At 63.5% G+C, this 56,307-nt stretch carries 50 protein-coding genes; 30 read left to right on the top strand and 20 right to left on the bottom strand.

The features are described 5' to 3' along the window. Positions 1-209: 209 nt before the first annotated feature. The 5 genes from AC1DJW_RS21845 to AC1DJW_RS21825 are packed head-to-tail and all read right to left on the bottom strand — an operon-like array spanning position 210 to position 5,016. The gene (locus AC1DJW_RS21845) at positions 210-1,280 is read right to left on the bottom strand and encodes a lactonase family protein (RefSeq protein ID WP_476902506.1); all 1,071 of its coding nucleotides are present in this window, start codon (positions 1,278-1,280) and stop codon (positions 210-212) included. A gap of 32 nt (positions 1,281-1,312) precedes the next feature. Continuing rightward, complete coding sequence (locus AC1DJW_RS21840; RefSeq protein WP_461834887.1) at positions 1,313-2,143, bottom strand: aldo/keto reductase; 831 nt, start codon at positions 2,141-2,143, stop codon at positions 1,313-1,315. Positions 2,144-2,162: 19 nt separating this feature from the next. Further along, positions 2,163-3,167 carry an NAD-dependent epimerase/dehydratase family protein gene (locus AC1DJW_RS21835; RefSeq protein WP_476902505.1) on the bottom strand — a complete coding sequence of 335 codons (1,005 nt, stop codon included), beginning with the start codon at positions 3,165-3,167 and terminating at the stop codon, positions 2,163-2,165. Then, positions 3,164-4,135, bottom strand: a complete 972-nt coding sequence (locus AC1DJW_RS21830) for an aldo/keto reductase (RefSeq protein ID WP_284754355.1) — start codon at positions 4,133-4,135, stop codon at positions 3,164-3,166. Before AC1DJW_RS21830 ends, AC1DJW_RS21835 begins: the two co-directional genes overlap by 4 nt. Positions 4,136-4,170: 35 nt before the next feature. Beyond that, positions 4,171-5,016: an aldo/keto reductase gene (locus AC1DJW_RS21825; RefSeq protein ID WP_476902504.1), complete on the bottom strand. Its 846-nt coding sequence runs from the start codon at positions 5,014-5,016 to the stop codon at positions 4,171-4,173. Between the two features lie 165 nt (positions 5,017-5,181). On the opposite strand from AC1DJW_RS21825, the gene AC1DJW_RS21820 reads away from it, so the two are divergent. The 3 genes from AC1DJW_RS21820 (at position 5,182) to AC1DJW_RS21810 (ending at position 6,726) form a co-directional block, all read left to right on the top strand. Then, on the top strand, positions 5,182-6,105 hold the full coding sequence (locus AC1DJW_RS21820) for a helix-turn-helix transcriptional regulator (protein ID WP_476902503.1): 924 nt from the start codon (positions 5,182-5,184) through the stop codon (positions 6,103-6,105). A gap of 145 nt (positions 6,106-6,250) precedes the next feature. Next, the gene (locus tag AC1DJW_RS21815) at positions 6,251-6,457 is read left to right on the top strand and encodes a hypothetical protein (RefSeq protein WP_459340944.1); all 207 of its coding nucleotides are present in this window, start codon (positions 6,251-6,253) and stop codon (positions 6,455-6,457) included. Further along, on the top strand, positions 6,454-6,726 hold the full coding sequence (locus AC1DJW_RS21810; protein ID WP_059388368.1) for a hypothetical protein: 273 nt from the start codon (positions 6,454-6,456) through the stop codon (positions 6,724-6,726). Before AC1DJW_RS21815 ends, AC1DJW_RS21810 begins: the two co-directional genes overlap by 4 nt. 81 nt (positions 6,727-6,807) lie before the next feature. Here the strand turns inward: AC1DJW_RS21810 and AC1DJW_RS21805 are convergent, their stop codons facing one another. Continuing rightward, entirely contained in the window at positions 6,808-7,017 is a 210-nt protein-coding gene (locus AC1DJW_RS21805) for a dodecin (RefSeq protein WP_184740694.1), read from the bottom strand. Positions 7,018-7,162: 145 nt separating this feature from the next. After that, the gene (locus AC1DJW_RS21800) at positions 7,163-7,885 is read right to left on the bottom strand and encodes an HAD hydrolase-like protein (RefSeq protein ID WP_476902502.1); all 723 of its coding nucleotides are present in this window, start codon (positions 7,883-7,885) and stop codon (positions 7,163-7,165) included. Between the two features lie 75 nt (positions 7,886-7,960). On the opposite strand from AC1DJW_RS21800, the gene AC1DJW_RS21795 reads away from it, so the two are divergent. Next, positions 7,961-8,419 (top strand): Lrp/AsnC family transcriptional regulator, encoded by a 459-nt coding sequence (locus AC1DJW_RS21795; protein WP_059388371.1) that lies wholly within the window; start codon positions 7,961-7,963, stop codon positions 8,417-8,419. 11 nt (positions 8,420-8,430) lie between these two features. Here the strand turns inward: AC1DJW_RS21795 and AC1DJW_RS21790 are convergent, their stop codons facing one another. Genes AC1DJW_RS21790 through AC1DJW_RS21780 form a run of 3 tightly spaced genes read right to left on the bottom strand, consistent with a single transcriptional unit; the run spans position 8,431 to position 12,311 of the window. Next, complete coding sequence (locus AC1DJW_RS21790; RefSeq protein ID WP_476902501.1) at positions 8,431-9,840, bottom strand: aspartate ammonia-lyase; 1,410 nt, start codon at positions 9,838-9,840, stop codon at positions 8,431-8,433. A gap of 4 nt (positions 9,841-9,844) precedes the next feature. Beyond that, a complete protein-coding gene (locus tag AC1DJW_RS21785; protein ID WP_476902500.1) occupies positions 9,845-11,266 on the bottom strand; it encodes an aldehyde dehydrogenase family protein in 1,422 nt (473 codons plus the stop codon). Next, a complete protein-coding gene (locus AC1DJW_RS21780; protein ID WP_476902499.1) occupies positions 11,259-12,311 on the bottom strand; it encodes a homoserine dehydrogenase in 1,053 nt (350 codons plus the stop codon). Before AC1DJW_RS21780 ends, AC1DJW_RS21785 begins: the two co-directional genes overlap by 8 nt. 318 nt (positions 12,312-12,629) lie before the next feature. On the opposite strand from AC1DJW_RS21780, the gene AC1DJW_RS21775 reads away from it, so the two are divergent. From AC1DJW_RS21775 to AC1DJW_RS21765, 3 genes are all read left to right on the top strand, one after another. Further along, on the top strand, positions 12,630-14,081 hold the full coding sequence (locus AC1DJW_RS21775; RefSeq protein WP_476902498.1) for an amino acid permease: 1,452 nt from the start codon (positions 12,630-12,632) through the stop codon (positions 14,079-14,081). Positions 14,082-14,177: 96 nt separating this feature from the next. Next, the gene (locus tag AC1DJW_RS21770; RefSeq protein ID WP_476902497.1) at positions 14,178-14,843 is read left to right on the top strand and encodes an alanine racemase C-terminal domain-containing protein; all 666 of its coding nucleotides are present in this window, start codon (positions 14,178-14,180) and stop codon (positions 14,841-14,843) included. A 2-nt stretch (positions 14,844-14,845) separates the two neighbouring features. Further along, positions 14,846-15,646 carry an IclR family transcriptional regulator gene (locus AC1DJW_RS21765; protein ID WP_476902496.1) on the top strand — a complete coding sequence of 267 codons (801 nt, stop codon included), beginning with the start codon at positions 14,846-14,848 and terminating at the stop codon, positions 15,644-15,646. Here AC1DJW_RS21765 and AC1DJW_RS21760 read toward each other — a convergent pair. From AC1DJW_RS21760 to AC1DJW_RS21750, 3 genes are read right to left on the bottom strand one after another with little or no spacing between them, the layout of a single operon-like run. Further along, entirely contained in the window at positions 15,643-16,419 is a 777-nt protein-coding gene (locus AC1DJW_RS21760; RefSeq protein ID WP_476902495.1) for an IclR family transcriptional regulator, read from the bottom strand. The two genes, AC1DJW_RS21765 and AC1DJW_RS21760, sit on opposite strands and share 4 nt — an antisense overlap. A 32-nt stretch (positions 16,420-16,451) precedes the next feature. Next, on the bottom strand, positions 16,452-17,204 hold the full coding sequence (locus AC1DJW_RS21755) for a cyclase family protein (RefSeq protein WP_476902494.1): 753 nt from the start codon (positions 17,202-17,204) through the stop codon (positions 16,452-16,454). After that, positions 17,201-17,638: a YqfO family protein gene (locus tag AC1DJW_RS21750; protein WP_306972647.1), complete on the bottom strand. Its 438-nt coding sequence runs from the start codon at positions 17,636-17,638 to the stop codon at positions 17,201-17,203. The genes AC1DJW_RS21755 and AC1DJW_RS21750 overlap by 4 nt, the downstream gene beginning before the upstream one ends. Before the next feature lie 192 nt (positions 17,639-17,830). Between AC1DJW_RS21750 and mmuM the strand changes: the two genes are divergently transcribed. Further along, positions 17,831-18,781 carry a homocysteine S-methyltransferase gene (gene mmuM, locus AC1DJW_RS21745; protein WP_461834896.1) on the top strand — a complete coding sequence of 317 codons (951 nt, stop codon included), beginning with the start codon at positions 17,831-17,833 and terminating at the stop codon, positions 18,779-18,781. Positions 18,782-18,888: 107 nt separating this feature from the next. Here the strand turns inward: mmuM and AC1DJW_RS21740 are convergent, their stop codons facing one another. Beyond that, complete coding sequence (locus AC1DJW_RS21740; RefSeq protein ID WP_059388380.1) at positions 18,889-19,590, bottom strand: FadR/GntR family transcriptional regulator; 702 nt, start codon at positions 19,588-19,590, stop codon at positions 18,889-18,891. A 28-nt stretch (positions 19,591-19,618) separates the two neighbouring features. Further along, positions 19,619-20,437: an alpha/beta fold hydrolase gene (locus tag AC1DJW_RS21735; protein WP_476902493.1), complete on the bottom strand. Its 819-nt coding sequence runs from the start codon at positions 20,435-20,437 to the stop codon at positions 19,619-19,621. 117 nt (positions 20,438-20,554) lie between these two features. Here AC1DJW_RS21735 and AC1DJW_RS21730 point away from each other — a divergent pair, with 117 nt between their 5' ends. The 5 genes from AC1DJW_RS21730 to AC1DJW_RS21710 all read left to right on the top strand — a co-directional run bounded on the left by AC1DJW_RS21730 (position 20,555) and on the right by AC1DJW_RS21710 (position 25,904). After that, a complete protein-coding gene (locus AC1DJW_RS21730) occupies positions 20,555-22,102 on the top strand; it encodes a four-carbon acid sugar kinase family protein (RefSeq protein ID WP_476902492.1) in 1,548 nt (515 codons plus the stop codon). A gap of 16 nt (positions 22,103-22,118) precedes the next feature. Next, positions 22,119-23,018 (top strand): NAD(P)-dependent oxidoreductase, encoded by a 900-nt coding sequence (locus tag AC1DJW_RS21725; protein ID WP_476902491.1) that lies wholly within the window; start codon positions 22,119-22,121, stop codon positions 23,016-23,018. Positions 23,019-23,118: 100 nt separating this feature from the next. After that, positions 23,119-24,585 carry a GntP family transporter gene (locus AC1DJW_RS21720; RefSeq protein WP_476902490.1) on the top strand — a complete coding sequence of 489 codons (1,467 nt, stop codon included), beginning with the start codon at positions 23,119-23,121 and terminating at the stop codon, positions 24,583-24,585. After that, a complete protein-coding gene (locus AC1DJW_RS21715; protein WP_390282962.1) occupies positions 24,585-25,445 on the top strand; it encodes a class II fructose-bisphosphate aldolase in 861 nt (286 codons plus the stop codon). Before AC1DJW_RS21720 ends, AC1DJW_RS21715 begins: the two co-directional genes overlap by 1 nt. Before the next feature lie 66 nt (positions 25,446-25,511). Continuing rightward, positions 25,512-25,904, top strand: coding sequence for a DUF1304 domain-containing protein (locus AC1DJW_RS21710; RefSeq protein WP_390282963.1), 393 nt, complete (start codon positions 25,512-25,514; stop codon positions 25,902-25,904). 103 nt (positions 25,905-26,007) lie between these two features. On the opposite strand, the gene AC1DJW_RS21705 is transcribed toward AC1DJW_RS21710, so the two are convergent. After that, positions 26,008-28,803: an aminotransferase class I/II-fold pyridoxal phosphate-dependent enzyme gene (locus AC1DJW_RS21705; protein WP_476902507.1), complete on the bottom strand. Its 2,796-nt coding sequence runs from the start codon at positions 28,801-28,803 to the stop codon at positions 26,008-26,010. Positions 28,804-29,077: 274 nt separating this feature from the next. Then, positions 29,078-30,079, bottom strand: a complete 1,002-nt coding sequence (locus AC1DJW_RS21700) for an Lrp/AsnC family transcriptional regulator (protein ID WP_390282587.1) — start codon at positions 30,077-30,079, stop codon at positions 29,078-29,080. Between the two features lie 148 nt (positions 30,080-30,227). Here AC1DJW_RS21700 and AC1DJW_RS21695 point away from each other — a divergent pair, with 148 nt between their 5' ends. From AC1DJW_RS21695 to AC1DJW_RS21655, 9 genes are all read left to right on the top strand, one after another. Continuing rightward, on the top strand, positions 30,228-31,658 hold the full coding sequence (locus tag AC1DJW_RS21695; RefSeq protein ID WP_476902489.1) for an MFS transporter: 1,431 nt from the start codon (positions 30,228-30,230) through the stop codon (positions 31,656-31,658). Next, positions 31,655-32,857: an amidohydrolase gene (locus tag AC1DJW_RS21690; protein WP_390282590.1), complete on the top strand. Its 1,203-nt coding sequence runs from the start codon at positions 31,655-31,657 to the stop codon at positions 32,855-32,857. The genes AC1DJW_RS21695 and AC1DJW_RS21690 overlap by 4 nt, the downstream gene beginning before the upstream one ends. Before the next feature lie 144 nt (positions 32,858-33,001). Then, positions 33,002-34,348 (top strand): acyltransferase family protein, encoded by a 1,347-nt coding sequence (locus AC1DJW_RS21685; RefSeq protein WP_459340928.1) that lies wholly within the window; start codon positions 33,002-33,004, stop codon positions 34,346-34,348. Further along, on the top strand, positions 34,345-34,701 hold the full coding sequence (locus tag AC1DJW_RS21680) for a GNAT family N-acetyltransferase (RefSeq protein WP_284754377.1): 357 nt from the start codon (positions 34,345-34,347) through the stop codon (positions 34,699-34,701). The genes AC1DJW_RS21685 and AC1DJW_RS21680 overlap by 4 nt, the downstream gene beginning before the upstream one ends. Before the next feature lie 326 nt (positions 34,702-35,027). Then, positions 35,028-37,661, top strand: coding sequence for a SpaH/EbpB family LPXTG-anchored major pilin (locus AC1DJW_RS21675; RefSeq protein ID WP_476902488.1), 2,634 nt, complete (start codon positions 35,028-35,030; stop codon positions 37,659-37,661). Between the two features lie 238 nt (positions 37,662-37,899). Further along, the gene (locus AC1DJW_RS21670; RefSeq protein ID WP_476902487.1) at positions 37,900-41,448 is read left to right on the top strand and encodes a DUF7927 domain-containing protein; all 3,549 of its coding nucleotides are present in this window, start codon (positions 37,900-37,902) and stop codon (positions 41,446-41,448) included. Between the two features lie 43 nt (positions 41,449-41,491). Then, complete coding sequence (locus tag AC1DJW_RS21665) at positions 41,492-42,964, top strand: SpaH/EbpB family LPXTG-anchored major pilin (RefSeq protein ID WP_476902486.1); 1,473 nt, start codon at positions 41,492-41,494, stop codon at positions 42,962-42,964. 99 nt (positions 42,965-43,063) lie between these two features. Continuing rightward, positions 43,064-44,020 (top strand): class C sortase, encoded by a 957-nt coding sequence (locus AC1DJW_RS21660; RefSeq protein ID WP_476902485.1) that lies wholly within the window; start codon positions 43,064-43,066, stop codon positions 44,018-44,020. A gap of 63 nt (positions 44,021-44,083) precedes the next feature. Then, the gene (locus tag AC1DJW_RS21655) at positions 44,084-44,293 is read left to right on the top strand and encodes a YegP family protein (RefSeq protein ID WP_390282597.1); all 210 of its coding nucleotides are present in this window, start codon (positions 44,084-44,086) and stop codon (positions 44,291-44,293) included. Positions 44,294-44,639: 346 nt separating this feature from the next. On the opposite strand, the gene AC1DJW_RS21650 is transcribed toward AC1DJW_RS21655, so the two are convergent. Further along, entirely contained in the window at positions 44,640-44,975 is a 336-nt protein-coding gene (locus AC1DJW_RS21650; protein ID WP_459340923.1) for a hypothetical protein, read from the bottom strand. 203 nt (positions 44,976-45,178) lie between these two features. Between AC1DJW_RS21650 and AC1DJW_RS21645 the strand changes: the two genes are divergently transcribed. Genes AC1DJW_RS21645 through AC1DJW_RS21625 form a run of 5 tightly spaced genes read left to right on the top strand, consistent with a single transcriptional unit; the run spans position 45,179 to position 51,403 of the window. Then, complete coding sequence (locus AC1DJW_RS21645) at positions 45,179-46,789, top strand: pyridoxal phosphate-dependent decarboxylase family protein (RefSeq protein ID WP_476902484.1); 1,611 nt, start codon at positions 45,179-45,181, stop codon at positions 46,787-46,789. Further along, a complete protein-coding gene (locus AC1DJW_RS21640; RefSeq protein WP_459340921.1) occupies positions 46,786-48,126 on the top strand; it encodes a lysine N(6)-hydroxylase/L-ornithine N(5)-oxygenase family protein in 1,341 nt (446 codons plus the stop codon). Before AC1DJW_RS21645 ends, AC1DJW_RS21640 begins: the two co-directional genes overlap by 4 nt. Then, entirely contained in the window at positions 48,123-48,713 is a 591-nt protein-coding gene (locus AC1DJW_RS21635; protein WP_390282601.1) for a GNAT family N-acetyltransferase, read from the top strand. The genes AC1DJW_RS21640 and AC1DJW_RS21635 overlap by 4 nt, the downstream gene beginning before the upstream one ends. Next, the gene (locus AC1DJW_RS21630) at positions 48,710-50,566 is read left to right on the top strand and encodes an IucA/IucC family protein (RefSeq protein ID WP_476902483.1); all 1,857 of its coding nucleotides are present in this window, start codon (positions 48,710-48,712) and stop codon (positions 50,564-50,566) included. Before AC1DJW_RS21635 ends, AC1DJW_RS21630 begins: the two co-directional genes overlap by 4 nt. A 42-nt stretch (positions 50,567-50,608) precedes the next feature. Beyond that, positions 50,609-51,403, top strand: coding sequence for an SDR family NAD(P)-dependent oxidoreductase (locus AC1DJW_RS21625; protein WP_390282603.1), 795 nt, complete (start codon positions 50,609-50,611; stop codon positions 51,401-51,403). Here AC1DJW_RS21625 and AC1DJW_RS21620 read toward each other — a convergent pair. Together AC1DJW_RS21620 and AC1DJW_RS21615 are read right to left on the bottom strand one after the other, a co-directional pair. Next, positions 51,351-52,433, bottom strand: coding sequence for an FUSC family protein (locus AC1DJW_RS21620; RefSeq protein WP_459340918.1), 1,083 nt, complete (start codon positions 52,431-52,433; stop codon positions 51,351-51,353). The two genes, AC1DJW_RS21625 and AC1DJW_RS21620, sit on opposite strands and share 53 nt — an antisense overlap. A 193-nt stretch (positions 52,434-52,626) precedes the next feature. After that, positions 52,627-53,487: a sugar phosphate isomerase/epimerase family protein gene (locus AC1DJW_RS21615; protein WP_476902482.1), complete on the bottom strand. Its 861-nt coding sequence runs from the start codon at positions 53,485-53,487 to the stop codon at positions 52,627-52,629. A gap of 255 nt (positions 53,488-53,742) precedes the next feature. On the opposite strand from AC1DJW_RS21615, the gene AC1DJW_RS21610 reads away from it, so the two are divergent. From AC1DJW_RS21610 to AC1DJW_RS21600, 3 genes are all read left to right on the top strand, one after another. After that, complete coding sequence (locus AC1DJW_RS21610) at positions 53,743-54,738, top strand: substrate-binding domain-containing protein (RefSeq protein ID WP_284754399.1); 996 nt, start codon at positions 53,743-53,745, stop codon at positions 54,736-54,738. 70 nt (positions 54,739-54,808) lie between these two features. Further along, a complete protein-coding gene (locus AC1DJW_RS21605) occupies positions 54,809-55,858 on the top strand; it encodes an ABC transporter permease (protein WP_284754400.1) in 1,050 nt (349 codons plus the stop codon). Positions 55,859-55,870: 12 nt separating this feature from the next. After that, the coding region (locus AC1DJW_RS21600; protein WP_476902481.1) for an ATP-binding cassette domain-containing protein at positions 55,871-56,307 on the top strand (437 nt) is incomplete at its 3' end.

The raw sequence follows: 56,307 nt of genomic DNA, 5'->3' as shown, positions 1-56,307 counted from the left end.
CTACGAACGACACCCCGGAAGATTCCGCCAACGACCCGCCACACCGGCCCCCGCCACACACGCCGGGATCAACCTCCCGCAGACCAAAACACCCCAAAAACCAGCCCAGTGACTCCACACAGCTTGACAACTTTCGGCTCGCTCACCTTGATGAGCGAGCGTTCCCGATTTTGGCCGCATATGTGAGCGAGCGTCGCCGTTTTGGCCCGTCAGGGAGCTATAACCAAAGCGGTGGGGGAACCCGTGTTCAGCTGGTCCAGGACGTCGCCCGGGATGCCGGTGGCATGGTCCAGGGCGAACGTGGTGACTTGGTTGGAACGTTCGTGCGCGACGTGGAGCCAGCCGTCGCGGACCAAGTGGTGTCGGGGCCAGTCTCCTCCGCTGGGCACGTCAGCCACGGGCCGGAGCCGGGTTCCGCTGCCCTCGACGGCCAACACCGAGATCCGGTTGGAGCCGCGGATACCCGTGTAGACGAAGCGATTGTCCGGGGACAGCGCGATTTCGGCCGCGGCGTCGCCGTCGGCGGCCCCACCGGCCGTCGCAGGACCGCGACGGTGGAGTGCAAAGCGACCGTCCGCGCCGGGCAGGAGCACCACCACTTCGATGGAGTACTCGGTCACCACGAAGACCGCGTCGGCGGAGGGGTGCTGGACCAAGTGCCGCGGACCGCTGCCCACGGGGAGCGCGACTTCGTGGTCCTTGAGCAGGCCGGTGTCGGGGAAGTAATTCCACACCCGCACGAGGTCGAAGCCGAGGTCCGTGGTCATGATCCGGCCATCCTCGAGCATGAGGCTTGCGTGGGCGCGGCTCACACGGGCGCCGCCCGTGGCAATGTCGATGCCGCCGTCGACGCCGGCGTGCGGGTCCTTGGCCGGCGGCGCGGCAAAGCGCGAGGTGATGCCGCCGTCGTCGTCGAGCCCGTACAGCAGCACGTTCCCGTCGCCCCAACAGTTGACCACGATGAAACGAGCGGAAGGGTCGACGGCGACGTGGCAAGCCGCGGCTCCGGCCGGCCAAGCCTCGCCCAGGGGCTCGAGGCCGAACAGCCCGGTCCGCCGGTACGCCCGGACCGTCTGGGCGGCCTCGGCTACCGCGTAGACCACCGGCAGGGTGGGGTGAACGGCAAGGAACGACGGCGACGGTGCTTCGACGGCGGTGCCCAGCCAAGCAATGCTGCCATCTTCACGCGCGGCGACTGCCCCAATGCCCATTCCGTTCCCGTCGCTGTCCGCGGTGTACGCGCCTGCCCAGATGAGCGTTCCGTCGATGTTCTCTGCCATGCCGTCCTCAGTGTTGGTGAGTAGAACCTGAATCAGTGTCCCTGTACGTCCGAGTCAACACCGGCATCGGCACCCGCGTCTAAAGTGGCGATCGCGGACAGGTCGTCATGGTCCAAAGCGAAGTCGAAAACGTCCAGGTTTTCCTTCATGCGCAGTGGATTGGCGGACTTCGGGATGGCCACGAGCCCCTCCTGGATGTGCCAGCGCAGCACCACCTGCCCGGGAGTCTTTCCGTGTTTCTTCCCGATCGCGGCCAAGACCGGGGCATTCAGGAGATCGCGGCCGGCCCCCAACGGACTGTACGATTCCGTGGCGATGCCATGGTTGCCGTTGAAGGCTCGCTCATCGATCCGCGTGATGGACGGTGAGATTTGGATTTGGTTGACGGCCGGCACCACCGAGGTTTCCTCAAGGAGCCGCTCGAGGTGCGAGGGCTTGAAGTTGGACACGCCGATCGAACGCACCTTCCCCTCAGCCTGCAGCCGCTCGAAAGTCTCCCAGGTGGACACGAATTCATTCCGTTGGGGGAGCGGCCAATGGATCAACAAGAGGTCCACGTAGTCCAGTCCGAGGCGCTTGAGGGAGCCCTCGAGCCCCTCGACGGCGCGATCGCGGCCCTGGTGTGTGCCGTCCAGTTTGGTGGTGATGAACAGTTCCTCGCGCGGGATGCCGCAGTCCCGCACGCCTTGCCCGACGCCGGCCTCGTTACCGTAGCGGTACGCCGTGTCGACGTGCCGGTAGCCAAGCTCGACGGCGGACACCACCGCCGCGGCGACCTGGGCGTCGTCGAGCGGCCAGGTCCCGAGGCCGATCTGCGGAATGGCATTACCGTCATTGAGCCTGACGGTCGGAGCAAGTGCCATGGTCCTGTCCTTTCAGTTGCTAGATCGGCCTCCGTGCCCATTGGACCAGTTGATCGCTGAGCTTCATGAAGTCCTGGTCCACGTGCTTGATGCCTGGATGTTCATCATGCCACCGGACGATCTCCCGTGCGCCTGCCGCGAACGGAATTTCTGCCCGATACCAGGGAACGAGCGTTTTGATCTTGGTGTTGTCGAAGACCACGGAGTGGGACCTGTCCCCGAGAAGCCCGGGTCCCAGCTCCGGGGAGTGCGCGGCTATGGTATCCGAGGCGATGTGCACGAGTTCGGGTTCCGGCACCCCGGCCGCTGTGGCGAAGAGCCGGTAGACCTGGTCCCACGGGAGGGCTTCGTCCGAGGTGATGGTGTAGCTTTCACCCACAGCCTGCGGCCGGCCGAGGAGGCCAAAGAAGGCCACCGCAAAATCATCCGCGTGGGTGAGGGTCCACAGCGAGGTACCGTCGCCGTGGACTATCACAGGCAAGCCTTCCCGCATTCGATGGATGTCCGTCCACCCCCCCAGCAGGGCGATCCGCGTGCGGTCATAGGTGTGCGAAGGCCGAACGATCGTCCCAGGGAATCCCTCGTCGCGGTAGGCCCGGACGAGAAAGTCTTCGCACGCGATCTTGTCCTGGGAGTACTTCCAGAACGGGTTCCTGAGCGGGGTCGATTCGAGGATCGGCAAGTGTGCGGGCGGCTTCTGGTAGGCCGAAGCCGAACTGATGAACACGTACTGCCCGGTCCGGCCGCGGAACAGCTCCACCGCGGCGGCCACATGCTCCGGCGTGAAAGAGATGAAGTCCGCGACGACGTCGAACTCGCGGCCGTTCAGCACCTCCGCCACCTCCGCGGGGTTGCGGATGTCCGCCTGCAGCAATTCCGTGCCCGGAGGGGCCGGCCTTTCCGTGCTCACTCCGCGATTGAGCACGGTGAGCCGATGACCCAGCGCGACGGCGCGCTCCGCCGCCGCCGCGCTGATGGTCCCGGTCCCGCCAATGAACAGCAGGCGCAACGGTGCCGACGTCACCACGCGTAGTCTTCCGGTGCGGTCCGGTGGCCGGGGAAGATGTCGTCGAGCCGCTTGAGGGCGTCGGCGTCGAGGGTGACGTCCAGAGCCCTGATGGCAGCGTCCAACTGCTCCTGCGTGCGCGGACCCACGATCGGTGCGGTCACGGCCGGCTGGTGCAGCAACCAGGCCAAGCCTACGTCGCCGGGCTCGTGGCCAAGGTCGTCTGCGAGGTCCTCATACTGGCGGATCTGGTCTTCGTGCTTCTTCAGGGTTTCGGCCGCACGGCCCTCAAGGCGACGGACGCCGTCGCGCTCCTTCTTCAGCACCCCGCCCAAAAGGCCGCCGTGAAGCGGCGACCACGGGATGAGCCCGAGGCCGTACTCCTGGGCGGCCGGGATGACTTCCAATTCGACGTTCCGGGTGAGCAGGTTGTAGATGGACTGCTCGCTCACGAGTCCGTTGTAGTTGCGCCGCGCGGCGGCCTCCTGGGCTTGGGCGATGTGCCAGCCGGCGAAGTTGCTGCTGCCGGAATACAGGATCTTGCCCTGCTGGACGGCGACCTCGATGGCCTGCCAGATCTCGTCCCACGGCGTGTTCCGGTCCACGTGGTGGAACTGGTAGACGTCGATGTAGTCGGTCTGCAGGCGCTTGAGGCTGGCGTCCAAGGCGCGCCGGATGTTGAGGGCGGAGAGCTTGGACTCGTTGGGGCGGTCCGTCATGGTTCCGTAGAGCTTGGTGGCCAAGACAACACGATCGCGGCGCTCGCCGCCCTTGGCGAACCAGCGGCCCAGGATTTCCTCGGTCCAGCCCCGGTTGTCGTGGCCGCCGTAGACGTTGGCGGTGTCGAAGAAGTTGATGCCGGAGTCCAGCGCGGAATCCATGATGGAGTGCGCTGCGGATTCCTCGGTCTGCGGGCCGAAGTTCATGGTTCCGAGGCACAGGCGGGAGACGCTGAGGCCCGAGCGGCCCAAGTGGGTGTACTGCATGGTTTTGCTTTCCTTACGCTGTGATGGGTGGGTTTCTACATCTGGCTGAAGGACGCGACGGCGGGGTCGGCGCCGAGGCGGGCACCGCCGTCGAGCGCGCTGATGGCCGCCAGTTCGCCCGGGGTGAGCTGCAACGCCGCCGCCGCGAGATTCTGGCGGATCCGCTCCGGGTGGACGGACTTGGGGATCACGATGTTGCCCGTTCCGAGGTGCCAGGCCAGCACGATCTGCGCCGGGGTGGCACCGTGCGTTTCGGCAAGTTCGGTGACCGTCGCCGACCCCAGGTCCGCTCCCTGCCCCAGCGGGCTGTAGGCCTCGACGGCGATCCCGTGCGAGCGGCTCTTCGCCGCCAGTTCCCGCTGTTGGAAGGTGGGGTGCAGTTCGATCTGGTTGACGGCGGGAACGACGTCGGCGAACTCAAGGAGAGTGTCGAGATGATCCTGCAAGAAGTTGGAGACGCCGATTGCCCGGGCGCCGCCGTCGGCGTGGATCTTTTCCAGCGCCTTCCACGCGTCGACGAACAGGCCTTGGGACGGCACGGGCCAGTGGATCAAGTAAAGGTCGATGACGTCGAGGCCGAGTTCGCGGCGGCTGTGGTCGAATGCCGCCGCGGCGCGGCCTTGTTCGCCGTTGCGGAGTTTGGTGGTGATGAAGAGTTCCTCCCGGGCGATGCCGGAAGCCTTGATTGCCGCGCCGACTCCGGATTCGTTCCGGTACGCCGCGGCCGTGTCGATGTGCCGGTACCCGGCTTCAAGCGCGTCCTCCACGGCCTTCTGGGTCTCGGCAGGTGGGACCTGGAAGACGCCGAAGCCGAGCTGGGGGATGGTGACCGAGTTGTTCAGGACGAGCCCGGGAACGGTTGAATTCTGAGCGCTGGACATGTCCGGCCCTTTCGTCGCTGGTGGGTGTATTGCCTGACTGGCTTTTTCGAGCCTATGCACTTTCGGCAGAACAATCAGTAGTTTTGACGCCCCCTGTTTTTCCTAGGACTCGCAGTCCTACCTTGGCCGTAGAAACACGCCCTGAGGGAGGGAAGAATGGGGGGCATGGGTCAAAGTGCCGAGTTCGGAAAGTTCCTCAAAGCCATGCGTGCCCGGATGTCGCCGGAGGATGCAGGGTTGCCGGAAGCGTCCGGCGCGCGCCGCGTTCCCGGGCTACGCAGGGAAGAGATTGCCCGCTTGGCGGATGTCAGCACGGACTACTACACCCGCCTCGAACAGGGTCGCCATATCCATCCTTCCCGGGCGGTCCTTGAATCGGTGTCGCGGGCACTTCGCCTGGACTCAAGCGAGCACGCCCACATGATGGACCTGCTTGAGCACTGCGCGGAGAGCGCCAAAGCGCCGACTACGACGCCCCGCGTGCGGCCGGCGCTGCGCCAACTTCTGGACGCTGTGGGCGACGTTCCGGCGCTCCTGCTGGGCCGGCGCAGTGACGTGCTCGGAGCCAATCGCATGGCGATCCTACTGTTTGCCGACTTCCCGGCCATGCCTTCCGCTGAGCGGAACCTCACGCGTTGGCTGATCCTGGATCCACAGGCACGCGAACTGTTCCGGGACTGGAAGACGGTTGCGGCGGAAGCCGCCGGTTCCCTGCGTGCGGATACCGGGCGGCACCCCGACGACCCTCAAGCCAACCAACTCGTGGGCGAACTCGCTGTAAACAGCGAACACTTCCGCCAATGGTGGGCCGGTCATCGCGTGGCGGCGCGTTCCGCCGGGACTGTCCGCCTGCATCACCCCACTGTGGGAGACGTGGAGCTGAACTTCGAGAATCTGGCCCTGCCACAGGACCCGGACCAGGTTTTGAGGGTCTACTCCGCGAAGGCGGGTTCGCCGTCGGACGATGCCCTGAAGTTGCTGGGCAGCTTTGGCGCGGGAACGGCGTTTGGCGCGGGAACGGCATTTGGTGCGGGAACGGCGACGGCGAGCCCGGAGTTGTCCGAGCGTCATGCAATGGACGAGAGCTGAGGGAGTTTCACCCAAAAGTGGTCCACGTCACTGTGCTGTTGCATAGTGAATTGGCATGATTCTGTTTAGGTGCCCATTGGGCGGCTTTTGAATCGCGTTTACGCTGAATCCAGACCTTTTCGCATATCAAGGATGGAATTCAACGATGAAACGCATCGCGCTGCTGAGGGAACGGGCAATCACCGCCGGGTCCGCGGGATCCACGGGCTCGCATTGCCCGGCGTCCGGTCAGTGGAGCCCTGAAGGCGAACCCCACGTGGTCCAAACGTTCTTTGAGGGCCACGTCTTCCCTGCCCACAACGGTGCGGCGACGGTCTGGCACCGCCAGTACCTGGTCTCCGAGTCCCGATGAGTCCAGAAACCTTGGGCGCGTGGGGCCCAAGCCACTTCACGACGTCGGCCCAACGGCCCGCTGGGGCGGCACTTCGCCTGCCGCCGTCGAAATGGTCCGAACTCAGCCGCGGCGAAACCGTCTGGATCCACGAGGACAAATGGGGCTTCGACGCCGGCCTAGTGGATGAAGTTTCCTCCGATCACGAATTCCTGTGGATCGAATTTGCCGGCCGTGGCCGGCGACTCCTCTGTGGCGGTGACCCCGTCCAAGTCTGGACCCGCGGGTGAGTCCAGCCTCGCAACTGATGGCCGTCAGCCGTTCCACAGAAAGGCTGACGGCCATCGTCGTTTTGGGGTTTAGAGGGCTTCTTATCGCTCCAGGCGGAATCCGAGCTTGATGGTTACCTGCCAGTCGGCAACGGCGCCCTCGCTGAGGTGGCCACGGATTTCCTTGACCTCGAACCAATCGAGGTTCCGAAGGGTCTGGCTAGCAGCCGCAATCCCGTTCTTGATGGCGGCGTCGACGCCCTCGGACGAGGTTCCAACAATTTCGGAAACGCTATATGTGTGGTCAGCCATTCTTGCTCCTCATGATCGTCCTTGATGCCTGAACTGCGGGCCTGGCAGGCCGTGAAAGCAGACTAGCCGACGGAGGGCCGGCGGACTAGGGGTCTGGCCCTCCTGACGCTCGCTCACATATGGCCGGTCTGGAACCGATGCTCGCTCACATATGGTGCCTTTCGGCGGAACGCTCGCTCACTGATGAGGCCAGGATCATCGGCAGCAAAACTGTGGGTGAGATGGCAGTGGCAGCAGCGTGCAACGCCTCCTCATTTCCCCCGTACCCCCAGAGCGCGAAAAAGGTGGAAATTCCATGCTCAGCGGCTCCCGCGACGTCATAACTTCTGTCGCCGACCATTGCCGGGTTGGAGATATCGATGCCCAGGGAGGCAAAGCGGAGCAGTGCTTCACCGATGACTTCCGCCTTGGTCGCCCGTCTTTCAACGTCCGATGCCCCGCATATGGTGATGAAGTTGCTTTCGATTCCAAAGCGTCGTGCGAGTCGTAGTGCTTGATCTTCCACTTTGGACGTGGCAACAGCCATGGGGATACCGGCTGAGTGTAGTTGCTCCAGCAGTTCTGTGACTCCTTCGTAGAGGCTCGATTGCTCAGCGCCGTGATCCGCGTATGCCTTGCGATAGTGTTGGAGGGCTCTCTGGGCTGTCGCTTCGTCAATCCCGGAGACTGCTCTGAACGATTCGACCATCGGTGGCCCGACAAACCTGAGTAGTTCTTCCGGCCTCGGGACCGGCGCTCCCACGGATTCCAAAGCCCGGGCAGCACTTGAGGTAACACCTGGGGCAGAGTCGATAAGTGTTCCGTCCATGTCGAACAGGACGCAGGTGATGGCGCCGAACGGTGGATGGCTGTGATGCGGAAGTATCATCTTTTCTGGAGCTTTCGGTTGTGGATCGGGTTCTGCTTGGGTTGTGCACAGGGATTTACTTTTTGAAGGGTGGGCATGGACCGCGTGAGTCTCGATCACATAGACCAGAGGATCCTTGCGGAGCTCACCAAGAACGCACGCATTAGTCATGCCGAACTGGCGAGCAAAGTCCTGCTTTCAAGGAATGCTGTGCGCCAGCGCGTCGACCGGATGGAACGGCAAGGATACATCCAGGGATATACGCTGGTTGCTGGCCTACCCGGGCAAGGGTCCGTCTCGGCTTTCCTTATGGTCTACCGGAAGGACCGGGTGCGTGGTTCGGATGTCATCGCTGTTTTGCGGTCCATTCCGGAAGTGGTTTTGTGCGACGTCGTCAGCGGGGACTTTGATCTTCTCGTGAGGCTTGAAGCCCGGTCTTTGGAGAGAATCCAGGAGATCTGGGAGCAGATCGCCGCACTTCCGGGCGTCACGGATACCGTGACGGCCATGACGCTTTCCAGTCTCATCCGGCGTGGTGCAGTGCCGACCGCGTGAGGAGTCGGCGATCAGACCGCTGATATGCGGGTGCCCCTGACCGGAAGCGCAGCCGATTCAAGCATCGATTGAGCGGTGGCACGGTCCAGGAGGTTCTTGCCGGTAACGACGTCGAGAATGGCTGATCCGTCCCGCAGGGCTTCCTTGGCGACCGCCGCCGCGGCCGCGTAGCCGATGGCCGGAACCAGTGCCGTTGCAAGGCCCACCGAAGCTGCCGTCTGGCGGGCGAGGCGGTCGGTGTTCGCTTCGATGCCTTCCATGCAGTGTGTGCGGAGAACGCGAGCTCCTTGTTTGAGCCAAGAAACGGCTTGAAGCAGGACGTGAGCGATGACAGGTTCGAAGGCATTGAGTTGGAGTTGGCCATTGTCTGCAGCCATCGTTACTGCGGTGTCCGCTCCGGCAACCGCGAAAGCGATCTGATTCATGGTCTCGGGGATGACAGGGTTCACCTTTCCGGGCATGATGGACGACCCCGCTTGACGGGGAGGCAAGGTGATCTCGCCAAAGCCATTCTGCGGTCCGCTGGACAGCAACCGGAGGTCACTGCTGATCTTGGATAGCTTGATTGCGGTCCGTTTGAGCATGCCCGACACGTGCATGAAAACTCCGACATCGGACGTCGCCTCGACCAGATCGTTGGTAGGAAGGACGTCGACGCCGGAAACCTCGGAGAGTGCCCGCAGCACCAGTTGCTGATAACCCGGTTCGGCGGTAATGCCGGTGCCGATGGCGGTGGCCCCCAGGCTGCATTCGCGCATCAGATCGGTGGACTCCAGGAGCCGGGAGCGATCTTCCTCCAACGTGGCGGCGAAGGCATTGAACTCCTGCCCCAGGGTCATCGGGACGGCATCCTGAAGCTGGGTCCTACCCATCTTCACGACATCGGCAAATTCGGCACCCTTGTTTCTGGCGGTTTCGGCAAGCTTGCCCAATTCCTGATTGAGTTCCGCGATGGCGAAAATGAGGGCCAGCTTGATGGCGGTTGGATAAGCGTCATTGGTGGATTGGCAACGATTGACATGGTCGATGGGGTGCAGGTGCTGGTAGTCGCCGAGGCGCTGGCCTAGTTTTTCCAGCCCGAGGTTCGCGATCACTTCATTCGCGTTCATATTCGTGCTGGTGCCGGCGCCTCCTTGGATAACGTCAACGCAGAACTGTTCGAGGTGATGCCCGTCCTGGATTTCCCGGCACGATTCGCGGATTGCTGCCGCCTGCCGGGGCGAGAGCACCCCAAGTTCGCAGTTGGCCTGCGCCGCGGCGTTCTTGATCATTGCCAGGGAGCGTACCAAGTGCGGATGCCTGGAGATCGGAATGCCGCTGATGGTGAAGTTTTCCAATGCCCGGGCAGTGTGTGCTCCCCAGTAGGCGTTGGCGGGTACGGGAATGTTCCCGAGCGAATCGGTCTCTATGCGGCTGGTCACGGCTCTATATCCCGCGGTTCTTGATGCAGACGACTTTGGGCTGGGTCATCTCTTCGTAAGCAAAATGGACGCCTTCCCTGCCGAGGCTTCCGTATTTGGAACCCCCGAACGGCATGCCGTCGAACCGATAGTCCGAGGAATCATTGATCATGACTCCGCCTGCGTCGAGTCGGCGCGCGGCTTCCATGGCGTTGCTCAGGGAGTCCGTGAAAATGCCGGCGTGAAGGCTGAATTCGATGGCATTTGCTACTTCAATGGCTTCTTCGAACGTATTGAAAGCATGCAGCATGACAACAGGCCCGAACACTTCTTCCCTCCACAGCCTGCTGTCCGCCGGGACCGCTTCCAGCACAGTCGGCTCAAGCACATTGCCTACCGTCACGTTGCCTGCGAGAAGTGCAGCGCCGTCATGGATGGACTCATCGAGCTTGGCTTTGAGTTCGTCTAACGCAGCGGGGCTGATCATCGGCCCGACGTCCGTCCGCTCATCCGACGGATCTCCGGATACCAATCGGGCTGTCGCTTCCAGGAAGCGCTGGCGGAAATCGGCGTACAACGGTGTGGCTACAAGGATTCGCTGCACCCCCACGCAGTTCTGGCCAGCGGCCCAGAACGCTCCGGAGACGCAAGATTCCACGGCGTCGTCAATGTCAGCATCGCTCAGGACGATGACAGGTGCGTTTCCGCCCAGGTCCATGGAAAGCTTCTTCAGGCCGGCGGCGCGGGCAATGCTTTCCCCAGTGGAGAACCCGCCGGTAAAGGACACCATTCTCACATCCCGGGACCGGATGATGGCTTCGGCTACCTCCCGATCCCCGTGAACAACAGTCAGGACTTCAGGAGAAAGCCCAGCATCCACAAGGGCGTCCGCGAGGAGTTGGGCCGACAGGGGAGTCAGGGCGGAGGGCTTGAGGACCACTGCGTTGCCTCCGGCAATGGCCGGACCGATCTTGTGCGCCACGAGATTGAGGGGGTCGTTGAAGGGCGTGATCGCTGCAATGATGCCAAGCGGTTCGCGCGAGTACCATCCGGTCCGGTCTTCCGAGCCCTCGTATGAGTCAAAGGGAATGACCTCGCCGGCGTTCCGGCGCGCTTCGGCCGCGGACAGGCGAAGGGTATTGACGGCTCGCAATACTTCCTTTCGGGCCTGGCGGATGGTCTTGCCTGACTCGGCAACAATGGTCCGGGCGAACTCTTCGCTTCGCCGTTCAATGTCGGTGGCAGCAGCGTCGAGGATTTTCCCCCGGGTGTTGCGGGACAGTGCCCGTGCTTTTCGCGCGCCGGCCCGGGCCACTTCGAGCACGGCGTCGGCGGCACAAGCGTCGGTCAGGGAGACCGTGCCGACGATCCTGCCATCGTAGGGGCTCGTCACTTCACGGAACCGTGGCAGCACCATTTCCGTGGCGCAGAGTGTGGACTCAGACATGTGCGGCCGCCCCTGTCTTTGCTGAGTGGATGGCGATGATGTCTGAGAGCAAGGCGTAGGCGGTCTCCACGCGACCTGCTCCAGGTCCCGATACGGTAACCGGGCCAAGTAGATCGGTATCGAAGGAGACGGCGTTCGTAGCGCCCGAAACGCCGGCAAGTCCGTGGTCAAGGGGCACCGCGACCGGTGCTACACCTGCGGTGACGGTCCCGTCAGGATTCCGCCGTGCCGAACCGACGAGCTTCCAGCGGCGTCCGTTCCGGGATGCCGTTCGGACATCTTCCGCCGTGACCGTCGAGATCCCTTGCCGCCGGACGTCCTTGAGTTCGATGCCCGCGTCAAGCAGTTCGTTGGCGAGGATGAGGACCTTGAGCTGGACATCGTAGCCCTCGATGTCTGCTGCTGGGTTCGCCTCGGCGTAACCGAGTTCCTGTGCCTCGCTGACGGCAGCTTCGAAGTCCAGGCCGGCTTCCATTCGACCGAGCACGTAATTGCTGGTTCCGTTGAGAATGCCTTCGAAACCATTCAACCGGAGTCCTGAAAACATCTTCTTCGCCAAACGGATCACCGGCGTGCCACTCATGACGGCTCCTTCGTATTCGAAGTAGACGCCATTATGCGCGGCCAGGGAATTCAGTTCGGCCCCACGGAGGGCAACCGGTCCTTTGTTCGTGGTGCAGACGCTCTTGCCCGATTCGAGGGCCCACCGCACATGGGAGACCGCAGGTTCGCCGTCGTCGGGGTTTGTGAAGGTGGCTTCGCAGATGATGTCTGCTGTGCACGAGCGGATGACCGACTCATTGTTGGTGTCCGCGGATCCCCCGTGTTCGGCGAAGGTTTCGCTCCCGCCGCCAAGGCCCAGGGCCATGGAGAGGTCGATACCCTCTGGCTGGACCAGGGATCCGAGGCGAAGGTCGGTGATTGCCACGACCCGGAGGCCAAAGCCCAGCCCGGAACGAAGTGCCTCATTGCGTGTTGCGATCAGTTCGGCCAGGGTCCTGTTGACGCCGCCAAAGCCGATCAGGGCAATGTCATAGGTGGTCATGCTGCTCCTTCAGTCAGTTACATCGGTCCTCCAATATTGACCGGATTCCATGTCAGCCATGGCATGTGATTCCGGCCGAAGACTAGGGCGAATCGACCATCCGCATGGCGATTCGACATCAGCGTCCGCAAGTAACATGCGTGCAACATATACATGTCCAAATGTTTTTAATGACCAATTCGACTACGCTGTGTTATCTTCATCACCATCCCCTTGCGCACCTCCGGCAATCCGGATCACCCCTCGACCCCCGAGGTATCACGCGCATTCTTCGCACCTGATTCGACCACCAACCTGACCACCGACCCCGGAGGCACCATGGAATCCTCATTACCCGTCGCGCTAGAACCACAGCTCTCATCCCCTCCGTTGTCTGAATCCGGGCTACGCCGGTCCATGGGGCCCAGGCACCTCGTCATGATCGCCATGGGCGGGGTGATCGGCTCCGGACTTTTCTTGAGTTCCGGCTACACGATCTCCCAGGCCGGACCGCTCGGCGCGGTCATCGCCTACCTGATTGGCTCCTTCGTGGTCTACCTGGTAATGGCATGCCTTGGCGAACTTGCCATCGCGTACCCAGTCTCGGGAGCCTTCCACATCTACGCATCGCGGTCGATCGGACCAGCCACGGGATTCACCACAGCGTGGCTCTACTGGCTTTGCTGGGCCGTGGCCATCGGCTCGGAATTCACAGCGGCCGGCCTCCTCATGCAGCGATGGTTTCCAAACATCGACGTGTGGGTCTGGTGTGTCATCTTTGCCGCCGTTCTTTTCGGCCTCAACGCCGTCTCTTCGCGGTTCTTCGGAGAGTCGGAGTTCTGGTTCGCGATCATCAAGGTCGGCGCCATCATCGTCCTGATCGTGCTCGGGGGTGCCGCACTATTTGGTTTCCACCCATTGAGCGAGACCGGCAACCATCCCTTCCTCCTCGAGAACTTCAACACCACCGGGGGTCTCTTCCCCAACGGATTCACTGGCGTTCTGGTCACCGCGCTTGCAGTGTTCTATGCCTTCTCCGGTTCCGAGCTCATCGGCGTAGCGGCAGGCGAAACCGCGGATCCTGCCAAGAGCATTCCGAAGGCCATGCGCAGTACCGTCGTCCGGTTGCTGATCTTCTTCGTCGGGGCCATCGCGGTCATCGCCGCCACCATCCCGTTTGATCAGATCGGCCTGGACCAGAGCCCGTTCGTGACGGTCTTTTCCTCCATCGGCATCCCGTTTGCCGCCGACGCCATGAATTTCGTCATCATCACCGCGCTCCTTTCCGCCGGCAACAGCGGTCTCTTCTCGTGCGCCCGCATGCTGTACTCTCTCTCGGACGAAGGACATGCCCCTCGCGTGTTGCGAAAGCTGACCCGGCGCGGCATCCCTATGGTTGCGCTCTCCGTGAGCATGGTGGGTGGCCTGGCATCGCTCATCAGCAGCGTGGTTGCGCCCGAGACGGTGTACTTGGCCCTGGTGTCCGTCGCAGGGTTCGCCGTCGTCGGCGTGTGGATGTCCATCGCCGCATCACATTTCTTCCACAGGCGGACTTTCGTCAAGAATGGCGGCAACGTCGCGGCCCTTCCCTACAAGGCCCCGCTGTTCCCCCTAGTTCCGATCCTGGCGTTCTCGCTCTGCTTCATTTCGTTGATCGGTATCGGGTTTGACCCGAACCAGGTAGCCGCCCTCTACTTCGGGGTCCCCTTCGTAGGAGCCTGCTACGCCTTGTTCTATCTCAAGTACGGACGCAAGGCGCGCACGGCCGCGCCGTCTTTGCTGGATCGCTGACCATCGTTCACCCAGCTCTCGGCCGGGGATTGCTGTCCCTGGCCGAGGGCTGTCCGACGGATCGTCAGCCATCCGAGGCTTCAGCTGGCCGGGATCATGACCCACTTCCCCAAAAATGACAACCGCCATATCGAAGAGGCACTGCTGCGCTTTCAAACCCAGACACTGGCGCTGCTCGACATCGCCGGGGCTTCCCGGGAAGAAGTGCTGCTCCATTGCGCCAATTCCTATGCTGCGCTGCACGTTACCGGCTCTTGGCTGGACATGGTCCGCGCGGGGGCCGTTCTCTATGGCGATTCTGATGCGACGGTGGGCCGCTTCCAACGGTGCCTGACCTTCAAAGCCCGGATCGCCTCTGTCAACAGGTATCCTGCCCGCACAAAAGTCGGATATGGCCTCACCCACACGCTGGACCGGGACTCAAAGTCGGCATCGGTGACCGCAGGATACGGCGACGGCTATCGTCGCGCGCTTGCCCGCGGAGGCCACGTGCTCGTCCGTGGCCGCCGTGTCGCCATCGTCGACCTTGTTTCGATGAATTCCATGGTTGTTGACGTAACCGACATCGCCGACGCCTCTCCGGGCGACGAGGTTGTGCTGTTCGGAAAGCAAGGAGCCGAAGAAATCACCGTTGAGGAGATGGAGATCGGCGAACTCGGCAATCCTCGCCGATCTCTACACCGTGTGGGCAGGAGGAAGCCGCGTTCCGGTCAACGGGGACGTGTGAGAATAGGGCCTGATGAAGCTCGGAAGGAGCATTGACAATGGATTCTTCCTCGGAAGCGTCGTCCATGGCACAAGGACTTCGGATTGTGCGCTTGGTCGCGGAGCGGGAGAAGTGGGGCCGGCGGCTCCTCGGCGTCTCCCAGCTCGCCTCCGAGTTGGACATGGAACAAAGCCGCGTATCCCGGCTGACCCAGGAACTGTGTGATCTGGGACTTCTGGAACGGGTCGAACGCGGTCCGTTCCGGACAGGCCCGCGATTTTTCGGCCTCGCGGCGTCGCTTAATACTGGCTGGGTTCGCCAATCAAGAACCGAGTTGGAGGCGCTGGTGGCCACGCTTGGCCTCCGATCCAGGGTTTCTGTCCGCGAGGGCTTCCGGGTAATTCTCCTGCGCGCATCCAGCAATGACGCGCTCCCTGGCAGCTTCGTCAAACCTGGAATGGTGACGCCGACATGGTGCACGGGATCAGGCCGGGCACTCTTGTGGGATCACGAGCAGGCCGCGATTCAAGATCTCCTCAAGGACGCCAACTTCATCGGTGTCGGCGGTCCGGGCGCGGCCCACTCGACCGAAGAGGTCTGCGAGCTGATGGACAGGGACCGGAACCGGGGCTTCATAGTGGCGGCCGAAGAATTCGAACATGGCGTCTACGAATTAGCCGTTCCTGTCCGTGACCCGGAAGGAACGATTCTTGCTTCACTTAGTGTTCTGGGCAACCGGCCCCAGATCGAGCCCAGGGCCGGGAAAATCGCCAAGATTCTCACGGAAGCCGCCGCGCGGCTCGGATCATGCGGTCGCAGTACTCGGGACAATACGGGAGGAAGGGGCCTTGCGAGCTAGGCCAGCGCCTGCGGCAGTCCCTGACCCATCGTCGATTCGAGCCACTTTCCCCACGACACGAGAGCCGAGGCGCAGAGTTCCCGCCGCGCTGCCAGCCGTGTCTTAGGGCCCACGACCTGCAGGGCAGCCACCACTTCGCGTTTGAAATCCCGTACGGGAACGGCTAGGGAATACAAGCCTGGTTCTGCTTCCTCATCCACGATGGAATACCCCCGCCCCCTAGCCTCATGCAGCCGCGTCAGGAAGTCCTCGACATCGACTGGAGTATTGGGGCCGTGGCGAACAAATGCAGAGGACGCGAAAACGGTTCGGACCTCGGCGTCGGACGCCTCCCACAACAATGCCTGGCCGGCGTCGCTGCAGTAGGCCGGGTAAGGCCGGCCCAACCACGAACCGACCATGTTGCTGCTCGCCGGAATACGCTCACCGACCGTCACCGTGCTGTCACCGCTCAGCACTCCGAGAAAGCATCCTTCGTTCGTTTCGCCGGCAAGGCCCTCCAAGGCAGTGATCCCGTCCGTCTGCAGCCGTTGTTCGGTCAAAAGCTGGGCGTCGGTAAAGAGTGACCAGTTCAGGTTGTAGGACCGCCGCTCGGCGCGTTCCAGGAACCCTTCTTGTTCCGCGACTCGCAGGCTCCGCGAAACCTGGCTGCGATCCTTGCCTAAATCGGCTGCAATATCGGCGACCGTGCCGCCGGCGAGGCCTTCGGCGTTGCGGGAGCCGACTGCAAGGACAGCCATGATTCCCCGTCCCATGCTGGATGTCTTAGGCATGGATCTGATTCTAGCCACCGGACGGGCGTGACTCAGTGGATAGCAAACACCCGGGCGGGAAAGCCGCTGCCCTCAAGGGGTTTTGGCCACGTCGCAACCAGGGCGGCACCCTTTTCCGGAAGACCATCCAGGTTCGCCAATAGCTCGATCTGCCAACGGTTCTGTCCCAGCACGTATGTCTCCAGGCTAAAGTCCTTGCGGGAAGTGGCCAGCCCCGGGTCCGTGTCTGTCTGTTCATGACCTACAGCCGCAATCGACCGTCGTTCAATCAGGAAGGTGAGGGCCTCCTGCGACCAGCCCGGAGTGTGACTGATGCCTTCGTCGTCCCTGTTCGCCATGGCGTCGGCATCGGGCCAACGTCGGCTCCAGCCTGTCCGCAGTGCCACAAAGCTACCCGTCGGGACAGTGCCGTTTCGGCTTTCCCATGCGTGGATGTCCGCCACCGTGGGGGTGGCATCGGGATCAGCCTTGACCCGTTCTGAAATGTCCAGGATGACCAGCGGAAGGATCATGTCTCCTACCGGGATCTGATCCAAAGACCGGCCGCCGCGGATGAAATGTGAGGGGGGATCAACGTGTGTTCCCCATTGCCCGATGATCGAATAGCGGTGCGCCGTGAATCCGTCGCCATTCTCCAGATCGAACACGGCTTCCCTGATCTCGTCGGGGAAAGCGGGGAAGTGCGGTTGGCCTGGGTGGAATGCATGCGTCAAGTCGGCGAACGTCCTGCCCGCTATGAGGGGCTGGAGCCCGTCCCAAAAATCCGTCGTGGCGTTGTCGGTCATGATGCGACCCCGCTCTCGCGGGCCTCTGCCAGTGCGGTGGATGAGACGCTCACGACGCCGGATAGCTCTATGACAGGGACTTCCCAAGGGTGGATCTCCACAAGGTGACGCATGAACCGATCCACCCGCTCGTCGTCCAGGGCGGCGTCGAAGTACGTCGTGAAGACAAAGGTCGGCGAAATGGTCCGCTGGCCCACTTGCCCCAAGGTGGGGTTGGCGCCTTCAGCCACGGTGAATCCTTCGAATCCCACGCCAGACTCGAAAACGTGCCTGTAGTTTCCAAAGTCCCCCAACTCCGGGGAGTCCGCCAAGGCCTGAAGCAGTGCCGTAATGCCGTGGTCATTCCGGAACGCACCGGCCTCGCCCTCAGCGAGCCCAGCGAAAGTCTCGGACGCGATAGGCCAATGTACGCGCAGCTTGCGCACTGATTTCATTTCTATCTTCAAGGGGTCCTCTTCCCTGCGCTTGGCGCAGATTGCTTGACTGCCATGGTGGCATAACAGGCCTGATCATTACAAGCATTTTCAAATGCTCATAATGACCAATATAGTGAAAGGGTGGTCACGCTGGACCATCTCGTCCCCACATGGGCACGAATGAAGATCAACTGCTTGGAGCCCCGAACGATGCCCAGTAAGATCACGCTGTCCCGCATGCTCGACGCCGGCTCGAAGCTGACGCTGGACGGCGCACTCGCCACTGAGCTCGAGGCGCGGGGCTGCAATCTGGAGGACCCACTTTGGTCGGCCAAGGTGCTTCTGGAACAACCGCAGCTGATCAAGCAAGTGCACCGCGACTATTTCGGTGCGGGCGCCAAAGTTGCAATCACGGCGAGCTATCAGGCCACGCCACAAGGATTTGGACAGCGCGGCGTTTGCGAAGTGGAAGCCTTGGAATTGGTGGCATTGAGCGTACGCCTGGCCGACGATGCGAGGCGCGAATACTTGGCTGAAAACCCGGAAGCGGGACCCCTGCTGATTGCCGGATCAGTAGGCCCTTATGGCGCCTACCTCGCTGACGGTTCGGAATACCGCGGGGACTACACCCTCAGCCGGATCGAGTTCATGGAATTCCACAGGCCCCGGATCGCGGCGCTGGTGGAGGCGGGAGTGGACCTGCTGGCATGTGAGACGTTGCCTTCGGTTTCGGAGGCGAAGGCACTGTTGGCACTCGTAGAAGAGTTCAACGTCGAAGCATGGTTCTCCTTCACGCTACGGGACGGGGAGCACATCAGCGACGGCACAACGCTGGCCGACGTCGCAAGGCTCTGTGCAACGCAGCCGCGCGTCGTCGCGATCGGCGTAAATTGCGTGCCTCTGGAACTGGTCTCTCCGTCGCTTCGAGCCCTACGCAAAGTCACCTCAATCCCGTTGATCGCGTATCCGAATTCCGGCGAAAGCTATGACGCTCTAACCAAGACCTGGACGCCCGGCCCGGCCGTGGGCGGTGCTGATGGCAAGCAACCTGCAAGCATTGCGGAAGGAGCCGGCATCTGGCAAGAACTTGGCGCTCGGCTTATTGGAGGGTGCTGCAGGACGACACCGCAGGATATTGCTGGGATCGGTCGATATATGTGAGCGGGCGTTCGCTCACAGCCGTTGATATGTGAGCGAGGGTCCGCCCGCGACCGTTGATATGTGAGCGGGCGTCCGAGAACTCAGGGGGGCGGGGGAGCCGGGCCTGCCTAGGCCTCCAGGACGTATGTCCTGAGATCGTCGAGGGTCTGCTGCATGTGCGCGTCCATGGCCTCGCGGGCCCGGGGAGCGTCGCCGGCTTCGAGGGCTTTGAGGATGGCCCGGTGATGTCCGATCGCGTGCCGCTGGATATCGGGGATTTGCGAGGTCTGGGTGCGTCGGGTTTCCAGGACCCGGTGCAGGGGTTCAAAGAGCACGGCCACGAACACGTTGCCGGAGGCGTGCAGGATGACATCGTGGAAGCCCAGGTCCGCTTCGACGAACGCGCTCACATCGTTGGAATCGTGCGCCTTCTGCATGGCGGACACGTGAACCTGCAGCTGGTCGATTTCTTCGGGGGAGACCCGTGAAGCGGCGAGTTCGCAGGCGCCGGTCTCGAGCATGCGGCGCAACTCGATGAGCTGGACGGCCGCTGCGGCGTCGTTCTTTCCTTCCGAAGCCGCACGCAGCACAGCTTCGAGGGAAGCCCAGCGGTTCAGAGGGTTGACGAACGTCCCCCGGCCGCGCTCCACGCTCAGGATTCGCTGGGCCTCGAGGGTCTTCATGGCCTCGCGGACCGTCATGCGGCTGACTTCATGCTTGGCGCTCAGCTCGAGTTCGCCGGGAACCACTGTGCCCGGCGGAAATTCGCCCGCGACGATGCGGTCCAGCAGCTCGTCAGCGACGACGCCGACCAGCGACTTGCGTGCCATGGTGCTCCGTTCCTAGATGTCTGACATCTTACGCTGGCGGTTGCGGGCTTTCGTTCCAAAACGCGCCGAGCGCCCGGGCGCAATCCTGCGGCTGCTCCCAATGGACACTGTGCCCGGCGTCGGGGATCGCCACGAGCCTGCGCAGCGGGCTGGCTGCCACGAAGGCTTCCGCCTGGTCCAGCGAACGTAATCGGTCCCCGACGCCGGCAATCACCAGCGTTGGAACCGTCACCTTTTCGGGGACATCCGCCGTTACCCCCGCCATGGCTGCGAGGCCGCTGGGGCCAAGGACCTCGAAAGGCAGCTCAAATCCTCGGCTCAGCAAGCGATTGTCCTCCGGCGACAACGCCCCGAACCAGGCCTTCATGCACTTGGCGCGCGTCGCGTCGTCAACGAAGCCTTGCCGTAGCTGGGATTCGAGCATCGATTTGAAGCCTTCGTTCGGCGGAGCCGGAACCATGCCGATCAAGGCCACGCTGGCCACGAGCCCCGGGTGCCGCGCGGCCAGTGTCAGCGCCACGCTTCCGCCCATCGAGTGGCCCGCAATGTGGACCGGTGCCGCGTTCCTGGCAGCAACGGCAGCGACGGAATCGGCAGCTGATTCCAGAGTCCACTGGAAGCCCGGAGGCAACATGTCCCCGCGGTGATACCCAGGCAAATCGACGATCCAGACGGTTTGTCCGGCGTCGAGCAACTCGGTGGCGAGTGGCTCCCAATAGGCGGACGTCGACGCCCAGCCGTGCAGCAACAGGACGGGAGGTTGGGGCGGAAAGTCCGCCTTAACGGCAGCCGCTGGGAAGCGCATGTCCACGTGTAATGCCGCGGCGGCGGGAGGCTCTTGAAGCATGCGCCAAGCATAGTGACGACTGACACTTGCACAGCCGAAAGCAGGTGTGTCACACTAGCACTCAAATATTAGATGTCTGACATCTTACATTTACCTCAAACCACGATGGAGTGCACAGTGACCCTTGAAGCCGATGTTCTGGCCGCCTTCCCGGCTGAAGTCCAGATCCCCGCTCAGCTGGTTGCCGACGCTGTAGCGGCGTCTTCCGCAGCCTCGCCCCGAGTCCTGGTAGTCCTCGACGACGACCCCACGGGCACCCAATCAGTCGCCAACCTGCCGGTCCTCACCCGCTGGGAGGTCGCCGATTTCACGTGGGCGTTCGCCCACATCGCGGAAAGCCATTCTCAGCCTGCCGTCTACGTGCTGACCAACACGCGCAGCCTGGACCCGGTTGAGGCCGCTGCCCGCAACGAGGAAATCGTGCGGAACGGGCTCGCCGCCGCGGGCTCCCAGCTGCGCTTGGGATTCGTCAGCCGCTCCGACTCCACCCTCCGTGGCCACTACCCGCTGGAACCGGACGTCATTGCCGCCACTGTCACGGACGTGACCGGCGAAGCGACCGACGGCGTCGTGATCGTCCCGGCGTTTCCCGACGCCGGGCGGGTCACCGTTGGCGGCGTGCACTACACGCGCGGCACCGGGCACGACGCCGGCAAGCTCACCCCGGTTGCCGAGACCGAGTTCGCCAAGGATGCGAGCTTCGGCTTCGCCAACTCGGAGATGGCCAGGTATGTGGAGGAGAAGTCGCAGGGCCGGTTCCAGGCCAGCGATGTGATCGTCCTGGACCTGAACATCATCCGTGCCGGGGCCTCAGCCCAGGACCCTGCCATTTCCGCCAAGGCCATCGCCGACGCGATCGAACCCGCCACGGACTCCACGCCGATCGTTGCGGACATCGTCACCGAGAACGACTTCCGGGCACTCGCCCTCGGACTGGAAGAGGCCGAACGCCGCGGCAAGAAGCTCCTCTACCGGGTGGGCCCGCCCTTCGTCCGCGGCCGCATCGGCCAGGAAATCCGTGAGGCGCTCAGCGGTGAGGAGGCCTACGAAGGCAACACTCCCTCCACAGCCGGTGGCCTCATCGTTGTTGGTTCGCACGTTGGCGTCACCACGCGCCAGCTCAATGCCCTGACGGCCCAGCATGGCGCCGCCCGGATCATCGAGATCGACGTCGAGAAACTGCTCGCTAGCGGCGCGGAGGCCTACTTGGACGAGACGGTCGCCGCCGTCGTCATTGCCCTCCGCAATGGAGACGTCATCGTCCACACGAGCCGCCTGCTCATCAAGACGGACGACGCCGCGGCGAGCCTGAAGATTGCCCGCACCGTCTCTGCCGCCGTCGTCGCGATCGTGAACCGGACGCTCAAGACCTTCCCGCCGCGCTTCGTCATCGCCAAGGGCGGCATCACGTCCTCGGACGTGGCAGCGCACGGCCTGGAAATCCGCCACGCGATAGTCCGCGGCCCCATGTTGCCCGGCATCGTCTCGCTGTGGGAGCCGGTGGACGGGCCCGCGAAGGGCATCCCGTACATCGTCTTCGCCGGCAACGTGGGCGACGACGAATCCCTGACTCAAGTCACGCGCAAGCTCAGTAACACCTTCCCCACTTGCTCCCTGACCTCGCAAGCTCGGCCAGGGAACCCGGCAAGTGTGGGCCCGAACTAATTCAATGGAGAACACCATGACCAGCAACTACACCGTCGCCGTCCTCGGCCTGGGCGCCATGGGCCTGCCGATGGCCACCCGCCTGGCGACCCAGCTCACCGTCCATGGCTTCGACATCGCCGAGCCGCGCCTGAAGCTCGCCGCCGACGCCGGGATCCGCACCTTCGCTTCGGCGCGCGAAGCCTCCGAAGGCGCCGATGCCTTGCTCCTTGCCGTGCGCAACGGCGAACAGCTCGATGATGTCCTCTTCGGCGAGAACGGCGTTGCCGCGGTACTGAAGCCGGGCGCCGTCGTGATTCTCGGCAGCACTGTCGGTACCGAAGCCATTCCGGCTACCGTGGCCCGCCTGGCCGAATACGGCGTCGAACTCGTGGACGCGCCGCTCTCCGGCGGCCCCAAGCGTGCCGGGGAAGGCGACCTCCTGATCGTGGTTGGCGCGACGCCGGCGGCCCAGGAAAAGGCCCGCCCCGCGCTCGAACTGCTGGCCTCCACGCTCACCGTTGTTGGCGACAAGCCCGGCGACGGCCAGGCCCTCAAGACCGTCAACCAGCTGTTGTGCGGCGTGCACATCGCCGCTGCCGCCGAGGCCATGGCGCTCGCCGACGCCCTCGGACTGGACCAGGCGAAGACCCTCGCGGCCCTGGAAGCAGGTGCCGCTGGCTCGTTCATGCTGTCCAACCGCGGCCCACGCATCCTCGAGGCTTACACCGAGGATGGCGCCGAGGTCCTCAGCCGCCTGGACATTTTCGTGAAGGACATGGGCATCGTCGGCAAGGCGACCCGCGCCGCCGGCCTGGCAGCACCTGTTGCCGCCGCTGCCGAACAGCTCTACCTCCTCGGCCAGGCCCAAGGCCTCGCCGCCGCCGACGACTCCGCCGTCATCAAGGTTGTCGCGCCCGTCAGGCGTACAAACTAACCCCAAAGAAACGTGCGACGACGGCGGTCCCCCCTCCGCCGTCGTCGCCCCTCTCGCCGGCCTCGAGTCCAGGCCGGCTCTGTCAAAGGAGACACCCCTGATGATTCCCCTCATCAATTCCTTGGCGGTCCGGGCAGCTGATGCCCCCGCCATCAAACCGTCCGTAGCCCTTGGGACCCCGCTGCTGCTGACCATTGCAGTTGCGGGCGTCGCGCTGCTGTTGCTCATGATCATCCGCTTCAAGATCCAGGCCTTCGTGGCATTGCTGGCCGTGAGCATCCTGGTGGCCGTTGCCGCGCAGATCCCCTTGGCGGACGTATTCACCGTCGTGGCCAACGGCGTGGGCGGAACCATGGGCAAAGTCGCATTGCTGATTGCCCTCGGCGCCGTGTTGGGCCGCATGATCGAGGTGTCCGGCGGCGTGCAATCGCTGGCCAACCACTTCACCGAGAAGCTCGGTGCCAAGCGCGTCGCCGTGGCACTGACCGCCGTCGGCTTCCTCGTTGCCATTCCGGTGTTCTTCGAAGTAGGCATCATCGTCCTGGTGCCGATCGTCTACGCCTTCGCGAAGATCGCCAAGCTGCACCCCATCAAGTTCGGCCTTCCCATGGCCGGCATCATGCTCTCGATCCATGTCGCCGTTCCTCCCCACCCGGGCATCGTTGCCGGGGCAGGCGTGATGGGTGCCGACATCGGTCTCATCGCGATGATTTCGCTGATCATCTGCGTGCCGCTGGGTTTCCTGTCCTACTGGGTTGCCAGCATCATGAACCGCAAGGACTACGAGCTGCTGCCCGGCGTCCGAGACCAGATCGAAGAATTCGGCTCCGATTCCCTGGTGCGCGTCGGCCACGACGGTCCCGGTGCCAGCGCAGTCGCCCCGCCGCGTCCGGGCTTGATCATATTCCTCATCGCCGCTCCGATCGTCCAGATCCTGCTCGGCACGGCCGGTACCCTCCTGATCAACAAGAAGGACTACTGGTACGGCGTCGCGTCTTTCGTGGGCAACCCGTTCTTCGCCCTGCTGGTGGCCGTTGCGCTCGCGTTCTTCCTGCTGGCGGTCCGCCGCCAGTGGTCACTCAAGGAAACCGGCGAAATCTTCGAAGGCGCGCTGCCTCCCATCGCCTCGATCCTCATGGTGGTTGCTGCCGGCGGCGTGTTCGGCGGCGTCCTGCAGGTCTCCGGCATCGGCGCGGCCTTGTCCCAGACGCTGGACTCCCTGGGCGTACCGATCATCCTGCTCGGCTTCATCATCTCCCTGGCATTGCGTGCTGCACAGGGTTCGGCCACGGTTGCCATCGTCACCACCACGGGCCTCCTCTCGGCTGCCGTGGCGCACGGCGGCTACACCCCGGCGCAGATCGCCGTGATCGTGATCGCCATCGGCTTCGGCGGCTTGGGCCTGTCCCACGTGACCGACGCCGGGTTCTGGGTGGTGGTGCGCTACTACGGCCTCACGGTCTCCGACGGGCTCAAGACCTGGACCGTGCTCACCACCATCCTGGGCGTCGCCGGCTTCCTGCTCAGCTATGTCGCCTGGATCCTGGTGGGAGGCCTGGCCCACTGATGCGTGTACGCCTTGACGATCTTGTAGGCTCCGCGCTGGAGCGAGGGGCAGCTGTCCCGGCCTTCACATGCTACGACTTCACCACCGCCCTCGCCGTGGTGGCTGCATCCGAGGAATCCGGCCGAGGCGTCATCCTGCTGGTCGCACCCAAGACAGCCGGCACTCCTAGCGGCTTGCGACTGATCACGGCGCTGCGCGCCTTGGCCGACGACGCCAGCGTTCCGGTCTCGGTCCAGCTGGACCACGCCTCGGACCTGGAGGTCATCCGTGACTCCGTGGCTGCTGGTGCCGACGCCGTCCTGGCCGATGGTTCTTCCCTCCCGTTCGAGGAGAACATCGCCCTGGTCTGCTCCGTACATGAGGTTTTGGTCGGCGCCGGTGCTTCCCACATCGTGATTGAAGCGGAACTCGGTGGGCTGGCGGGCGATGAAGACAAGGCTTTCGGCGTTGACACCAGCCCCCATCCCGCGGGCCTGACCGATCCCGAACAGGTGTTGGAATTCGTTTATCGCACTGGTGCCCAGCTCCTGGCCGTGGCCGTGGGGAATGCCCATGGCCGTTACACCGGAGAGCCCAAGCTGCACTGGGACGTGCTGGAGGACATCGCATCGCGGACTGAGCTTCCGCTCGTACTCCACGGCGCGTCGGGCATCCCTGCTGCGGACCTGGTCAAAGCCACATCCATGCGCGTGGGCAAGGTGAACTTCAACACCGAGCTGCGCACTGGCATCCTCGCCACGCTCGAGGCCGAGACCACCGCGCACCGGGCCGACGGCGAGAACCTCCAGGGCCTGCTGGGGCACTGGAGTTCCTCCGCCTCGACGTTCGCGGGAGCAACGCTGGACATGCTCAGCCGCTAGGCAGGGCTCGCGGGGCGACCGCGCGGGAAGCGAACCCAAGCAACACAGGGAGGCTAGGATCAGCACATGATCCTGGCCTCCCTGCTTTTTGCCCTCATTGCCGGCTTGTTGCACGTCTACATCTTCAGCATGGAGTCCATCACGTGGACCCATCCGGCGACGTGGAAGCGCTTCAGTGTCGCTTCCCAGTCCGACGCCGAAACCACCAAACCCCTCGCCTACAACCAGGGCTTCTACAACCTCTTCCTCGCCATCGGGGCGCTCGCCGGGATTGTTTTTGTCATGATCGGTCACCCGCAGGTGGGCTGGACCCTCGTCTTCAGCTCGTGCGGCTCGATGCTGCTGGCGGCAATCGTGCTTGCCTTGAGCGGCAAGAAGTACCTCCGACCCGCCGTTCTTCAGGGCACGACGCCGCTACTCGCCGTCGTGCTCGGCATCCTTGCCGTCGCGCTCGGCTAGAGATATGAGCGAGCGTTGGCGAAAAGGCGTCAGATGTGAGCGAGCGTGCTACGAGGCAAACGCTCGCTCACGTATATGCCCTCCAATCCCGTCGCTCGCTCACTTATGCGGGCTTTTGGCGTGACGCTAGCTCACCCGTCAAAACCCTGAACCCCAGTTCCGGATTGAATCCATGGATCTCCCGCGTGTCCAATACAGACATGAAGGCCAGGATTTCCTCCGTGATCACCTGCCCGGGAACCAAGACAGGGAATCCCGGCGGGTAGGGGGTGACGAAGGACGCCGAGACCATCTCCTCTCCTGCCCCGACCCTTCGCGCAAGTTCGGCAGCAGTGAAGTATTCGCAGGATCCGGCCTTGTAGCTCTCAAAATAGGCGTCCCGCATGTTGCCGTCCGGCGTGTCCGCGTCCCTGCGGAACCGTTCGGCGAAGCGGCTGAAGTCCGGCAAGGGCGGCGGCGTGCTGGTCAGTGCCGCGACACGGGCACGGCGGGCCCGCTGGCCCAAGCCGCTCAGGCCGGATTGCTCGTCTTCGAAGGTCTCGGCCAGCTTGACCAGGACCTCGACGAGGTAGGCGACGGCACTTCGCGAGGTGCCAATGTTGGTCATGAAGAGAACGCTGTTCCTTGACGTCTTGTTGACCTGGATCCCGTACTTGTCCATCAGGAAGTCGTGCTTGAAGGTATCGCCGTCCACGCCGGTGAGGCCGATATGCAGGGTCAAACGGCTCGGATCAACAACGAATTCGTCCCGCTCCCAGGCTTCCGACATGGCCGCCAGCCCGTCGCGGAGCGGCATTTGCCGGCTGGTTTCGCGGTACTGCGCAGGTATGAGGTCCTGGGTGCCGAGGACGCGGAAGTACTTCTTCAGCAAGGGGTGCCTCGCCACGGCCTGGGCGATGCTGACCGCGAGATCTGCCTGCCGTTGCACGAGTTCGTATCCTTCGAACTCGACCTGCCGCCGTCCCATGTCCAAGGAAGCCAGGATCTGGTAGTTGGGCGACGTGGAGGTGTGCGTCATATACGCCTCCCGGAAGCTCTCCTCGTTCAACTGGCCGAAGTCCTGGTCATGGATGTGGATCATCGAACCCTGCCGGAGCGACGTCAGGGTCTTGTGGGTCGACTGCGTCGAGTAGACCCTCAGGCGGGCCTTCGCCGGATCCGGCACCAGCCGTGTCTTCAGGAGCAGCTCATCGCTGACGTGCCCGACGCCGGAACCCGGGCCGCCGTCGTCGGGCTCGCTGCCGCCCGCCGCGCCGTCGGCCGCCCCGCCCGCCGCGCCAAGCTCGCGCAATTGCTGGGCGTAGCGGGCCGCATAAGCCGGATCCGCGAACTTTGCCTCGAGTGATCGGGCCGAAGCCATCGCAGTGCGGCGGCGGTAGATGTGGTGGAAGCCCGCGAATGCGAACCAGGCCTCGTCCCATAGGAATACCAGGTCCGGTTTGATGGCGAGGCACTCCTCCATCACTCGTTCGACGTCGTACACAATGCCGTCGAACGTGCAGTTGGTGAGGGCAAGCATCTTGACCTCGTGGAGCCTGCCTGCCCGGCGGTAATCCAGGAGCATCCGCTTGATGCTTTCCAAGGGAACCGCGCCATAGAAGGAGAAATCGTTCAAGGGGTACGCGTCCAAATATGAGACTTGCGCGCCGGCCAGCATAAGGGCGTAGTGGTGCGATTTGTGGCAGTTCCGGTCCACCAGGACCACATCACCGGGAGCCAGGATCGATTGGTGCACGATCTTGTTGGCTGTTGACGTTCCGTTGGTGACGAAAAGCGATTTTTGGGCGCCAAATGCCCGGGCCGCCAGCTTCTGGGCTTGTTTGAGGGAGCCGTGCGGATCCAACAACGAATCGAGCCCGCCTGACGTGGCAGAGGTTTCAGCAAGGAGCAGGTTGAGGCCGTAGAAATCGCCCAGATCGTTGATCCACTTGGAATGGATGACCGATCCGCCCCGGGATACCGGCAGGGCATGGAAAACACCGGCGGGTTTGCGGCTGTATTGCTGGACCGCGTGGAAGAACGGCGCTTCATACCGTTCCGCGATGCCGGCCAGCAAGGACAAATGGAGCTCTAGCCCGTCCTGGCGGCGGAATATCCGGCGGAATTGGCGGGTCAAGGAACCGGCGAGTTCTTCGATCCCCACGCCCGCCACAAGGTAGAGATCAAGCTCGGGGCGGAGTTGGCCCAGCTTCTCCGCCAAGCTCAGGATCCGGTCCAACGGTCGCTGGGGGAGTGACTTCCCCAAGAACCTGCCCAGGAAGCTGCGCACGTCCCGGCTCAGGCGCTGCCTGCTGTCGGGAACGAACCCCGGCCGCAGCACACACGCCTGGATGTCGGGGTTGAGCAGGACAGCCACGATGGCGTCCTCGAAGCTCGGCACGAACACGAGCTCGTAGTTGAAGGCGTCGGCGGGGCGGCGCTGGCTGAGCAGTTCGGTCTGAAGTGCTTCACGGTCGGCGCTGGAGACATCATCGATCACGAGGACCTCGAACCGCTTGCGCGATTCGGCGGGTTCTTCAACCCGTTCCGCTTCGCGTTCGGGGTCCGGCGATGGTTCCTGGGCATGTTGGTTGTGGCCGGCAACGCGTCGCGCGACTGGCTCTATGAGACTTAGCGCCTCGGGGTATTCTCCAGCCTCCAGGATTCGCCGCAATTCCATGACATATTGCTGCCCCGGAGACGCCCAATACATTTCGAGGGATTCCAGCAGCGGCAACAGCCTTCGAACCTCCTGCGGCAGTTCGCGCGGCTGCCGGCCGGCGAAGGTCCGGGCGCCGGCGGCCAGCTGTTTGACGGCGTAGCCAAGGAACTCCCACGCGTCCGCGCGCACCCGCCACGCGCTGCTGGGGACCTCGCCGCCGGCCTCTGAGTCGTCGTCGGCGTTTGGTCTTGCCGCCAAACCGGGGCCAAGCGCATTGCCGCTGGCAAGTGGAGTTGGAGGGAGAGGAAATGGGGCTGACTGCACTGTCGCGAAATCGGCGCGTGCCACGATGACTCCTTTGTCATGGATTGATAGCACTCTCTACTAAACGCCGCGGCTCGTCGCGGTGTACGGCAAATGTCCGGGTTGCCGTCTGGGTGTCCAGATGGGAGCGGATCTTCCGGTCATACGTGAGCGAGCGTTGGGGGATTTGGTGTCATACGTGAGCGAGCGTTGGGGGACGAGTGGGCAGCTACCCTTCACGCCACAGCGGCAACGGGACGACGCTGCGGCTGCGCCCGGACTCGTCCAACACGTGCCCGAGGCGTTTGTAGTTGCGGACCACGGCTTGCCGGGAGATCACGGCGCTTCCTGGAGCGCGCTCCGCCAGTTCGCGCTCGTGGCCCTGGACCTCCAGGTAGTCGCGGACCCACAGTGTCACGAGCAGGTTCTGGGCGCCCAGAACCTGGGCGCTGAGCCTGCAATTCGGCAGGGCCGCGAAATAGCGCCCGACGGCGTCAACATGGTGGGCGGGCACGTTGAGGATCAGGCTCACTTCCCTTAGTCCTTGTTGGGCTGAAGCGGACGTATCGCACCTCAGCGTCATGTAGCCGGACGCGAGGAACCGCTCCACCCGCCGTCGTGCCGTTTGAGGAGAGACGCCGCAGGCGGCTCCCAGTTCCGCCCAACTGGCGCGCCCGTCCTTTGCCAGTTCCTCCAAGAGGGATGCGTCGAGCCTGTCCGGCGCATAGGCCGCCGGGGCGGGCACGGGTTCTGCCGACATGAGCCGTGCCCGCGCCGGTTCCAGGGTGCCGCTGCGCCAGTCGGAAGCCTGCCGGTAAAGCTTCGTGACGAAAACGACCTCCCGGTGGGTCACTCCGGGGAGGCCTGCGAAGGAGCCGGTGACGATCTCCATGAGCTCTTCGTGGCTCGAGGCGAAGCAGTCGATGAAGAGATCGTGCGAGCCGGACACAAGCGAAACGGTGCCGAATGCGGGCTCTTCGCACAGCTTCCGGACGAGGGCTTCGTTCTCGCTTGGAAGAGAGGAAAGACTGATGAACGCCGACCAGCCAGCACTCAGATAGCGCGGACCTGGGGCCGGGGTGATCCACGCCAGTCCCTGCTCAGCTAGGGCGTTCCAGCGGCGCGCGACGGTGGGTCCGGACAAGCCCAGGACATCCCCAACGCGGCTCCAATCGGCACGGGGATTGATCTGAAGGGCATTGACGATTTCAAGATCAGTTTCAGAGATCATGGCCGATTCCTTCAAAATTCACGATTCTCAGAAGATTTCAAACAAATTCCTAGCCAGTGTAGACGGCGGACCTAACGTTGTGACTCGCATCACCCCCACTCGCATCCGAAGACCCAGGCAAAGAAGCCCCCAACACTCAAGGAAGCACATGGCAAGCAAGACAGCACCTCCGGCGACGGCGGCCATCGCCCGCCGGACCATCACAGGAATGATCGTGGCGATGGCCCTGATCGAATCGCTCAGCGGAGTCACCCAGGGTTACCTGAACCCGATCCTCCCCGCCTTGGGGCCCGCCTTTTCGATCGACGACCCCACCATCAACGGCATCTTCCTCATCGCCAACGTGAGCTTTGCCGTGCTCACGCCGATCATCTCGCGGCTCGGCGACAGCTACGGCTACAGGCTCGTCCTCCGCTGGTCGACGGCGGTAGTCGCGGCCGGCGTCGTCATGATGGCGTTGTGGCCGTCGCTGTGGACGGTGACGATCGGCGTCGTCATGCTCACGTGCGTGGTTGGCTTCATTCCGCTCATGATGGGCATCCTGCGCGTCAGCAGCCCGGCGCGGACCCGCACCGGGGTCAGCGTGATGATCGGCATGCTCATGATCATGGTCGGTGCCGGCGGCCTCCTCGCCGGGATAATCGGCGTCGACGATCCCACCCTCGGTTTCTGGGTGGCGGTGCCGTTCGCGGTTGTGGGGTTGCTTTGCTCCTTCGTCCTGCCCGACGCCGGAACCCCCACCCGCGAGGGACTCGCCCTGGTGCCACTCATGGCATGTTCCCTCGGACTGATCGGCTTCGTCGTGGCTCTTTCGATGGGACCGGACTGGGGTTGGTTGGATGCCAAGACGCTCAGCTCCGGAATCATCGGACTCGCGCTCTTGGCCTACTGGGTGGTCCTGGACTCTCGCGACGTGAATGGGAAGCGCTTCATGGACCTGCGGATGCTTGCCATCCCGCGGATCCGGACGGTTTCTTTGACCACTTTCTTCTTCGGTTTTGCTTCCATCAGCTACTTCGGCACCAACGGCATCTTCCTGTATTCAAACCCGGACAAGACCGGATACGGCTTCGCGCTGAGCCCGCTCATGATCGCCATCGTCCTCGCGGTGGCATCCGTGCTCTCGCTGCTCTCCTCGCTTCTTACCTCAAAGGCGCTCAGCCTGTTCGGCGAACGGGCCACCTTGGTGTTCGCCGGTCTCCTCCTGGCGGGCGGCTTCCTGGTCATGGCGGCTGCTCACGGTTCCCTGGCCGGCTACTGCGCCGGATTCGCCATGTTCAACTTGAGCCTTGGCATGTACCAGGCGGGAACCCGGGCGCTGTCGGTGGAGGGGGTTCCCCTGGAGGAAACCTCGACCGCGGCCGGCCTCAACGAACTGGCGCTGTCCGTTGGCATCGCGGTGGGCGCCGCCGTCGTGAAGCTCATCTCCTCGTCGTCAGTCCAGTCCGGTCACATCAGCGAGGGAGGGCTCCTGTCGATCTGGATTGCCCTGGCCATCGCTGCCCTGATTGCCGCGGCAGCAGCCGCCCGTTACCCGAAGCGGCCAGCCGCGGCGACAACCGCAGGGGTCGCCGTATGAAAGCCGCGGCCGTGAAAGCGGCCTCCCTGGAAACCGCAACGCCCGTCACAACCTCTTCGGCCGCCGTCGAGCGCTCCGTCTCCGCTGCGCTGGAGGGCTGGAAGCCGGAAATCCTTGGCCTGAGCCACGCCATCCACGCCGATCCCGAGCTCAGCGGGCAGGAGTTCCGGGCCGCCAAGCGGGTTAGCCGGCTGCTCCGGAGTGCGGGCTTCAGCTTTGACGCTCCGCAGCCGCTGCTCCCGGCCTCCTTCAGCGCGAGGTTCGGGACCGGTGAGCTGGTGGTCGCGTTGTGCGTCGAATATGACGCCTTGCCGACCATCGGGCATGCCTGCGGACACAATGTGAACGCGGCCTGTGCTGTAGGCGGGGCACTCGCGCTCGCTTCCGTCGCCGACGAGCTCGGGATCACCGTCAAGGTCCTCGGCACTCCTGCGGAAGAGACAAGTGGCGGCAAGGTCGATCTCATTGGTGAGGGCTTCTTCGAGGACGTGTCTCTGGCGATGATGGCCCATGCCGGTGCCGAGGACGTCATCGGCGGCTCATCCTTGGCCATGGGTATGTGGGACGTGCTTTATGAAGGGCGGCCTGCGCATGCCGCGGCCGCTCCGTTCGAGGGGGTCAATGCCCTCGACGCGCTCGTGATTGCCCAGACGGCCATTGCCTTGGCGCGGCAGCAGCTTCCGCCCGGTTCGGTTGTTTCGTTGATCGTGACGGAAGGCGGGAGCGCCGTCAACGTCATACCGGAGCGGGCGCGGGCAAACGTCGAAATGCGTTCACCCAGCATCAAGAATCTTCGCGTCATCGAGGAACGCGTGCGGCGCTGCCTGGAAGCGGGAGCGCTGGCCAGCGGGAGCACGCTCAAGGTATCCCCCACAGGCAACGCCTACGCTGAACTCAGGCAGGACCGGTACCTTTCCGAGGCATACCGGGAAGCAATGTCCGCCCGGGGGAGGGCTGTTGCGTTCAACGAAGATCCAGTAGCTTCCACAGACATGGGCAACGTCTCGCAACTGGTACCAAGCATCCATCCGCTGCTCGGGTACGACGTACACGGAGCCGCCCACCACACCGCGGAGTTTGCTGCCCACGGCTCATCCGCCTCCGCGGACCGGGCGGTCTTGGACGGCGCCTTCGGTCTGGCCCTGGCGGCCTGCGCGGCGGCCAGCGATCCCCGGCAACGGGAACGGCTCCTTCGCTAAGCGCCGTGACCGTGGGTGCGGCTCCACAGCTTCGTTCCGGCACGCAGGCCCCGGGCCGCACCCACGAATTCACGCAGTCCGCCCGCTCTGGTTCCCGCCGTCGAGCGGGCGGACAATGGTCTCAGCAGTTCGCGAGGGAGCGCAATGGGATTCTCGAGGCAACAGAAGACGTCGGCGGGCATGGCCGCATTTGGCCGCTCGCGTGATCCCGTGATCGATCTCGCCCGGTTCTTCTGCCTCATTCTGGTGGTGCTCTCGCACTGCATGATGGTCAGCCCGGTCCTGCACCCCGACGGGACCGTCACCACCGAAAACACGCTGATGGAACAGCACTGGTTCGAACCCGTCCTGTGGGTGTTCCAAGTGATGCCGCTGTTCTTCGTCCTTGGCGGCATCACGGGACTGGAATCGTGGCGTCGCTTGCGTGCGCGGGGCGGCTCCGGCGTCGACTACGCTCAACTGCGTCTCTTGCGCCTCATCCGTCCGGCAACCGCGCTGCTGGCCTCGATGTTCGTGGGGTTGTGGGCCGCAAGCCTACTCGGCGTCGACCCGGAAGTGGTCCAGCTCATCGCGACCGGGGCGGGAATGCCCTTGTGGTTCCTGGCCGCGTACCTCGCTACCCAACTGAGTGTTCCTCTGCTGGCCCGCCTGCACGGACATTCCCCGTGGTTGACCCTCAGCGGGCTCGTCGCCGCAGTGATCACCCTGGACTCCCTGCGCGGAGCGTTTCCGATGCTCGCCTTCGTCAATATGCTCTTCGTGTGGTGCGCGGTCCAGCAATTCGGCTTCTTCATTGCCGACGGCATCTTCGCCGGACGCAGCCGGGGCTGGTTCGCGGGGTTGATCGTGGGCAGCAACCTGCTGCTGGGGTTCGTGACCGGGATCGGGGTCTACTCCGGAAACATGATCGTGGACCTGAATCCGCCCAACTTCTGCATGCTGCTGCTGGGCCTGTCCCAGGCGGCGACCCTCCAATTGCTGCGCCCTGCTCTTGCCTGGGCGGCCGGCGTGCGCTGGATCCGCTGGATGGTGACCGTGGCGGGCCGACGGTCCATGACGGTCTATCTGTGGCATTTGCCGCTGCTCGCAGCCATGTCGGGGCTGCTTCTGCTCACCGACTTCCCCAAGCCGGCGGCCGGTACAGCCGAATGGTGGTGGGCCCGCCCGCTTGTGCTGCTCGGCGTCCTCCTGCTCTTGCTCCCGGTCCTGCTGCTGTGCGGCAGACTTGAAGAGCGCCCGACGGCGGCCAGCCACGCGCGCGGCAGGACGCACGTCGCGGTGGTGACTGCCGGCGTCGTGGTCTTCATTCCGGTAGTGGACGCCGCCTTCAACGGACTCACGCTGACACTCCTCGCTGGGGGAGCGGCGTGCTTCGCGCTGGGAGTGTTACTGCTGGGACGGGTGCCTGCCGGAGTCCTGTCCCCGGCGGTTCCCGGTGCCCCTGCGGTGCCATTGCCAGAGCCCGGTTTACGTGCGAATCTCGACTCATGACTGAGTTCACGGATTCAACCGCAGAGTCGTTCAGCCCGGACGTGACAACGGTCAGGAACGACAAATTCCACCGCTACGAGCTTCTGGTTGACGGTGAAGTAGCCGTGATCTCGCAGTTCATGGACAAACCCGGCCACATCGACTTCCTCCACACCGAGACGCGCCCCAAGTTCAAAGGCCGCGGGCTGGCCAAGGTCCTGGCGCACTTTGCCTTGGATGACGTCGTCGCCTCCGGCAAGCGGATCATCCCGCATTGCCCGTTCATCGCCGCCTATCTGGGCAAGCATGAGGGCTACGAGCTCGACGTCGACTGGCCGCCGGAACCGCCGGTGGGGGAACCGGGGAACGATTAGTCAGTCCGCCGTGCCCGGCCCGTGCCTGGCGGCGTGGCAAAGGCAATGGCATACAACGCACGCCGCGTGAACCCCGTCCCTGCAATCAAGGGTCACGTAGAAAACGCGGGGCTTTCCCTCGCGGTCCAGCGGCATGGGTTGAATCATCTAAACTTCCCGTCGAGTGGTGTTCTTTGAGTGGTCGTGTCATTGATGAGTGGGCGCTGACGCCGGATCGTGACGCAGTTTTGTGATACCCGTGGCGTAAACAAGCTCGGTGCCGTTGACTAACCGGGTTCGAAGTAAAATTCAAGTCACAAACTCTGTTGCTGTCACACTGGGTTGCTATGGGGCAGGTTTCAAAGGACGGTTCGGAGGGTGGGGACGCGTCGTTGACCGTCGGGCACAGCGACCCTCAAATCATGGCGATGGTGCGTGACGGCGATTTTTCCGCCTTCGATGTGCTGTTCCAGCGACATGTGGCAGCGGCCCAGTTTGTTGCCCGCGCGCAGACAGACAATGCCAGTGACGCCGACGACGTCGTGTCCGAGGCTTTTGCTTCGATTTTCCAAGCCCTCACTGAGGGCAAGGGACCGGACCAGTTCTTCCGGTCCTATCTTCTGACCGCCGTGCGGCGAATTGCCTACGACCGGAACCGGAAGGCAAGGCGTACTCAGGTCGTAGGCGACGTCGACGTCTTAGATACCGTTGCCGTCGACGCGGACACCGTTCTGGACGCCTTTGAGTCCAGCACCATGGCGAAGGCGTTCAAGTCGCTTCCGGAACGCTGGCAGGCGGCCCTCTGGCACGTGGACATCGAAGGTCTGAAACCTGCCGCAGCCGCACCCTTTATCGGATTGAGCCCCAACGGCGTTTCGTCACTCGTGATCCGGGCGCGTGAGGGGCTCCGGCAGGCCTACCTGCAAAACCACATCAGCTTGGACAGTGACGACCCATGCGCCGAATTTTCGAGCCAGCTGGGAAAGTACGCCCGCGGCGGCCTGAAACGCGCGTCCTACGAGAAGGTCACGGCCCACTTGGAGGAGTGTCCGAAGTGCACGGCCGTGCTGATGGAACTCAACGATGTCCAGGCGGGCATGAGGGCGCTTGTCTTCCCCTTGGTGGTCGGGGTGGTCTTCACACCGGAAGTGACCGCCGGATTCCTCCCCGGAACCGTACTGCTGGAGACGCTTCTCCCCGGCGGGGTTCTCCCGGAGCCATTCCTTCCCAAGCCGTTCCTTCCCAAGACGCTCCTTCCGGGAGGGGCCGAACCGGCCGCCGCCGGACTGCGCTCAGTGGGTGGAGTTTGGACGATGGCAGTCGCCGCGTTGGTCGTGGGCGGCCTCGTGATCGGGGGCATCCTCGCGTGGCTGGGACAGGCCGGCCCGGCGCCACTCGCTGAAGCCGATGTTCCGAGCAGCGCGCCGTCGGCCCCACAGTCCGTGCCGGAACGGCCCCCGACGGCACCAACGGCACCCGCACCGAGCTCGGCGCCGACGGCGGACGCGTCCGCCATCGCGGTGCCGGAACCCCCGGCGCCCGCGCCAATCGCGCCGGAAGCGGTTCCTGTGCCGCAGCAGACGGTCAGGGTGGTTGATTCCGAACCCGTCATCACAACCCCCATTCGGCTGACGGGTTCGTTGACTATCCATAAGTATGAGAAGCCGGCCACGGCGACCAGTCTGCCCAACGATGGAACGGCTTTGACCGCCGCGCAGTTGCAGGGGCTGACGCCGATGGCGGGGGTGACGTTCACGGTGCAGAAGGTGAACAACATTGACCTGACGACCAACGCGGGCTGGGCTGCGGCGGAGGCCCTGGCCCCCGCCCAGGCCGCGGCGCAGGCAGCGAGCCCCGGCTCTATCACGACGACGGACGGGACCGGAACGGCGACCCTGAGAAACCTTCCCCTGGGCCTGTACCTCGTGACGGAGACCGGCTATCCGGCCGGTGTGACTCCCACGGCCCCGTTCCTAGTGACACTGCCGATGAAGGATCCTACCGGCGGGAACGGCTGGTTGTATGACGTGAACGTCTACCCCAAGAACGCGGTGACCGGGGCGACGAAGACCGTCAACGATGCGTCCGTCGCCAAACTCGGGGACAACGTGCAGTGGACCATCACCTCCGACATCCCCAATGTCAGCCCGATCGATGGGTACAGGATCGTCGACAAGCTGGATTCGAAGCTGAGCTACACCAACTCGACCGTCGCGCTGTCCAACAACGCGGCGTTGGCGCTGAATACGGATTACACGATCGTGTTCGATGCGGCCACGAATACCCTCACGGTCGACTTCACCGCCAGCGGGCGCGCCATTCTGGCTGCGAACCCCACCGCAAAGGTCCTGGCGACGGTGAATTCCACGGTGAATACCGTTGGTGAGATCACGAACACGGCTCTCTTCTACCCGAGCGCGGCCAGTTTCAACATCGCCCCTGGCCAGCCCGGCGGTCCGGTGGTCATGCCTCCCGTAAGCACCACCAAGTGGGGCAACATCGTTTTGCACAAGAAGGATTCCCAGAGCTCTGCAGCGCTGGCCGGCGCTGTGTTCTCGGTGTACCCGAGCCAAGCCGATGCCTTGGCCGGCACCAACGCGATCAGCGTCGCCGGCGTCAACTCCTGGACCACCGACGACAGCGGCAACCTGGTGATTTCCGGTCTGCGGTACTCCGGCTGGGCCAACGGGGCGGCCGTGGGCACGGGCCAGCCCGGGTACCAGTCGTACTGGCTGGTGGAGACGAAGGCCCCGGCCGGGTATGCGCTGCTCGCCGAGCCGGTCGAGACCGCGGTCACCGGCAACGATCCCTCGACCGTGACGGTGACGGTCGAGAACGTCATGGCGAACGCGGCCGGGTTCCGGCTGCCGCTCACCGGTGGCGTGGGTACCTGGGCCCTGACCGCGGGCGGGATCCTCGTGCTCGCAGGCGCAGGCCTCTTCACGGTCACCGGCCGCCGGAAGCGCACCAAAACAAAATAAGCACTCCGCGGTGCTGGCTGCCCGGAACCTGAGCGAGCGATGTCACGTTCTGAAAATATTTTCTGATTTTCGCGTCACGATCCGCGAATAGCTCCTACTACTTTAGTGGGTGGCCGTTTCTCCACACTTAATTCAAAAAATTGAATCTGTTTTCTGCGACACGAATCGTGGGAAGCGCGCACTTGAAGGCTAGAGACCATCTGCGTGCCTGCTCCCGAAAGTGATGCAAGAAAAGCCCATGAAGCAGTCCCTTCCAGCCAAGCTGCTGGCAATTCTCCTCGCCGCCACGATCGTCTGCCTTGGCCTGGGCGGCGCCCTGCCTTCACCCGCGAATGCGACCACGCCGGGTACGCCTGGTGTGCCCCAGCCGGGCAAGCCGGTTTACACCGAGGACTTCTCCCGTTTTCCGGATACAACGGCAAACGGGGCGAAGTCATACTCCGCAAACGGATCAATCAATTATTGGGGTGACTACGGCGGGACGACTACGACCTATTCGGGATCACCGCAATGGATCAACGGAAGCCGCTGCAACGGGATCATTCTGAACTACGTGAACTGGAATCTCCCGCCGTGGGCCCGGTCGGGTGACGCCAGCTGGAGCTCCGGCGTCAACGGTCGCTGCTCAGATGCCGATGGGGTTCGCAGCTACGAATTCCTTCGGATGCTGGCCTTGGCGATGGGGCAGCAGTTCGGCCCGAATTCGCCGTCGACCTACAACGTGGTGAGCTCCTACACCGAATGCCAGACCAACTCGACCACCAGCGGCGCCTGCGACACCCTACCGGTTGGCCCGAATGTCGCCACCGGTAGCGTCATGTTCAAGACCACCCAGCCGATCCCGACGATCCCCGGTCACTACTACGCCTTCAGCGTCAACACCGCGTACATGAACTGCGGGATCGCGGGCGGTGACCCTGGTTACCAATTCGCCACCGTGGATCCGGTCACCGGTGCTGTCATCAGCAACCTGGGTACTCCGCTCAACGGCTGCTCCTCGACCAGCAGCCCGAACGTGAAGACCTCCACGCAGACGGTGACGAGCAATGTCGGCGGAACCCTCGGCACCGTCGCGAGGACCGTGAATGTCGCTTCGATGACCACAAACCAGGCATTTAAGGCGACCAGCACGGGGACTGGTCTGCAGATGCACAACACGAACGGGGCCACCAGAGGCAACGACGGTGCGTTCAGCAACATCAAACTCGTGGACGCAACGCCTCAACTGGACAAGTCGTTCAGCCCGGCGTTGATTGTTCCGGGTCAGACCTCGACGGTGACCCTGACGGTGACCAATACGAGTGAGTTGAACACGAAGAACGACTGGAACATCACGGACACGCTGCCTGCCGGCGTCGTCATCGCACAGAACCCCGCGATCGGTGGGACGTGTTTCCAGGTGGCGGGCGCACCCTTCGTCAAAACAGGAGTTCCCGGATCAAGTGTCTTCACGGCCACGGGCGGTGACCTTTTCACGGGGCAGGCATCCTGCACCATCACGTTCAATGTGACGGCAGCCGCAGAGGGGACATATGTCAACGGCCTGGCCAACATCGTGACCAACCTCAACCCGCCGGCGAACGCCACTTTGACGGTCCGGGCGCCGCGGATCACGTTGACGAAGGCGCTCGGGGCGCCGCGTCAGGCGGCGACGGATCAGTTCACGATGCAGATCCGCACCGGCGGCGCGAATGGCACGGTGGTGAACGACCCCGCGAACTCGACAACGACTGGTACGGGATCGTCAGTAACTGCGGGATCCGGCACCACCGGCGCCTACTCGGCCACGGCCGGAACAACGTACACCCTGAGCGAAGCGGCCGCCGGAACGGCAAACCTTGCCTACTACGCCAGCACCATCTCCTGTACGGACTCGTCCGGCTTGCAGTCCGGGTTGCCGAACGGCGCAACTTTCACCGGATCCCTGGCCATCACACCGGTGGCCGGGGCCAACATCGCCTGCACCTTGTCAAACAGCGCACTCGCAATGCCCATCATCAATGTAGCCAAGCAGGCGGGCGCCGTCACCGGTCCGGATACGAACGGCAACTATGTCGCCAACTACACCATCACCGTCTCCAACACCGGCTCGGCAGCCGGGAGCTACGGCTCACTGGCCGACATACCGGCATTCGCCCCGAACCTGGCTATTACCGGTGCTTCCTGGACAACGTCAGGGGCCGGTGCTCCCGCTGGCGGCTCGCCTCCGACCTCCGGTCCATACGCGCTGGCCCAGCCGGGTGTCGCCATCGGCCCGGGAATCACGCACAGCTTCAACCTCGCGGTGACGTTCCACTACACAAACAGCAACCAGCCAACGGCCTGCGCCGGTCCCGGGACAGGCCTGTTCAACTCGGTTGCCTTGCCGGCAGGCCAGGAGCACGGCCCGACGACGGACAACTCCGCCTGCGGTTCCCTCCTGCCCAATCTGGTGGCCTCCAAGAGCGTGGAGCCGGCGGCCGGTACCGTGGTCCAACCCGGACAGGTCCTGACGTACTCGCTGACCTTCGACAACACAACCGGTACCGCGCCGGCTCCCGTCAGTTACACCGACTGGCTCGGGAACATCCTGGATGACACAAGCTTCGTGGCCAATTCCATCACCACAACCACCACAAGCGGCACTGCCCTGGTGGTGGCCAACAACTCGGGGGCGGCACCACCGACCCTGGGCATCACCGGCACGGTGGCTGCAGGGGCGAAAAGCGTCGTCACCTATCAGGTGAAGGTCAACAACGCCGGCACCCTGGGCAATGCCTCGATCGCGAACTACCTGACACCCTCGACCACCACCACTCCGCCAACGAGCTGCCCGGCCGGCAGCACCACTTGCACCGTCAATCCCGTGGGCTCATGGACGTTGGGCAAGTCTGCGTCCCCGGCCTCGGGAACGTCCATCAACCCGGGCGACCCGGCCGCGAGCAGGGTGATCACGTATACGGTGACCGCCACCAATTCCACGGTGAATCCCATCACCGGCGTGATCCTTAGCGATGACCTGGGCCAGGTACTGAACAACGCCACGTTCACCGCAGGTTCGGCGAAGCTGACCATCAACGGGGGCACACCAGTCGCGGTTCCTGATCCCGGTGCTGACAGCAAGCTGACCAGTCCCTCTTTCACCCTCCCGGGCAATGGCACGGCGGTTTTGACCTACTCGGTGACGGTCAACGCGAACGCTTGGCTCGTCACCCTGAAGAACGGGGCAACCGGCAACGGGATCAGCCCGCCTGCACGGTGCGTCACGGGAAGCGCGGCACCTCTCGACCCGGCCTGCTTCACCACGAATCCCACTACCGGCCACCTGTTCGTGCAAAAAGCAGGAGCCGGGTCAGTCCAGGGTTCCACCGCCCAGCTGACTGGCTCGACCTTTGAGATCCGCAATGACGCAGCGGGGCAAACGGGCACGACAGTTGTCGGAGTGAACAGCGATGTGTTCGGGTCACCCGGACTGGTCGAGGTCAGGAATCTGCTTCCAGGGACGTACTGGCTGCTCGAAACCAAAGCCCCGAACGGTTACTCGCTCCTCGCGACCCCCGTGAAGTTCACCGTTGCGGCGAACGGCGCCATCGTCTTGGACACGGCCACCGCGGGAACGTCAGTAACAGTCAACGGCTCGACCATCACCGTTCTTGACATGGCTGCTGTCAAACTCCCATCGGCCGGCGTACCAGGCACTGCCGGCCTCTTCGCAGCGACCCTCGCAGGACTACTGCTTCTCATGATTTCCCTCGCCCTCATCATCTTCAGGCGAGCGGACAAGACCCCACAAACCCAAACTCCGTAGCGCAGATCGGCGCACATCAATGGGGGAACACGAAAGGAACACGATGAAATCATCGAAGGTGAGGCGCGGCATAATAGCCTCTTTGGCCGCAATAGCCTCAGCGGGCATGCTTGCCCTCGGGGCGGGAGGTGCAAGCGCGGCGAACACCGCGAACATCGACCCGTCAAAGACGGGTTCGTTGACTATCCATAAGTATGAGAAGCCGGCCACGGCGACCAGTCTGCCTAGCGACGGAACGGCATTGACCCCGGCCCAGACCGCGGCATTGACCCCGATGGCGGGGGTGACGTTCACGGTGCAGAAGGTGAACGACATTGACCTGGCGACGAATGCGGGCTGGGCTGCGGCGGCGGCCCTGACTCCGGCTCAGGCCGCGGCGAAGGCGGCCACCCCGGGCACCGCGGTCACGACCGACGCTACCGGTACGGCGACTCTGGGGAGCCTTCCCCTGGGCCTGTACCTGGTGACGGAGACCGGCTACCCGGCCGGTGTGACTCCTTCTGCCCCGTTCCTGGTGACGATACCCATGACAGACCCAACCGGCGGGAATGGCTGGATGTATGACGTGAACGTCTACCCAAAGAACGCTGTGACGACAGCCACGAAGAGCGCTAACGATGCGTCCGCCGTCAAGCTCGGCGATACGGTGCAGTGGACCATCACCTCCGACATTCCCAATGTCAACCCAATTGACGGGTACCGGGTGGTGGACAAGCTTGATTCGAAGCTGAGCTACAGCAACTCGACGGTCGCGCTCTCCAACGGGACTACCCTGACGCTGGGCACGGACTACACCATCGTCCCCGACGCGGCCACGAATACCCTCACGGTCGACTTCACCGCGAGCGGCCGGGCCATCCTGGCCGCCAACCCCACCGCCAAAGTCCTGGTCACGGTGAACACCACGGTGAACGCGGTCGGTGAGGTCGCGAACACGGCCCTTGCCTACCCGAACGCGGCCAGCTTCACCGTCACCCCGGGCCAGCCCAACGGCCCGGCCGTGACCGCGCCGGTAATAACCAAGTGGGGCAACATCGTGCTGCACAAGAAGGATTCCCGGAGCTCCGCAGCCCTGGCCGGTGCCGTCTTCTCGGTGTACCGGACCCAGGCCGATGCGCTGGCCGGCACCAACGCAATCAGCGTCGGAGGGACCACTTCCTGGACCACCGATGCCGGCGGCAACCTTGTGATCTCCGGTCTGCGGTACTCCAACTGGGCCAACGGGGCAGCCGTGAGCCCGGGCGAGGCCGGCTACCAGAGCTACTGGCTGGTGGAGACCAAGGCCCCGACCGGGTACGCGCTGCTCGCCCAGCCGGTCGAGACCGCGGTCACCGGCAACGATCCCTCGACCGTGACGGTGACGATCGACAACGTCCTGGCGAACGCCGCCGGATTCCGGCTGCCGCTCACCGGTGGCGTGGGAACCTGGGCCCTGACCGCGGGCGGGATCCTCGTGCTCGCAGGCGCAGGCCTGTTCACGGTCACCGGCCGCCGGAAGCGCAACGAAGCAAAATAGCACTCCGCGGTGACCTGCACCCCTTGATGCAGGGTATGGGGCATCCACCAACTGGTGGATGCCCCATGCTGCTCCCGTCCATCAAAGCAAGAGGCACCAATGACTCAAACCCTCAAGGAATTCATGGAGGGTTCCGAAACCGGCCCGAAACACGACCAACCTCGGCGCCCGCGTAAGGCATTGCGTGGACGCACAAGCATCCTGCGCGGCCGTATCGACCGTAGATTTGTCACGATGATGGTCATCGCGGCCATCGGGCTTGGCCTGGTCCTCTACCCCCAGGCAGCGGACTGGTTCAGCTCTATCTCGCACAACAGCAAACTTTCCGGCTACGCACAGGAAGTCGAACAACTCGAACCCTCAGCCCGGACGAAAGTCTTGGACCGGGCACGCGAATACAACTCCCGCATCCCCACCGGACAGCTGCGGGACCCCTACTCCGCGCACGCCCCCGCGACGGCTTTGGAAGGGCAACTGAAGGACTACCAAAGCCAGTTGAACGTCGCCAATGACGAGGTGATCGGAAGATTCCGCTACCCCTTCGTGAAAATCGACCTGCCGATCTTCCACGGAACCAGCGACGACGTCCTCGCCAAAGGAGTCGGCCACCTCTACGGATCCTCCCTTCCGGTAGGAGGCCCCGGCACTCACAGCGTCCTGACTTCGCACTCAGGAATCCCCAATGCCGAGCTCTTCAACCCCCTCCATAGCTCCAAAACGGGTGACATCTTCTCCACGGAGGTCATGGACCACACGTTCCTGTACCGGGTGAACAGGATCGAAGTGGTCAAACCGGATGACATTTCCTCACTGAAAATCACCCCTGGCCAGGACTCCATCACCCTGATCACATGCACCCCCATCGGCGTGAACTCGCACCGGCTCCTCGTCCACGCCTCCCGGATCGCAGACCTCCCCAAAGACGCACCGGAACAGAAAACCCTCGCAGGACGCCAAGCCAACATCGGATTCCCGTTCTGGATTGTCTACTTCATCGGCGGCCTGCTCACCTTCTACCTGGCTTCCCGTGTGTGGAACCGTCGACGAAGCCGATGATCCAAAGGCTTCAGGCACGCAAGGGCCCGAGGCACACCTACGTCCAGACAAGGAAGCACCACAATGACATCGCAATTCAATCTCTACGTTGACGCGGACTCCCGTCTGCGCTTCCAACTCGTCACCGGAAATGGAGACGTGCTGCTCACCTCCACCGCTTTTGAGGACCAGGATGCGGCAATCGCAGCAATCTGGTCAGTTCGCGAGGCCGCCGTCAAGGGGCGCATCGTTGATCTCACCGGTTCGACGCCGGAAAACCGCCCCGCCGACTAAGTCCAGCCCAGGGATTTGGACAGACTTTCGGAAACATCTTGCGGCGTTCGCGACACGATTCGCACCCCAGCGACACAAAGTTAGTGCCTGGCATGGGATGGAATGAGACTCCTGGCGGACTTATTGGGGGGCCGCTACGGAGGCGTTCCCGATGGACCTCATGTCAGGCCGTGCCCATAGGGCCGCGCGCCCCCATGCGACCCGCGGCCCCGGGCGCGTGCAGGGATCAACGGATCCCTGCACGGCGTGCGGCTGGATCTGAGACCCCCAGCCGCACGCCACCTCTGCCATTGCCGTAATCAGGCCGAACTGCCGCCGCGGAAGTCCTCCATCGCCGGGCGGGTGCCTACTTTTGCGCCTTCCTTTTCTGCCATTGCCAGGCGTGCCAGAAAAGCAGTGTCGCCAGGATCAAGGCGGCGGCCTGGAGAAGCTGCGGGGTCATGTTCATCAGGACGTACGCGAACGGCATCGTATTTCCCGGGCTGGGGATGAACGGGGCCATGGCCTCATTGATGATCACCATGATGGCTATGACGAGAGCCACCTCCAGCACCCACAACCCGATGATGAACGGATTCACCGAGGCCCTCCGAGGCGCCTCCGTTGTCTCTAGGCGATGCTCCAGCGCATTGCCGTGCTCGTCGATTTCGCGGAATTCAATCCTGGCCCGAGCCTCGTCCATTGTCCGTTCCCCCCCCCGGTTTCGTGTGCCGGTGCCCCTGCAGTGAGGCTCGAAAGGCGCACTTTCAGGCACTCTACCGCGGGTACGCCACCTCCGTGAATTAGGACACGAAAGTTTGACGAAAAGGTAAACCTAAGTAAGGCTTACCTTTGTTTGCTAGCGAAGCAAGCCCAGTGTCTCAACCCCGACGGAAGGAAGCCGACGTGACGTCGCCCAGTGTCGAAGACCGGATTGAACCGGACCAGGATTTTGGCTCCCGTGTGGAGCTGGCCCTTGCGGCCACCAGCCAGCTTTTCAACGCCCGAAATTCGCCGAGCTACGTCGCCCAGGTGCTGCAAGGTGTCAACGCGGTCGCCACGAAAGTGCAGCGCGCCGCCCAACCGTTCACCGGCGTCGGGCATGGCGAAATGGCGGCGCGAGTGGCCGCCGTCGACCTCTCACGTCCGCTCCCGGACACTGCCGCCGCCCTCGAGGAACTCGACGAGCTCTATCTGCGGGACGCCATCTACTTCCATGACGCACGCTACGCCGCGCACTTGAACTGCCCTGTGGTGATCCCGGCGCTGCTCGGCGAAGCGGTGCTGTCCGCCGTGAATTCCTCCATGGACACTTGGGACCAGAGTGTTGGGGCAACGATGATCGAGCGCCGCCTGATCGACTGGGCTGCCGAACGGCTTGGCTTCGGACAAGGCGCCGACGGCGTGTTCACCTCGGGAGGCAGCCAGTCCAATCTCCAGGCCCTGCTCATCGCCCGGAACCATGCCGTGGCCAAGCTTCGGGCCGAAAGCGGCGGGGGTCGGCTACCTACGCTCCTTGAGCGTCTGCGGATCTTCACCTCGGCGGACAGCCATTTCAGCATCCAGAAGTCGGCATCCATGCTGGGACTGGGCTTCGACGCCGTGGTTGCAGTGCGGACCGGCGCAGATCACCGCATGGATCCCACCGCTTTGGCGGCGGCCCTCGCGGAAGCGCACGATGCCGGTCTGGTGCCGGTGGCGGTTGTAGCCACCGCCGGGACTACTGACTTCGGAGCGGTGGACCCGCTCGCAGAGCTCGCTGCCTTGGCCCGTGCCTATGATTCCTGGCTGCACGTTGACGCTGCATACGGCGGCGGCTTGCTCGTCTCCAATCGCTACCGGCATCTCCTCGAAGGCACCCGCCTGGCTGACTCGGTGACCGTGGACTTCCACAAGACCTTCTTCCAGCCGGTGAGTTCCAGCGCCGTGCTGCTCCGCGATGGCGCCATGATGCGCCATGTCACCTATTACGCCGACTACCTGAATCCCGAGAGCGCTGCGCTGGCCGAAATCCCCAACCAGGTGGACAAGAGCATCCAGACCACCCGCCGTTTCGATGCCCTCAAGCTCTGGCTGACGCTGCGCATCATGGGCGCCGATGCCGTCGGCGCGTTGTTTGACGAGGCGATCGATCTCGCCGGACGCGTCGGCTCCCTGCTCGCCGACGATCCGGACTTCGAACTCGCGTCGAAACCGCATTTGAGCACCCTCGTTTTCCGCTACCGTCCGCTCGCTGGGGGAGTCAGGCTCGGAGAGGACGCAAGCGATGTCCTCAACCCCGCCATCCGCGCCGCGATCTTTGCCTCGGGGCAGGCTGTTGTTGCTGGAACCACAGTGGCCGGCCGCCACTACCTGAAATTCACCCTGCTCAATGCCGAGGCCACCCTGGGCGACATTAGGGAAATCGTCGAGCTCATCAGACGAACCGGCGAGGACCTTCTCGCCGATCGGGCGGCCGATCGGGCGGCGGATCGGGCGGCCGATAAGGCGACTGGGCAGGCAGGGGCCGCAGCGTGAGCACCCACGAACCGGACAGCAAGATCTACGACGTCGCGGGCATCGGCGTCGGGCCCTTCAACCTGGGCCTCGCCGCCCTCAGCGAGCCGCTGGACGGGCTGGAGTGCGTGTTCCTGGAGCGCCGCGAATCCTTCGACTGGCACCCTGGCATGATGCTGGAGCCCGCACACCTACAGGTCCCGTTCCTGGCAGACCTGGTGACCTTGGCTGATCCCACATCGAAGTACTCGTTCCTGAACTTCCTCAAACAGACCGGCCGTCTGTACCGCTTCTACATCCGCGAGAACTTCTACCCGCTGCGTGCCGAGTTCAACCAGTACTGCCAGTGGGTGGCCGGGCAACTGCGATCGGTGCGTTTTAGCACTGATGTGCTAGATGTGGCGTACGACGACGGCGTGTACCGGCTTTCGGTCCAAGGCCCGGACTGCGCTGAGGTGCTTCGCGCCCGGCGGCTGGTTCTGGGTACCGGAACATCGCCGCACGTTCCCAAGGCCTGTGCGGGAATTGTGGACGGGGGCGGACTTGTCCTCCACAACGCCGACTACCTGTTGAGGAAGAGTGAACTCCAATCCAAGCGCAGCATCACCATCGTGGGCAGCGGCCAGAGTGCGGCTGAAATCTACTACGAGCTACTGCAGGAGATCGACGTCCACGGCTACCAACTGAATTGGGTGACGCGCTCGGGCAGGTTCTTCCCGCTGGAATACAACAAGCTCACGCTCGAAATGACCTCGCCGGACTATGTGGACTACTTCCACTCCCTTCCGCCGGAACAGCGCGATTCGCTGATCAGCAGCCAGAAGAACCTGTACAAGGGCATCAACTCGGAGCTGATCGACAGCATCTACGACCTTCTCTATACGAAGAGCCTTTCCGGGATGGTCGACACGCAACTGCACACCCACTCCAGCCTGACGGTAGCGGAGTGGGACCCGGCAACTGGCAGCCACACCCTGCAATTCCGCCATGAAGAACACGGCCGCGACTATTCCTTGGACACCGAGGCCGTAGTGCTTGCCACCGGATACTCCTACAAAGAGCCCGGGTTTCTCGGGGGCATCGAGGACCGTATCCGTCGTGACGCGAAAGGCCGCTTCGACGTCGCACGAAACTACGGCATCGGCGTCGAACCTGGTGAGATTTTCGTCCAGAACGCAGAGCTTCACACCCACGGCTTCGTCACTCCGGACTTGGGCATGGCGGCATACCGAAACTCCTGCATCCTGCGCGAGATCACCGGCGAAGAGCCCTACCCCGTTGAGCGCAGCATCGCATTCCAGCAGTTCGGGGCCCCGGTTGATGCGTCGGCCGAGCTTGTCGCGGAGGTTGGCGCGTGAGGTTCAGCTTCCGGCCCGTTGATCCGGCTGCCGATGCACCTGTCCTCCACAGCTGGGTGAGCCAGGAGTACGCGCGCTTCTGGGGCATGTTGTCCTCCACAGTCGAGGACGTTGTGGAGGAGTACTCGCGCCTCGCTGCCAGCAGTCACCACCAAGCGTTCCTAGGGCTCGACGACGGCGTCCCCGCCTTCCTGATGGAAAGGTACCTGCCCGCCGAATCACCTTTGGCCGGCGCCTACAACGTGTTGCCCGGCGACATCGGGATGCACCTTCTTGTGGGGCCTCCTCCCGGTCCTCCCGCTGCCGGGTACACCACCGCCGTCATGCAGTCCGTCATGGCGTACCTCTTCGAAGATCGCGGAACAGAGCGCATCGTGGTGGAGCCGGATGCCCGCAACCACAAGATCCACATCCTCAACGAGCGCGTGGGCTTCCGGCCCGGCGGGGTGGTGACGCTTCCCGCCGTCGACCTTTCCGAAAACCGCAAGCAGGCCCTGCTCAGCTTTTGCAACCGCGCGGATTTCCACGCGACCCTGAACCCCATCCTGGCCGCGCCTGCCGCGGCGACCCTTGGAGAGACCCCGTGACCACCACAGCTGAAACCATCGCCAGCCAAGCCGGCTCATCCACGTCCCACCTGAACCCCGAACGCTGGGCAGTGGCCAATCGGCACCTGGTCCGCAAGGCGCTCGCCGAGTTTTCGCATGAACGCATCCTGACGCCGGAGTTGCTCAGTGAAGCTGGCACCGGCCTTGGCCTCTACTGCGTGGTCAGCGACGACGGGACAGTCGAGTACCGCTTCCGTGCCAGGATCCTGGAACTGGATCATTGGTCCATTCCAGCGGAATCAATTGTACGGATCGAGCGCGGAGCCGCCGGGAATGTCCCCGGACTGCCCCTGGATGCGTTGTCCTTCATCACCGAATTCCGTGACACCCTTGGCGTCCGCGAGGAAATGCTGCCGGTGTACCTCGAGGAAATCAGCAGTGCGCTGGCGAGTCACGCCTACAAACAGGGCGCCTGCAGAAGCTCGGCGGCCCTGATTGCCGGAATCTCCAGCGATTCGGACCCTTCGGCCGGCTTCCAGGCGATCGAACGGAGCATGAGCGAGGGTCACCCGTGTTTCGTTGCCAATAACGGCAGGCTGGGCTTCGGCATCTTGGACTACCACTCCTTCGCCCCGGAAACGGGTGCCGCGGTGCAACTGCAATGGATCGCGGTCCACCGGAGCAAGGCCGAGTTCACCTCCAGGGCCGGACTCGATTACCGCACCCACTTCGAGGCCGAACTCGGCGCGGCCACCCTGGCCGGATTCGACGCGGAGTTGTCGGCCAACGGGCTGGATCCGCAGGACTACTTGCTGATGCCGGTCCATCCCTGGCAGTGGGATAACAAGCTCAGCGTGACGTTTGCGGCAGAAATCGCCCAGCGCCACATCGTCCACCTGGGTACCGGGGAAGATGTCTACCAAGCACAACAATCCATTCGAACGTTCTTCAACACCAGCTCGCCGGAGAAGTCGTACGTCAAGACGGCGATGTCCGTGCTGAACATGGGCTTCATGCGAGGTCTATCGCCGGAATACATGAAAGCTACACCGGCTATCAATGATTGGCTCCAGGAACTCATCGAAAATGACCAGGAGCTCCAGAACCGGGGCCCGGCCATGATCCGTGAGACCGCGGCCATCGGATACCACAACCACTACTTCGAGGCCGCTTCGGCCAAGGGATCCCCGTACCGGAAGATGCTCTCGGCGCTGTGGAGGGAGAGTCCGCTTCCCTTGCTCAAGGAAGGCCAACAGTTGGCCACGATGGCTTCGCTTCTGCACGTCGACGCCGACGGCGTTCCGGCGGTCTCCGCGCTGATCGCGCGCTCCGGACTGGCCCCACGCGAGTGGCTGCGTCGCTATTTCGAGGCGTACCTCGTGCCCGTGGTCCACTTCCTCTGCGAGTACGAGCTCGCGCTCATGCCGCACGGTGAAAACGTCATCCTGGTGCTGGAAGACGGCGTGCCGGTCCGGGCCATCATGAAGGACATCGGCGAGGAAATCGTGGTGATGGGGGAGCGGTTGCAGCTTCCGGAAGAGGTCTCCCGCATCAAGGCGGAGATCCCGGCGGAGGAAATGGTGCTCGCGGTCTTCACGGACGTTTTCGACTGCATTTTCCGTTTGCTTGCCGCGATTCTTGTGGAGGACGGCACGCTCGGCGAGGACGAATTCTGGGCGACGGCCGCCGTCGTCGTGCGTGAATACCAGGAGCGGCACCCGGAACTGGCGGAGCAGTTCGCCAGGCACAATCTTTTCGCGCCGGACTTCGAGCTTTCATGCCTGAACCGACTGCAGCTGCGCAACAACCAGCACATGCTGGACCTCGCGGATCCGTCCGGCGGCCTCCAGATGGCCGGGCGGCTGACAAACCCGCTGGCGAAGTTCACGTAGGCGGCCGGCCCACTCCAGGCCCGACGGGACTAGTCTGGGCGCATGACAACTCGTGCCAACGAACTCACCGCTTTGGTCACCGGTGCTACTGCCGGACTCGGTGCGCAATTCGCCCGCCAGCTTGCCGAATCCGGCCACCACCTCGTCCTCGTGGCCCGCGATGAAAGCAGGCTGCGGGCAAGCGCCGAGGTGCTTGAGCGGGACTTCAGTATCTCTGTGGAGGTCCTGCGCGCAGACTTGACCTCCGACGTCGGGGTTGCGGCTGTGGCGGCCAGGTTGCGGGACGCTTCGCGGCCGGTGGACGTGCTGGTCAACAACGCCGGAATCGGTTTGCTGAACTCTTTCGAGAAAAACGATGTGGAAGACGAAAAGCGGCATTTGCGGCTGCATGTCCAGACGCCCATGGAGCTGTGCCACGCGGCGTTGGGGGTGATGTTGGCACGCAAGTCGGGCCGGATCATCAACGTTGCGAGCGTTGCGGCATTCGCGAACCGGGGAAGCTATTCGGCGGCCAAGGCCTGGCAGGTCAGCTTCAGCCGTTGGGCGAACACTGCGTATGCCGGCAGCGGCGTGAAAGTCACCGCGGTGTGCCCGGGCTTCACCCACACGGAGTTCCACGATCGCATGGGCATGGACAAGTCGGTGGCTCCGCGCTTTTTATGGCTGAAGGCCGAGCGCGTTGTCCGGGAAGGGTTGGAAGACAACGCCAGGGGCAAAGGAGTGTCCATTCCGTCGAAGCGCTACAAAGCGCTCACCGCCGTCATGCGCTTCCTGCCGGCGAAGCTTACGTCGGGTCCGCCTCGCCTCGCCGCGAAGGAATCCGGGCCCGCGAAGTGAGCCGCGGCGCCTGGACGAGCACCGCCACCGCAATCCCGATCACGGCTCCCACGAACGTCTCCACCCCGCGTTCCAGGACCAGCACACCGGGATCCGCGGGCGCCGCCAACTGAGTCATGAGCAGGATGACCGGAGTGAAGAACACCATGGCCCAGCCGTAGTGCCGAGCCATGAATAGCTCGGTGGGGAACTGGAAACCGATCACCAGCAGGGCAAGGATGATGGTGGTTTGTCCCGGGAAATAGTGCAGCGGAGACAGTGGTCCCGGAAAGAGTACGACGGCGACAATCGCCAATCCGAGGAACGTCCCCACGATGCGGTGAATGCCGCGGTGCAGGCGGCTCGGCACATCGGCTCCGGCCAGCGGAACGGCGGCGGCAGCCATGGCCCAGTGCGGGTGCCCGCTGCCCGTGAGCACTCCGCAAGCACCTGCCGCGCCGACGGCGAGCACATACCGGGCCGCGTGAAGCCCGGCTGCTTGGCGCAGCCGCGCCGAGGATGCCGGAATGTCCCGGACGGCGCCACGTTCCCACACCCGGTACAGAAGCCACCCGGCAAAACCCACCACCATCGAAAACGCTGCCGATGCCGCGCAGATCAGGACCGCGGCAAGGAAAGGGAGGTGCGCGGGGACGGAAGCGCATGCTCCAAGGGCCAGGATCCCGAAGAACGGGCCATTGGGTTTGAGCCGTACCTTGTCCGAGAACAGCGAGCCAACACCCGCCAGGAGCGCCTCGACTACTACCAATCCCCATGAATGGATATGGGAGACGGACAAGAACGTGCCCACAGAGACGCCGGCCAGGAGTACAGCCGCGGCCTGGGCCTGGTGCTTGAGCCGCAGTTGATGCGATTCGGCACGACCGTACATGCCGGTCAGGGCGCCGAACACGGCGTAGATGATGAGGTCCGCCCGGCCAACTGCGAGAAGCACGAGTGCCGGCACGGCGACGCTCAGTGCGACGCGGACGGCGGCCAGGTGATCGTTGCTTGCCGGTGGAACGGTGTGGAGCGCACGGGCATGGGCCATGATTGATCGCAACGGGACACCACCAATCAATTCAGTCGATCATTGGGAAGTTATCAGCACCCCAAGATCCGCGCCATTAGCTGGGTCACAACGTTAACTTGTGCGTCCCCACCCAACTAGCTCGCAGTAGTTGTCGTTTTGGGGCCTCATAACGACATCAACTGCGAGCTAGTTGGGTCCGGCGGGAGGGGCGTCAGGCCGGGAAGCATCGCAACGCCGTCGAGCGGGCGGATTCCAGCGCTTCGCGAACGGGACGTGCGCGGTGTTCTTCGGAGAGGATTTCCACGCCCCACGGCCCTTTGAAGCCGATCGCCTGGAGCGTTGTGATGAACCCTGCGACGTCTTGGTCGCCCTCTCCGCAAAGGCGGCGATTGTCGCGAGTGTCCTCGAAGAGCGTCCCCTTGATTTCCGCATCAGCGTCATTGAGCTCGACGCCGAAAATCTGATCGGGGGTAAGACTGCGGGACAGCTCATCCAAGCTCGTTCCAGCCCGGACGACATGCCAATAATCAACCACCAAACCGCAGTCCGGCATATCGACAGATCGCATGAGCTCGGCCGCCGCCGGCATCGAACCGACCATCGAAAACGGCATTGGCTCGAGCGCAATGCGGGTCCCTCGTTGTGAGGCTTCCTTTGTCAGGTGCCGCAGCGGTTCCACCAGGAATTCGAGATCATCCAGGGGCTCACCGAACGCCGTTCCTATCTTGATGAAGCGCGCGCCCAGTGTTTCGGCCGCCTCGAGCAGCAGTTCGAATTGCGGCTTCCATTCGTGGGAGCGGGATTCGTCCCACCAGTTGCTGAGAAGCTCGACTTCAACGTGGCGGAAACCTGCTTGATCGATGAGTTTCCTGAGCCCGGAGAAGCCGATGGTGTCCCTTGCGGCCACCAGGTCGTCGTACGCCAATCCGAACCCTGCCCATCCGGTGGAGGCGATGGCTTCCAGTCGTTCGCCCAGGGGGACCGGGCTTGTCTCGGGGTTGGTCAAAGGCGCGATGTCTCCTGCGCTGGTCCAGCAGGTCGCGATTAGTTCGGGTGTGCTTGAGTACGTCATCGTTCTCCTCGCGACAGTGCGCGGCTAGTTACGGCAGGTGAGGGCGCGGATACCCAGTCACAATCTAATTGGAACGCTCCATTGACAATTGGTCAAGCCTTGATTTAGCGTTGGAGCGTTCCACAAAGCGATCTGAATCACATTGCGAAAAGTGGATCACATCCGTTCATAGCTAGATGGTTCCGGCGTCCCCTGCCTTCGACGGCACAGATAGGGGTCGACGGTCGAAGTACGCGACATCAAAGGAGATTTCACGTGGCAAAGCTCAATTGGCGGCGGGGCGCAGTGGCGCTGGCCGTAGTACCGCTTCTGGCCCTGGCAGCCTGTTCCAGCGGAGGCGGGAAGCCGGCTGACACCGCCAACGCCGCCGGTGGCGGACAAGCCGCCAGCACTCCCCGGATCAAGGTGGCGCTCATCACCCACGCCGAGGCTGGGGACACGTTCTGGGACATCGTCCGCAAAGGCGCGGAGGCGGCGGCCGCGAAGGACAATGTCGAGGTTCTTTATACGAGCGACGCCGACGCGGGGCGCCAGTCCCAGCTGGTGCAGCAGGCCATCGACCAGAAGGTTGACGGCATCGCCGTCACCATCGCCAACCCGGGCGCCATGAAGGACGTGCTGAAGAAGGCCACCGACGCCGGCATCCCGGTGGTGAGCTTCAACGCCGGCGGTGACGTCTCCGCGCAGATGGGCGCGTTCACCCACTTCGGTTCCAATGAGACCCTGGCCGGCGAAGCGGTGGGCGCCAAGCTGGCTTCGCAGGGCTACAAGCACCCCATCTGCGTGATCATGTCACAGGGACAGGTGCAACTCGAACAGCGGTGCGCAGGCGTGAAGACGAAGGTGCCCGGGACCGAGATCCTATATGTCAACGGGGCCGATATGACGGCGGTGCAGTCCACTGCGACGGCGAAACTGCAGGCCAGCAAGGACGCTGACGTGATCATCGGGTTGGGCGCTCCCTTCACCTTGACCATTCTCAAAGCCGTGGCAGATGCCAACAGCCCGATCAAGGTGGCCAGCTTCGACCTGAACCCCGCGCTGGCGCAGGCGATCAACGATGGCAAGGTGCTGTTCACGGTGGACCAGCAGCCGTGGCTCCAGGGCTACTTGTCCATTGACTCGATCTGGCAGAACAAGCTTGGTGGTTTCAAGGTCGGTGGCGGGCAACCTGTCCTCACGGGCCCGACGATCGTGGACAAGTCCAACATTTCCGACGTTCTGAAGTTCGTTCAGCAGGGCATCCGCTAATCCGATGACCGCTCGGCTCGCGCGGCACGATTTCCTTGCCGCGCGAGCTGATCGAGAAGAAAGGTATTTCATGGCTTTAGTTACTGCCCCGGCACCCAAAACTGCCGCGGATGAGCGGGTCGCGAAGCGGAGCCCGTTGAGCAAGTTGATGGCCCGTCCTGAAGTCGGCGCCCTGGTGGGGGCCGTTGTTCTCTTCATTTTCTTCGCTTCGGTGTCCGGCACGTTTACCCAGCCGAATGCTTTGGCAACGATCCTGTACGGGTCTTCCACGATCGGGATCATGGCGGTGGGGGTGTCGCTGTTGATGATCGGGGGCGAGTTCGACCTCTCCACCGGCGTGGCCGTGATCTCCTCGGCGCTCACCGCTTCCCTGTTCAGCTGGTATTTCTCGATGAACGCCTGGGTCGGAGTGGTGATTGCACTGCTGGTTTCCCTGACGATCGGCTTCATCAACGGCTGGATCCTGGTCAAGACGAAGCTGCCGTCCTTCATCGTGACGTTGGCGACGTTCCTGATGCTCACGGGCCTGAACCTGGCCCTGACCCGGCTGATCGGCGGGTCCGTGTCCTCCCCGTCGATTTCGAAGCTGGATGGTTTCGAGTCGGCGCACGCGGTGTTCGCGTCCTCGATCAGCATCGGCGGGGTCGAGGTGAAGATCACGGTGTTCTTCTGGATCATCCTGGTCGCCATCGCGTCCTGGGTCCTGCTGCGCACGAAGGTGGGGAACTGGATCTTCGCCGTGGGCGGGGACGCGAACGCGGCCCGGGCGGTGGGGGTGCCGGTGACGAAGACGAAGATCGGGTTGTTCATGGCGGTCGGGTTCTGCGGCTGGATCCTGGGCATGCACAACCTCTTCGCCTTCGACGCGGTGCAGTCCGGTGAGGGCGTGGGCAACGAGTTCCTCTACATCATCGCCGCGGTGATCGGCGGCTGCCTGCTCACCGGCGGGTACGGTTCGGCGGTGGGCGGGGCGATCGGTGCGTTCATTTTCGGGATGGCGAACAAGGGCATCGTGTACGCGCAGTGGAACCCGGACTGGTTCAAGTTCTTCCTGGGCCTGATGCTGCTGCTGGCCACCATCGTGAACCTCATCGTCAAACGCCGCGCAGAGCTCAAGTAAAGGGGCGGACCAATGAATGCCAAACAGATCGACCAGCAGACCCTGCTCCGGGACGAAAAGGACCCGCTGACCCACACCCCCGTGCACCTGCTCTCCCTGGACGGGGTGGGCAAGCACTACGGGAACATCATCGCCCTGCGCGACGTGACGATGGCCGTGGACAACGGCCGGGTGACCTGCGTGCTGGGGGACAACGGCGCGGGCAAGTCCACGCTGATCAAGATCATCGCCGGCCTCCACCAGCACGACGAGGGCGTGCTGCACGTCATGGGCGATGAGCGGAAGTTCAACTCCCCCCGCGACGCCCTGGACGCGGGCATCGCCACCGTGTACCAGGACCTGGCCGTGGTCCCGTTGATGCCGATCTGGCGGAACTTCTTCCTCGGCTCGGAACTGACCACCGGGTTCGGGCCGTTCAAGTCCATGGACGTCCAGAAGATGAAGGACAT

The organism is Arthrobacter sp. 05L417, assembly GCF_056397865.1.
Note: the sequence above shows the minus strand (reverse complement) of the source record. Positions and strands in the feature narration are given on the sequence as shown.

Coding starts and splice junctions, on each gene's coding strand:
- AC1DJW_RS21845 (WP_476902506.1), bottom strand. CDS start 1,280: ATGGCAGAGAACATCGACGGAACGCTCATCTGGGCAGGCGCGTACACC.
- AC1DJW_RS21840 (WP_461834887.1), bottom strand. CDS start 2,143: ATGGCACTTGCTCCGACCGTCAGGCTCAATGACGGTAATGCCATTCCG.
- AC1DJW_RS21830 (WP_284754355.1), bottom strand. CDS start 4,135: ATGCAGTACACCCACTTGGGCCGCTCGGGCCTCAGCGTCTCCCGCCTG.
- AC1DJW_RS21825 (WP_476902504.1), bottom strand. CDS start 5,016: ATGTCCAGCGCTCAGAATTCAACCGTTCCCGGGCTCGTCCTGAACAAC.
- AC1DJW_RS21820 (WP_476902503.1), top strand. CDS start 5,182: ATGGGTCAAAGTGCCGAGTTCGGAAAGTTCCTCAAAGCCATGCGTGCC.
- AC1DJW_RS21815 (WP_459340944.1), top strand. CDS start 6,251: ATGAAACGCATCGCGCTGCTGAGGGAACGGGCAATCACCGCCGGGTCC.
- AC1DJW_RS21810 (WP_059388368.1), top strand. CDS start 6,454: ATGAGTCCAGAAACCTTGGGCGCGTGGGGCCCAAGCCACTTCACGACG.
- AC1DJW_RS21805 (WP_184740694.1), bottom strand. CDS start 7,017: ATGGCTGACCACACATATAGCGTTTCCGAAATTGTTGGAACCTCGTCC.
- AC1DJW_RS21800 (WP_476902502.1), bottom strand. CDS start 7,885: ATGATACTTCCGCATCACAGCCATCCACCGTTCGGCGCCATCACCTGC.
- AC1DJW_RS21795 (WP_059388371.1), top strand. CDS start 7,961: ATGGACCGCGTGAGTCTCGATCACATAGACCAGAGGATCCTTGCGGAG.
- AC1DJW_RS21785 (WP_476902500.1), bottom strand. CDS start 11,266: ATGTCTGAGTCCACACTCTGCGCCACGGAAATGGTGCTGCCACGGTTC.
- AC1DJW_RS21780 (WP_476902499.1), bottom strand. CDS start 12,311: ATGACCACCTATGACATTGCCCTGATCGGCTTTGGCGGCGTCAACAGG.
- AC1DJW_RS21775 (WP_476902498.1), top strand. CDS start 12,630: ATGGAATCCTCATTACCCGTCGCGCTAGAACCACAGCTCTCATCCCCT.
- AC1DJW_RS21770 (WP_476902497.1), top strand. CDS start 14,178: ATGACCCACTTCCCCAAAAATGACAACCGCCATATCGAAGAGGCACTG.
- AC1DJW_RS21765 (WP_476902496.1), top strand. CDS start 14,846: ATGGATTCTTCCTCGGAAGCGTCGTCCATGGCACAAGGACTTCGGATT.
- AC1DJW_RS21760 (WP_476902495.1), bottom strand. CDS start 16,419: ATGCCTAAGACATCCAGCATGGGACGGGGAATCATGGCTGTCCTTGCA.
- AC1DJW_RS21755 (WP_476902494.1), bottom strand. CDS start 17,204: ATGACCGACAACGCCACGACGGATTTTTGGGACGGGCTCCAGCCCCTC.
- AC1DJW_RS21750 (WP_306972647.1), bottom strand. CDS start 17,638: ATGAAATCAGTGCGCAAGCTGCGCGTACATTGGCCTATCGCGTCCGAG.
- mmuM (WP_461834896.1), top strand. CDS start 17,831: ATGCCCAGTAAGATCACGCTGTCCCGCATGCTCGACGCCGGCTCGAAG.
- AC1DJW_RS21740 (WP_059388380.1), bottom strand. CDS start 19,590: ATGGCACGCAAGTCGCTGGTCGGCGTCGTCGCTGACGAGCTGCTGGAC.
- AC1DJW_RS21735 (WP_476902493.1), bottom strand. CDS start 20,437: ATGCTTCAAGAGCCTCCCGCCGCCGCGGCATTACACGTGGACATGCGC.
- AC1DJW_RS21725 (WP_476902491.1), top strand. CDS start 22,119: ATGACCAGCAACTACACCGTCGCCGTCCTCGGCCTGGGCGCCATGGGC.
- AC1DJW_RS21720 (WP_476902490.1), top strand. CDS start 23,119: ATGATTCCCCTCATCAATTCCTTGGCGGTCCGGGCAGCTGATGCCCCC.
- AC1DJW_RS21715 (WP_390282962.1), top strand. CDS start 24,585: ATGCGTGTACGCCTTGACGATCTTGTAGGCTCCGCGCTGGAGCGAGGG.
- AC1DJW_RS21710 (WP_390282963.1), top strand. CDS start 25,512: ATGATCCTGGCCTCCCTGCTTTTTGCCCTCATTGCCGGCTTGTTGCAC.
- AC1DJW_RS21700 (WP_390282587.1), bottom strand. CDS start 30,079: ATGATCTCTGAAACTGATCTTGAAATCGTCAATGCCCTTCAGATCAAT.
- AC1DJW_RS21695 (WP_476902489.1), top strand. CDS start 30,228: ATGGCAAGCAAGACAGCACCTCCGGCGACGGCGGCCATCGCCCGCCGG.
- AC1DJW_RS21690 (WP_390282590.1), top strand. CDS start 31,655: ATGAAAGCCGCGGCCGTGAAAGCGGCCTCCCTGGAAACCGCAACGCCC.
- AC1DJW_RS21685 (WP_459340928.1), top strand. CDS start 33,002: ATGGGATTCTCGAGGCAACAGAAGACGTCGGCGGGCATGGCCGCATTT.
- AC1DJW_RS21680 (WP_284754377.1), top strand. CDS start 34,345: ATGACTGAGTTCACGGATTCAACCGCAGAGTCGTTCAGCCCGGACGTG.
- AC1DJW_RS21675 (WP_476902488.1), top strand. CDS start 35,028: ATGGGGCAGGTTTCAAAGGACGGTTCGGAGGGTGGGGACGCGTCGTTG.
- AC1DJW_RS21670 (WP_476902487.1), top strand. CDS start 37,900: ATGAAGCAGTCCCTTCCAGCCAAGCTGCTGGCAATTCTCCTCGCCGCC.
- AC1DJW_RS21665 (WP_476902486.1), top strand. CDS start 41,492: ATGAAATCATCGAAGGTGAGGCGCGGCATAATAGCCTCTTTGGCCGCA.
- AC1DJW_RS21660 (WP_476902485.1), top strand. CDS start 43,064: ATGACTCAAACCCTCAAGGAATTCATGGAGGGTTCCGAAACCGGCCCG.
- AC1DJW_RS21655 (WP_390282597.1), top strand. CDS start 44,084: ATGACATCGCAATTCAATCTCTACGTTGACGCGGACTCCCGTCTGCGC.
- AC1DJW_RS21650 (WP_459340923.1), bottom strand. CDS start 44,975: ATGGACGAGGCTCGGGCCAGGATTGAATTCCGCGAAATCGACGAGCAC.
- AC1DJW_RS21625 (WP_390282603.1), top strand. CDS start 50,609: ATGACAACTCGTGCCAACGAACTCACCGCTTTGGTCACCGGTGCTACT.
- AC1DJW_RS21620 (WP_459340918.1), bottom strand. CDS start 52,433: ATGGCCCATGCCCGTGCGCTCCACACCGTTCCACCGGCAAGCAACGAT.
- AC1DJW_RS21615 (WP_476902482.1), bottom strand. CDS start 53,487: ATGACGTACTCAAGCACACCCGAACTAATCGCGACCTGCTGGACCAGC.
- AC1DJW_RS21605 (WP_284754400.1), top strand. CDS start 54,809: ATGGCTTTAGTTACTGCCCCGGCACCCAAAACTGCCGCGGATGAGCGG.